This window comes from Amycolatopsis dendrobii, from assembly GCF_014145675.1.
Taxonomy (GTDB): domain Bacteria; phylum Actinomycetota; class Actinomycetes; order Mycobacteriales; family Pseudonocardiaceae; genus Amycolatopsis; species Amycolatopsis dendrobii.
The window spans coordinates 1-56,637 of record NZ_JACGZW010000017.1 but is presented as its reverse complement, the minus strand read 5'-3'; the positions used below and the strand labels follow the sequence as shown (position 1 = coordinate 56,637).

Below are 56,637 nucleotides of genomic sequence, written 5' to 3'. Positions count from 1 at the left end.
TGGCCGACCGCCTTCCGCAGCTCCGGGAGCCGGTCGTAGAGCACCTGGCCGCAGCATTCGGTCGAGTTGAAATCGCGGTGGCCCTTGATGAACTCGGGCGTGATGCCGTAAAGGTGTGCGATGTAGGCGATCAACTGCACGAGCGAGTTCCACAGCGCGACCGGAACGTCGACCGTGCTGTAGAGGCCCTCGTTCTCGATGCCGATGCATTCGCTGTTGTGGTTGGCGACGTTCGCGCCCTGAACATGCTGCGTCCCGCCGCGGAGGATTTCGAGGCTGCGGTGCCGTCCCTCGGTGACGAAGCCGCCGCGGCTGTTCGTGAACTGCTGGCCGGTGTCGATCCAGCCGCGGGTGTCCATGTGGAAGTTCTGGATGTCCCGCGAGATCTGCAGCGCGTGCGCCAGCGAGTAGTCGGTGTTGTTGCCCGGATCGACGGTGTGGTGCACCACGATGTACGTCGGCTTGTGGTTCTCCACCACGATCGCGCCTGACGGCGGCCGGGCGTTCCACTCGGCCGTCGAATGGATGACCGGAGTGGTCGCCGCCGCCGCGGATTTCGCCCCTGCGCAGCCCAAAGCGCCCACGGCAGTGACGGTGAGGCCGCCCTTCAAGACGGCACGACGCGTTGCTTCCCCCATGCGGAACTCCTCAGCCCGGAAGTGCGACTGGGGAAAGCTAACCCGGCACCCCGGAGGGGACAACTTTTTGCCGACTTTCGTCGTAGTGCGTCAGTGTTCCCCGGGAAGCGCGAAGAGCCCGTCGCGGGTTTGCTCCAGCAGACCGTCCACGAGCAGCGAATCCAGGCACCGGTCGCGCTGCCCGGATTCGTGCCACACCAGGTCCAGCCGCGCCTTCTCGACCGGTCCCTCGGCACCGCGCAGGACGTCCAGAAGCAGCCCGCGGACCTGCCGGTCGGTCCCGGCGAACTTCTGCACCGGCTTGGCCGGGCCGGCGTACTCGGGACGGCCGTTGTGCTGCCAGGCGCATTCGGCGTAAATCGGGCAGTCCGCGCACTTCGGCGACCGGGCGGTGCAAATCAGCGCGCCCAGCTCCATCAGCGCTGCGGAAAGCTTCGCCGCGGGCGCGTCCTCGGCCGGAAGCAGCGCCTCGACGTCCGCCATGTCGCGGGTATTCGACGCCGGGCCCGCGTCGCCCGCGCCATGAACGGCACGCGCGACGACCCGTCGGACGTTCGTGTCCACCACCGGCGCACGCTTGCCATACGCGAACGCCGCGACCGCGCGCGCCGTGTACGCGCCGATGCCGGGCAGCGCGAGCAGAGTGTCCACATCGGACGGAACGACGTCGCCGTGTTCCTGAGCGATGACGGTGGCGGCGGCGTGCAGCCGAAGCGCGCGACGCGGGTAGCCGAGCTTGCCCCACGCGCGCACGACTTCGCCGGTGGTCTCCGCGGCCAGCGCCGAGGGCACCGGCCAGCGGGCCATCCACTCCAGCCAGATCGGCTGGACGCGCGAGACCGGCGTCTGCTGCAGCATGATTTCGCTGACCAGCACGCCCCACGCCGAGCAGTCCGGTTCCCGCCAGGGCAGGTCCCGGCCGACGTCGGCGAACCACTCGATCAGAACATCGGTGTCTACTGCCACCCCGCCATTGAATACGACGGCTCTTACTTGACCTCGGTCAGGCTCCCGGCCTTCACGTCGTAGACGAATCCGCGCACGTTGTCGTTGTGCAGGAGGAAGTCGCTGCGCCGGGCGCGCTCCACCGAGGTGCGCACGCTGTCCTCGACCTTGCGGAACGCCTCGACCGCCCAGGTCGGCCGCAGTCCGGTCGCCGACTCCAGTTCGTCCTTGAACTCGTCCTCGGTGACCGTGGAGAGGCCGCAGTCGGTGTGCTGGACGATCAGCACCTCTCGAGTGCCGAGCTTGCGCTGGCTGAGCGCGAGCGAACGGATCATGTCGTCGGTCACCACGCCGCCCGCGTTGCGCAGCACGTGCGCCTCGCCCTGCAGCAGGCCGAAGATCTCGAACACCCGGATCCGGGCGTCCATGCAGGTCAGAATCGACACTTGCAGCGACGGCTTGGGGGAGGACCGGTCGCCGGGGACGATGTTCCCGATTTCCTGATTACGCTTGAGCAGCACGTCGATGGAGGTCATGGGGCACCTTTCGGCCTGCGCTTCCCCGCGGGAGCGGGGCGGTTCCGTCCATGGAACCGGGCCGGGGGCGCGCGCACAATGCGGTGGGCCGGAAATCACGGCAAAGGCTGGGGTGACTTGTGAGTGGCAATCACGGTTCTAACCGTGATCAGCACTCACGACCTCAGCCGCCGAACCAGGGCTCCTCGACCGTCCGCGGCGGTGCCGACGTGCGGCCGACCCGCAGTTCGGTCGGCAGCGTGATGACCTTGGGCCCGACCCGCTCGGCCGAGCTGAGCAGCAGCCGTCCGGCGACCTTGCCCTTCTCCAGCACCGGCTGGTGCACCGTCGTGAGCCCGGAGCGCTCCGCCTCGGCGATGCCGTCGAAACCGGTCACCGTGAGGTCGAGCGGCACCCGCAGCCCGCGTCGCGCCGCTTCGGCCAGCGCACCGAGCGCGAGGATGTCCGACGTGCAGACCAGGGCGGTGACCTGCGGATACGCGTCCAGCAGCTGACGTGCGGCGGAGGCGCCGTCGTCCACCGTGTGGTCGAAGCGCTCGACCACCGGCACGGTCGCCCAGTCGACGCCAGCCGAGGAGAACGCCGTCGCCAATGCCTCCAGCCGGGTGCGCTGCACGTGGAAGTGCGCGCCGCTCTGCCGTTCGGACGTCACGAAGTCGTCGTTGCGCTCGCGGCCGAGCCGCATGCAGAGGACGCCGATCTGCCGGTGGCCGAGCGCCACCAAGTGGTCGGCGAGCTGTGTGACGGCGGCCGCGTCGTCCGGGCCGACGCGGTCGACGCCCTCGATGCGGGGCTGGTCGATGATCACCGTCGGCACGGGCCGTTCCAAGACGGCCGCGAGATGCGGATCGTCGTCCGGCACGGAGTACACGACGAACCCGTCCACGCCCGCGCGGTGCACCGCGGCGAGGTCCTCGCGACCGGGGCTGGCCGGCACGAGATGCAGGCCGACGCCCGCGTCTTCGCAGGCCAGCGCGAGTCCTTCGAGCACGCCGACGGCGGCCGGGTCGCGAAAGGCGTAGGACAGGTTCTCGGTGAGCAGCAGTCCGACCGCGCCCGCCTTCCGGGTGCGCAGCGAGCGCGCGACCGGGTCGGGTCCGGGGTAGCCGAGCCGCCGCGCGGTCTCGAGCACCCTGCGGCGCAGTTCGGGGGAGAGCTGATCCGGGCGATTGTAGGCGTTGGACACAGTGGTCCTGGACACCCCGAGTTCCGCCGCGAGCGACGCCAATGTCGCCTGCCTCCGGGTGCGAATAGGACGGCCCATCCGCAAACCGTAACGGTTCAGATCGTTTTCCAGAAGCGACACCCCTGTGGTGAGCGTCTCGATCCTCTCGGTGATCAAGAGCGGGTGTGGCCACCCGGTGGAGTGAGGCTCGCCGTTCGGATGGGGTAAAGTGAATCTGACAACGGTTTCCATTAGCAGTTCGACCCAGGAGTGCCCGATGACTTCCCGCCGCACCACGAGCGTCCTCGCCGCCGCGTCGGCTTTGGCTGTGTTCGCGCTCGGCGCGTGCTCCAGCACGTCGTCCTCGTCCGGTTCCGGGGCGGGAGGGGGAACGGGCGACCAGGTGAAGGTCGTCGCGTCCACCGATGTCTGGGGCAGCGTCGCGTCCGCTGTCGGGGGGGACAAAGTGCAGGTCACGTCGATCATTCACGATCCCTCCGCCGACCCGCACTCGTACGAGTCCACCGCCGACGACGCGCTCGCGGCCAAGAAGGCGCAGCTGACGCTGGCCAACGGCGGCGGGTACGACGAGTTCTTCACCAAGCTGTCGGGCGAGGCGGCCTCGGCGAAGAAACTGGTCGCCTACGACATCGCCAAGCCGGGCGAGGAGAACGAGCACGTCTGGTACGACCTGCCCGGTGTCGCGAAGGTCGCCGACCAGGTCGCCGCCGCGCTCGGCGAGATCCAGCCCGCGTCGAAGCAGAAGTTCGACGAAAACGCCAAGTCCTTCAAGAGCCAGCTCGACGGCCTGATCAAGAAGGCGTCCGCGCTGGGCGCCGCGCACCCGGACACGAAGGTCGTCGTCACCGAACCGGTCGCGCACTACCTGCTGAAGACCGCGAACATCGGCGACGCCACCCCGAAGGCCTTCTCCGACGCGATCGAGAACGAGACCGACGTGCCCGCCGCGGCGGTCTCCGAGTTCACCAAGCTGATCAAGGAGAAGCAGGTGAAGGCGCTGGTCAACAACGTGCAGACGGTCACCCCGCTGACCAAGCAGGCAGTCGCCGACGCGAAGGCGTCCGGGGTCGCGGTGGTCGACGTATCCGAGACGCTCCCGGCGAACGTCACGGGCTACATTGACTGGATGACCAAGGATGTGGACTCGCTGTCGGGGGCTCTGAACAGCTGATGTCCGTCCAGCTTCGGGAAGCCGGCCCCGCGGTCCGCGTGCGCGGGGCCGGGCTCGCCTTCGGCGACCGCACCCTCTGGTCCGGTTTGGACTTGGACGTCGAGCCGGGCGAATTCCTGGCCGTCCTCGGCCCGAACGGTTCCGGCAAGAGCAGCTTCCTCAAGGCGCTGCTGGGCATGCAGTCGCTGTCGGCGGGCACGGTGGAAATCGCGGGCGGGCGTCCGGGAGGGGCGAACCGCAAGGTCGGCTACATCCCGCAGCAGCGCGCGATCGACGATTCGCTCACGCTGCGCGGCGTCGACCTGGTCGGCCTCGGTTTGGACGGGCACCGCTGGGGTCCGGGTCTCGCCGGAATGGGCACCCGGAAACGCCGGGTGGCGTCGGTAATCGAATCCGTCGGCGGCACGCGCTACGCGAAACAGCCGGTCGGCCGGCTCTCCGGCGGCGAGCAGCAACGACTGCGGGTGGCGCAGGCGCTGGTCGGCGACCCGACGGTGCTGCTGTGCGACGAACCGCTGCTGTCGCTCGACCTGGCGCACCAGCGCGCGGTCAGCGAACTGATCGACGCGCGCCGCCGCGAAGCCGGGACCGCCGTGCTGTTCGTGACGCACGAGATCAATCCGGTCCTGCAGTTCGTCGACCGCGTGCTGTACCTGGTGAACGGCCAGTTCCGGATCGGCAAGCCGGACGAGGTGATGACCTCGGAGACGCTGTCGGATCTGTACGGAACGAAGATCGAGGTGCTGCGCGTCGGCGGGCAGATTCACATCGCCGGTGCGCAGAGCGCGCTGTGCGAGGACGAACCGCATCACCACGAGCAGGAAGCAGTGGGCTGAGCCTTGGACGGCATGTTCGACTTCGCCAAGACGTGGGAGCTGATCGCTGAACTGGACAGCGTCCGCATCGCTCTGATCGCGGCCGCGGTGCTCGGCTTGCTGGCCGGAGTGCTCGGCCCGCTGATCGTGATGCGCCGCATGTCCTTCGCGGTGCACGGCACGTCCGAACTGGCCTTCACCGGCGCGGCGGGAGCATTGTTGCTGGGCGTCGGCGTGGAATACGGCGCACTGGCCGGTGCCGTCGCTGCCGCGCTGCTGCTGGGAATCCTGGGAATCCGCGACGCCGACCGCGATTCGGTGATCGGGGTGATCCTGTCCTTCGGGCTGGGCATGGGCGTCCTGCTGCTGTCGTTCTACAAAGGACGGTCCGCGAATAAGTTCGGGATTCTCACCGGCCAGATCATCACCGTGGACAGCACGAACCTGACCGCGTTGGTCATTTCCGCCGCCGCGGTGCTGGCAGTGCTGGCACTGATCTACCGCCCGCTGCTGTTCGCCAGCGTCGATCGCGCGGTGGCCGAGGCGCGCGGCGTCCCGGTCAAGACGCTGACGGTGCTGTTCTCCTTGCTGGTCGGCGTCGCGACGGCGCTGAGCGTGCAGGTGGTCGGGTCACTGCTCGTGGTCGCTTTGATGGTGACCCCCGCCGCGGCAGCTGCCCGGGTGACGGCGAGCCCGTTGCGCGCGACGGTGTTGTCCGTGGTGTTCGCGGAGGTCGCCGCACTGGGCGGGATCGTGCTGTCGCTCGCGCCGGGGTTGCCGGTGAGCGCGTTCGTGACTTCGATTTCGTTCTTGATCTACCTGGTGTGCCGGGTGATCGCGTGGGTCCGCGACCGTCGGCGCGGGGTGCGGACGAGCCCGGTGGAAGCGGCCCCGGTCCCGGTCGGCTAGCCGTAGCCGTGCCCGGCCTTGAAGAAGCGGTTACCGGATCGGGTGCTGCGCCAGTGCCGTCTTCACCGCCGAAATGAACCCCTCGTCGGTAAAGGGCACCAACCCGCCCGAAACATTCCGCTCCACCGCCTGCAACACGACCACGTGCGAGTTCACGAACTGGTCCACCGCCTGCGACTGCGGCGTCTTGTCCGTCGAATACGCCAAATACGTGAGATTCGTGAACGCCGCCTCCAGATACCGCGAAGACGCGAGGCTGAACGAGTCCCCGTAGACCAGGGTCGGCTGGTCGATCGTGCCGACGATCGGCGCGGCCGAGCGGTGCACCGGCTGGTCGATGCTGCCGACGAATTCTCCCGCGCGGTCGGTGACGCCGTCCGGGCGCAGGTTGTAGCGGGTGTTCGTCTTGACGCCGGTTTGGCCGAGCAGCAGCGGCAGGTCCGCGACGGCGTCGTACTGGCCGTCCGGGGCGCTCAGCCAGCTGTTCGTCGCGCCCGGCTTGATCGTGTCGGCGAGTGCGCGGGTCAGGACGAGGCCGCCTTCGTCGCGCCAGTGCGTGTCGTTGGGGGCGTAGATCGGGTGGCCGACCTTGGCCGCTTCGGCCGCCAGCTGCGGGCGCAGGTCGAGCGAGTGGCCTTCGGTGGTGATCTTGTACCAGTCGTTCGGCGAGGCGGCCTGCGAACATTCCTTGCCCGGATAACTCGCGGGGAGGAACTGCGGCACCATCGTCGTCTTGTCCGGCGTCACCACGAACACGAACTTCCGCCCGGACGCCTCGACCGCCGAGCGCAGTTCGTCGATCCGCTTCATCGTGGTGTCGATGTCCTGGGCCGGCGTGCATTTCGCCTCGGAGTCGTAGCCGTAGTACAGCCAGCCGTCGGTGCCTTGGACGACCTTGCGGTATCCGGCCTGGCTGGAACCCGGCCCGCTCGGCAGCGACGGGCCGGTGTTCGGCGTGCCCGGCTGCTGCAGCGGCGGCGCCGGGATCGGGCCGTTGTTCGACGCGGAACCCTGGTCGAGCGGTGCGGCCTCGCCGAAGACGCCCTCGCTGATCCCGTTCGCCGCGTTGATCGCACCAGCCCGGAACGACAGCTGGTCGGTCGCCCATTTGGGGAGGTTGGTGAAGAACCCGAACCCTTCGCCGAGGCTGGGAAATCCGGCGAGCTTGTGGTTTTCGATCTCGCTCGGCCGGACCCCGACGACCCACAGCATGGTCGGCGTGACGAAGAACAACAGGGCGCTGACCAGCGCGGTCAGCTGCCGTTTGCCGTGCCGCGGGCGATGCAGCGCGTGCTCGCGGGGCAGGTAGGCCTCGTGGACTGCGGGCAGCTGCGGTGGCTCGGACACGTCACTGAGGTTAGTCAGTTCGAGTGAGCCTGGCGCGAACAACCACCGAAAAGTCAGCCGAGCATGAGGAGGACTTGCAGCTCGCCGACGAGGAACCCGATCACGCCGCCGACCGCGATCAGCTTCCATTCGTCCTGCCGGAACGCCGGCCGCAGCAAGCCCTCGAACTCCAGCGGCGTCAGCGCGAGCATTCGCTGTTCCACCATCTTCGCGACGTCCATCGCCTCGGTCAGGTACCCCTCGGCGTAGCGCGCGGTCAACGGCAGCTCAGCCAGCGCGCGCTGCGCCGCGGCGTGCTTCATCTCCTGCAGCCGCTGTGCCCCGACGGCGAGCGCGACCACCGGTTTCGCGGCGCTGACCTGCGCGTCCACCGCATGCCCGACGGCGCGTTCGACCATTGCCACGAGCCGGTCCGACTTCGGGCCGCGCAGCAGGGCGTCGAGCAGATTCGGGACGGTCAGCACCTCGTTGGCGACCAGTTCGCCGTATTGCCGGGCGACCTCGGCGCGGCGGCGCTGGAACTTGCCTTGCAGGATGACCCGGCCCAGCCGCACCGGTTCGCGCGGCAGGAAGATCATCTTGATCGCCAGCCAGTCGGTGAACAGCCCGATCGCGCCGCCGAAGATCGGCAGCACCAGCGGCTGCCGGGTCAGCGCCCACACCAGGGCCTGGACGAGGCCGAGCACGAAGCCGAAGACGATCCCGGCGCGCGCGATGAACGTCATCTCCGGCCGGGACGTCTCCCGGATCAGCCGGACCAGCAGCGCGCGGTCGCGGGTGAGCCGTTCGACGGTCATGTGCCGGACGTCGAGGACCTCGTCCAGGTTGTCGCGGACCTCGTCGAGGAACTCCCGCACCAGCTGCGGCGCGCTCGCCTGCACCTGTTTGATCAGCAGTTCCTGGGCGAGCGTGGGCATGACCTCCCACAGCCGCGGATGGTGCTGTTCGAGCACGTCGCGGGCGATCCCGTCGACCGCGCGCAGCAGCGGCTGCTCGAGTTCGCGGGTGATGATCACCGGGTCGACGCGGGCGAAGACCTCCTCGATGTCGAGCAGGTTCGCGGTGAGCAGGTCGGTCGCGATCGCGGCCATCCGGCCGCCGTGCTTCGGGACCACGCCCTGCCAGCCGAGGAACGGCCGGATGCCGACGAATTCGAGCGGGCGGAACATCATCTCGATCGCGACGCGCTTGGTGACGTAGCCGATCAGCGCGGCGACGAACGGCATCGAGACGTACACCGGCCAGTGCCGCGCGAGGTCGTCCAGCACCGCGTCCACCCGGGTCTCCCTCCCCGTTCCGGAAGGAAACCGTATCGCGTGCGCGTCCTAACCGAGCAGCAGCAACGCCTGCAGCTCGCCGACGAGCCCGCCGATCACCGCGCCGACCGCGATCAGCTTCCATTCGTCCTGCCGGAACGCGGGCCGCAGCAGCTGCTCGAATTCGAGCGGGCTGAGCCTGCGCATCCGGTCCACGATGGTGTTGCGGACGTCGAGCGCGTTGATCGCGTACGTCTCCGCGTGCCGGATGGTGTCCGGCACTCGCTCGGCGGCTTTCGCGGCGGCGACCTGCTTCATTTCCTGGAACCGTTTCGTGCCGACCGCGATCGCGACGAACGGCTTCACGACACTCGCCTGCGCGTCGATCGTCTTCTGCACCTCACGGCTGATCAGCGAGAACAGCCGGTCCGATTTCGGCCCGCGCAGCACGGCTTCCAGCAGGTTCGGCACGGTGATGATCTCGCGCGCGATCATGTCGCCGTAGTCGGCGGCCACCTCGTCGCGGCGCTTCTGGAACACGCCCTGCCAGTTGTAGAAGCCGAAGAACCGTTTCGGCTCGCGCGGCAGGAAGATCATTTTGAGCGCGAGCCAGTCGGTCAGCCAGCCGATCCCGAGGCCGAACAGCGGCAGCACGATCGGCGACTTCGTCAGCGCCCAGACCAGCAGCTGCACACAGCCGAGAATGAACCCGAACCAGATGCCCGAGCGCGCGATGAACCGCATTTCCGGCCGCGAGATGTCGCGGATCAGCCGGTTCAGCAAAGCCTTGTCGCGCACCAGGTTCGTGACGACCATGTGCTTGAGGTCGAGTACGTCCTCGATGTTCTGGGAAATCTCGCGCATGATCTTCGTGATCGCTCGCGGCGCCTCGGCCTGCACGCGTTTCAGCAGCAGTTGCTGCGCGCCGGACGGCAGCATTTCCCACAGTCGCGGCTGGTAGATCTCCATCACCTCGCGGGTGACGTCCTCGACCACGCGCAGCAGCGGCTGTTCGATCTCCTTCGCGACCTGCTCCGGGTCGAGCCGGGCGAAGATCTCCTTCGGGTCGACGAGGTTGGTGGTGAGCATTTCGGTCGCGGTCGTCGCCATCCGCTCGGCGTTCGCGGGCAGCACGCCCTGCCAGCCGAGGAAGGGCCGCAGGCCGACGAATTCGAGCGGCCGGAACATCATCTCGATCGCGACGCGTTTGGTGACGTAGCCGATCAGCGCCGCGATGAACGGCATGGAGACGTACACCGGCCAGTGCTCGGCGAAAGTGTGCACGCGAGTCCCCTCCGTGTTGCCTACGGAACGGTAACCCGCGCGATTAGTGGAGCAAGAGCAGGACCTGCAGTTCGCCGACGAGCCCGCCGATCACCGCACCGACGGCGATCAGCTTCCACTCGTCCTGTTTGAACGCGGGCCGGAGAATGCCCTCGAACTCCAGCGGTGTCAGCTGCTGCATCTTCTCGACGATGGTGTTGCGGACGTCGAGCGCGTCGGTCGCGTAACTCTCGACGTGCTTGACGGTTTCCGGCAGATACGCGATGGCCTTCTCCGCGGCGGCCTGTTTCATCTGCTGGTACTCGCGCCCGCCGACAGCCAGCGCGACCAGCGGTTTCGCCAGACCGGCCTGCGCGTCGACGGTCCGCTGGACCTCCCGCGTGACGAGCGCGAACAGCTTGTCCGCCCGCGGCCCGGTCAACACGGCCTCCAGCACATTGCCCGCGGTGAGAACTTCCTCCGCGATCAGCGCGCCGTAGTCCGCGGCGACCTGCGCGCGGCGTTTCTGGAACATGCCCTGCCAGGTGAAGAACAAGAACCGGCGCGGCTGCCGCGGGTAGAAGATCATTTTGAGCGCGAGCCAGTCTGTGACGAAGCCCGTGACGAAACCGAAGATCGGCATGATCACCGGTTGTTTCGTGAGCGCCCACGCGATGAGCTGGACGAGTCCGATGACGAATCCGAAGCCGATTCCGCTGCGCGCGATGAACCGGAACTCGGGCGCGGCGACCTCGCGGATCAGCCGGCAGGTGAGCGATTTGTCCCGGACCATGGCGTTGATCAGCATGTCGTTGACGTCGAGAACTTCGTCCACATTCGACGCCACTTCGCGCATCAGCCGCTTCACGACCACGGGAGCCTGCGCGCGGACGCGGTCCACCAGCAGTTGCTGCGCGCGAGCGGGCAGCATTTCCCACAGTCGCGGCTGGTAGGTCTCGAACACCTCGCGGGTGACCTCGTCGACCGCCTTCAGCAGCGGTTCTTCCAGCTGCGCGACCATTTCCTCCGGATCGAGCCGCGCGAAGACCTCTCGTGGGTCGAGGAGGTTCTTGGTCAGCAGGTCGACCGCGGTGGTGGCCATCCGCCGGGAGTTGGCCGGGATGACGCCCTGCCAGCCGAGGAAGGGCCGGATGCCGCGGAACTCGAGCGGCCGGAACATCATCTCGATCGCGACGCGTTTGGTCAGGTAGCCGATGAGCGCCGCGATGAACGGCATGGTCGCGTACACGTGCCAGTGCGCGGCCAGGTCGGCGGCGATGGCTGAAAGGTCCATGCGTCTGCCCCGTTCGCCCGCGCGTACGTCGAGGGGACAGGATGCCATGCGTGACGTCGGGTTTCGCGCTTCGTAATACAGCCGTTTGGCGGTACGTGCCGCAGGTGCCCCGATCACTAAGGTGGCCCGATGGTCGCGCCCGAGAAGCCGCAGCACCCCGCCTTTGCTGTTACCCGGAAGGGATACGACCCGCATCAGGTCGACACCCGCATCGCCCAGCTGACCAGCGAGCTCAAGACGACCTCCCACGGCCGCGACGAGGCGGTGGCCACCGCGGGCGAGCTCACGAAGGCCCTGACGACGGCCCAGTCGGAGCTGTCCGAAGCGAAGGCCGCGCTGGTCCGCGTCACGTCGAGCCCGGCGGGTGCCGGCGCGATCTCCGAGCGCGTGCGGATGATGGTGCAACTGGCCGAGGAGGAAATCGCCGACCTCCGCCGTTCCGCGGAAGCGGACGCGACCTCAACCCGCACTGAAGCGGACCGCTACGCCCACGAAACCCAACGGGCAGCGGACAAAGCGGCCAAAGAAGCGGAAGCGGAACGCCAGCGTCTGCTCGCGGAGACCCACGCCGATTTGGCCGCGCGCTCGGAGGCCCTGGACGCCCGCGTCGCGGCCGCGGAGAAGGACCTCGCTGCGCGGCAAGCGGATCTGGAGTCCCGGATCTCCGCTGCGGAAGCGGACATCGCGAGCCGGACCGCCGCCGCGGACGAGGAGATCGCGACCCGCCTGGCGGACTTGGAAGCACGGCTCAAGGCAGGCAACGAAGACATCGCCACGCGCACTGCTGCTGCCGACGCGGACATCGCGTCGCGCACGGCTGCGGCTAATGAGGACATTGCCACTCGGACCGCTGCTGCCGACGCGGACATCGCTTCCCGCACCGCTGCGGCTGACGAGGACATTGCCACTCGCACCGCCGCTGCTGACGCCGAGATCGCCGCCCGCACCGAAGCCGCCGACCGTGCCCGCGCGGAAGCCGACGAACTCTCCGCCGCAGCCCGCGCCGAGGCAGACCAGGCGGCGCTGACCGCCCGCACCCAGGCCGACGAAGCTGCCGCGGAAGCCCGCGCCAAGGCAGACGCCGAAGCTCAGCACGCCCGCGCTGTCGCCGACGCCGAAGCCCGCCGCATCCGTGACGAGAAGGACGTCGAAGCCCTCCGCGTCCGCACCGAAGCCGACGAGGCAGCCGCCAAGGCCCGCGCCGAGGCAGACGCTGCCGCCGAAGCCGCTCGCCTCGCTGCCGACGAGGAATCGGCCCGAGTCCGCGCCGAAACCGACGCCGCCGCCGAAGCCGAGGCCGCCAAACTTCGTGCCGAAGCCGACCGCCGAGCATCGGAAGAGATCGCCATCAAGAAGGCACAGGCCGAAACCGCCCTCGCCGACGCTCTCCAGAAGCAAACCGAAGCCACCGAATCGCGCACCCTGGCCCTGGATCTGCGCACCAAGGTTGCCGACCGGATCGCCGCCACCAACGAGGCGGTCCAGGAGGCATTGCGCTTCCTCGGTACGCAGGAAGAGGAAGCCGCTTCAACACCAGTTGACGCGCCTGCTTCGGCACCTTCGGAGGCTTCGTCTGACGCACCTGCGTCGGCTGCCGCACCCGCACCTGCCCTGCCCCAGCCAACTCCGCGCCCATCCGCAGCAACTCCGGACGCACAGTCGCCCGCCGACCCGCAATCCGCCAAGTCCGCGGAATCGCCGACCCCGCGCAGTGGCAACGGCAACGGCCGCCGCCCCGGCCGTCCTCGGGCGGGCCGCTCCTGACCTGTCCCGCGTCGTTGTGCGTCAGGACGCCCGGGATGACGCGGTGCTCGTGGTTGCGAGCAAGTTGTCGAGCAGCGACCGGGTGTGGACGAGTTGGTCGATGTCGCCGGTGATCCGGCGGCGCTCTGCTTCGAGTCGTTCGCGGCAAGCGTCCAGCAGCAGTGACTCGCCTGCCATACAAGACAGGATCTCGCCGATGAGGTCCATGCCAAGGCCCGCTGCGAGGAGGGTCTGGATGTGTGCCACCTTGCGGATGTCCGAGTCGGCGAAGATCCGGTACCCGCTGGGCGTCCGGTCCGGCCTCAGCACGCCCTTTTCCTCGTAGTAGCGCAGCGCTCGCACGCTGACGCCCGTCCGATGTGCCAGCTCCCCGATCTTCACCTGGGTTCCTTCGCTGCTTGGCTTGACTCTCACGTCGACGTGAGAGTTTAGCGTGCGGGCATGCTTCGACTAGCCATCCTCATGTTCTGCGTCTTCAGCATCACCACCGGCGAGTTCGTGGTGGCCGGGATCCTGCCGGAGGTCGCCGCCGACCTTCAGGTCACCGTCGGTACCGCGGGGCTGCTGGTCACGGCGTACGCCGTCGGCATGATCATCGGCGGCCCGCTGGTCACCGCGCTGACTGCCGGGGTTGACCGGAAGCGGCTGCTGCTTGTCCTGCTGGCCGTCGCGGTGGCGGGGAACGCGGTCTCCGCCACCGCTCCCTATTTCTCGCTGCTGCTGGCGGCTCGAGTGGTCACCGCACTGGTGACCTCGACCTTTTTCGCCCAGGCAATCGTGATCGCGGTGACCTCCGCGCCACCGGAGCGAGCCGGGACCATGGTTGCCCGGCTGGCGTTCGGGATGAACGCGGCCATGATCCTCGGGGCGCCCATCGGCACCCAGATCGGCCGTCAGTGGGGCTGGCGCGCGACGTTCGCGGTGATCGCCGTGGCTTGCCTGATCGGGCTTGGCCTGGTGTTCTGGCAGCTCGCCTCGCCAAGCGAGGAGAACCGGACCTCGGCGGTCTCGGAATTGCGGATGCTGCGCCGCCGCCCGGTGCTGATGGCGCTGGCCATCACCGCGATCGGCAACGTCGGGGTGCTCATGGTGTTCAGCTACCTGGCCCCGCTGCTCACGGACCTGGCCGGGCACCCGGCCGCCCGGCTGCCGATCCTGCTCCTCGCCTATGGCCTCGGCGCGACGATCGGAAACCTCGTCGGCGGCACGCTCTATGACCGCAACCCGCGGCTGTTCCAGCCTCTTCTTCTCAGCCTGCTGGCCGCGATCCTGGTGGGCAGCTGGTTCGTCGCGACCTCCGAGACATTCACCGCGGTGGCAGTCGTGGCGATCGGCCTCCTCGGTTTCGCGATCATCCCCGGGATGCAAGCCCGCGTGATGGCGACCGCCGCCGAAGCTCCGACGCTGGCCATGGCAGTCAATGCCTCCGGCTACCAGGTCGCCGCCGCCTGCGCCGGCCTGTTCGGCGGCCTCATCGCCGACTCGACCGCTGGTCCGCGGCCCATCTACCTCGTCGCCGCAGGCTTGACCATCTGCGGCCTCGTCCTGACGGTCCTGGTTGGCCGTGTGCGGCGCGCGCCCGACCGCGAAGACACCGTGGTGATCGCGGAGTGATTCCCCGGCGTTCTGAGTCTCGACGATTCAGGCCAATTCCTCCTTAGGCGGTTGCGCGGGTGCCTGCTTCGAACCGAACCCGCGGCAATACCAAAGCCTCAGCCGCAGCACCGCGCCGCCACGGTGAACAGCTCGTCGTCAATCCAGCCACGGTCCCTCAGCTCCCGGCAAAACCGTTGGTACGAAACCAACATCGCCGCAGCCTCACCGGCCACGGGCTCAATCAACGACCCCGCCGGCATTCCCGCGCACACCGCACTCAGGCCACCCGGCGTGTACCCCGCCGCCGCCAGGAGCGCCGCGCCGTATCCCGTTTCCGCCTGCGGTGCGACCCGTAACCCAAGCCCGCTCACGGTAGCCCGAATTTGCGTCCACAAAGGACTCTTGCTGCCGCCGCCCGCCGCGAGAAGCGGTTCGCGAACCGGCACGCCCAGCCGCCGCAAGTGGTCCAAGGCGAGCCGCTCCAGGAAGGCGACCCCCTCCAGGCGAGCCCGATGCAACTCGACCTCGTCAACTGGGTCGCCGAGCACGAAACCTGCCGCGTCACCGTGTGCGAAGGGAAAGCGTTCTCCCTTGCGCCGCAATGGGAAAGCCACCGCCTCTGCCGGACCGCGCGCAGCGGCGGCCGCATCCAGCTCAGCGAGCCGCGGACTGTCCGAAACGGACTCGCCGCCGGTGTTCGAAGCGCCGCCGGGCAACCACCAGCCGTCCGGATGCCGATGGCTGTACATGACTCCCGTGGGGTCCGGTACCAACGATTCCGTGACTCCCTTCAGGACATACGTGGTCCCGAGAATTCCCACGAACCGCCCCGGTTCGACCGCGCCCGCGGCCAGTTGTCCGGCGCATCCGTCCGTCATGCCCGCCACCACGAGACATCCGGCGGGCAATCCGGCGACCGGCACCGAGATCTCGCCGAGCACGCGCGTCGGCGCGACCACCGGCGGCAACATCCCGTCCGGCACGCCCAATCCGGCGAACACCTCGGCCGGCCATTCCTCAGCCAGCGGGTCGTAACCGCTTTTGAGCGCGTGCGACCAATCCGCCGCGACCGGATGTCCGGTCAGTTTCGCCGCGATCATCTCCGGCGTGTGCCGGACGGCGACCGCCTCGGTGTGCTCGGCCAGCCAGGCGATCCGGCCGAGCGCCGCGGTCGGCGAGACGCCTGAACCCAGTTTCCGCCATCGTTCGGCACCGAGCTCCACGGCTTTCGCGTTGTAATCCGCTCCGCGCCGGTCGTCGTACATCAACGCGGGTGTCACTGGTTCGCCTGCGGCATCGACGCCGACGATCGTTCCGGACGTCGCAGCGATCGCCACCGCCGAGACTTCCGCGCCGCGTCCGGGCAGCGCGGCAGTGACCTCGTTCAGCACCGAACCGACCGCGGGCCACCACGCCGACGGATCCTGTTCGCTGCGGCCATCGCCCGCCCGCACCGGCGCCGGCAGCGACGCCGATGCGGTGGCGAGGACCGAGCCGCCGCGCACCGCGAAGGCGCGAACCCCCGCGGTGGCGACGTCGATGCCGACCGAGACCTGCTCGTTCACGCCGTGCTGACCCTCTCTTCGACGTCTTGCAAGCTGCCGTCGTTCGCGAGTGCTTTCTCGGTTTCCTCAGGCAGCTTCAGGAATCGCACCAGCACCGCGGCCACCAGATACAGCGCGGCGAAGATGATGACGACTCCGGCGGCACCGGCCGGCCCGAGGAACAGCGACACGATCGCTGGTCCGACGAACGCGGCCGCACCCGCGCCGAGGTTCAGCAGAGCCATCGCGCCGCCCTTGTGCTCCGGGGCCAGCGACGGCAACAGCGCGGAGATCGGCACGAACCCGGCGAGCGTCGCGCCGTAGAGCGCGCCGACGATCAGCGCGAGCCAGTAGTACTGCGAGCCCATCGCGACCGGCACGAAGTACAGCAGCAGGATCGAGATCGCGCAGCCGATCGCGCCGAACCAGAAAATCGTGGTGCGCCAGCCGATCCGGTCGCTCAGCACGCCGAAGATCAGGTTGAAGAAGATGTTCGTCCCGTAGATCACCGACACGAGCAGCAGCCAGCGGCTTTCCCCGAATCCGATCTGGGAGATGAAGATCGTCGGGAAGAACACGAGCATGCCGAATTCGGGCGCGGTGTTGATGACCCGCACGATCATGCCGACGCCGACCCGCGGCTTCTTCCACGCGATCGAGACACTGGAAACCAGGCTCTGCACCGGTTTCACGTCCGGCGGCGCGAGCCTGCGGTACCCCGTGCGCTGCCGGACGCCGAGCACCGCCACGAGACCGCCGACGCCGAGCAGCACGACCGCCACCCACAGCGTGCCGTAGTGGCCGAACAGCGGGTTGGTGAAGCTCGCGACGAGCGCGCCGAGCGTGGGCAGGCCGCCGGTGAAGGCGAAGTAGAACCAGCCGACCGCCGCACCGAGCCGGGCGACCGGGGCCACCGCGGTGATCCACACCAGGAACCCGAACGCGAACATCGGATAGCCGAAGCCTCGGATGCCGTAGCAGATCAGCATCGCCGCGTAGTTCCCGCCGGCGAGGCCGATCGTCAGGAACAGCGCGTCGAACACCAGCCAGATGACCAGGCCGATGACCATGACCCGGCGCGGTCCCCACAGTTCGGACAGCGCGCCCGACAGCCACGACGCCAGCATGACCGCGACGCCGTACACGGTGATCACGTACGACGCCTTGATTTCCGTGCCCGCGCCGTTGTCCGCCATGTACGGCGCGATGAAACCGGACTCCACTCCGTCGCCGATCATGAACAGGAGCAGTCCGACATACCCGAGGAACAGGGGCGCGGGCAGCCCCCATTTCGTGAGCAAGCGCCCGAAGCCCGTCTTGGGCAACTCCGCTGTTGCCGACTCGTTCATACACGCCTCCATGACGTCGAGATCCAACGTATCATGGACTGTGTGAACTTCGCACGCAAGAGTGTTATTAAGTCGATCAGTTCTCGGGATCTTCGGCGACCTGCACCTCGACCCGGCTGCGCATCTCGTCGACGTAGTGCGGATCGGCGCCCTCGTCCACGATCAGCAGGTCGTAGTCGTCCAGCGGGGCGAGCCGGTGCAGCGCCGTGCGCTTCATCTTGCTGTGGTCCATCAGCAGCACCTTGTGTCGCGCCGCGGCCAGCATCGCCCGCTTGATCATCACGATCTCGGGCTCCTGGTGGAAGCTCATCGACGTGCTCATCGCCGAGGTGGACACGAACGCGATGTCCACCGAGAGCCGCTCGATCGACTCGATGCTCTGCATGCCGAGAAACGAATCGTGGGTGGGCGAGTAGTCGCCGCCGATGCAGATCAGCCGCAGTTCGTGCACGTTCTTGAGCACGTCGATCGCGGCGAGGTAGTTCGTGGCCACGGTCAGCGGCGTCACGTCGACCAGGAGCCTCGCCAGCGCGAGCGCGCTGGTGGAATCGTCGAGCAGCACTGACATGCCCGGTTCGACCTGCTCCACCGCGTGCATCGCGATCACCCGTTTGGCGTCGACGTGCGCGTTCATCCGGTATTCGGCGTTGCTCTCGAACACCGTCGACGGCATCGCCGAGACCCCGCCGCGGTACTTCCGGACCAAGCCGCGCCGGGACAGTTCGTCGATGTCCCGGTGTACCGTCATCATGCTGACGCCGAGCAAGTCGACGAGCTCGCCGATGGTCGCCGAACCCTGCCGGAACACGTGCTCGGTCAGCTTCTGCTGACGGTTCTCGCGGGGATGGGCGGCAGGCTTTTCGCTCGACATGCCGTGATTATCGCGGTTCCACTGGGAGGTTGAAGCGCACCAGGGCGGTTCGGTCACCGCTCACCTCCAGTTCGGTGACGGCCGCGTTGTCCAGGCGGGGAAACACGCTGCGGTAGCGGGACAGCGGAATGCCGAGCAGCTGGCAGAGCGTGAGCCGCAGCAGCGTGTTGTGCGCGACGACCAGGGCGGTTCCGCTGGTCGCGGCGGCAATCGACCGGAGCGCGCGAGCCCCGCGCCCGGCCGCCTCGGCCGGATCGTCGGCACCGGGGAACGCGCCGGCGATCGGATCGGCGAGGAAGCGTTCGACCGCATCGGGATCCGTCTCGCGCACCTCGTCGCGCGTGCGGCCCTCGGCGATGCCGAAGTAGGTTTCCCGCAGGTCAGTGACGATTTCCGGGACCAGGTCAAGCGCCTCGGCCGCCGGTTCGATCGTGCGCCGGGCACGTCGTTGCGGTGAACAGAACAGCGCGTCCGGTTTCACCCGGCGGGCGTACGCGGCCAGCGCGTCCGCCTGGCGGAGCCCCTCTTCGGTCAGCGCTACCTCGCTGGTGCCCGCGTAGCGGTTCTCCGCGTGCCATTCGGTCTGCCCGTGCCTGGCCAGCAGCAGCCGTGCGCCCACTCGCGCCCTCCTTGTGTGAATACTCTTGCGAACTTCTCATCGTCGCTGTTAACTTAACATTGCTCGTGTGAAACGGGCTCGCTCTCTGAAGGGATCTGGTGGATGACTCTCGACGCGGTGGTGTTCGACCTCGACGGTGTCCTGGTGGAAAGTGAACACCTCTGGGAGGAGAACTGGGTCGCTTTCGCCGCTCGTCACCAGGTCGAGTGGACGGCGGAGGACACGGCCTCGGTGCAGGGCATGAGCGCGCCCGAATGGGCCGGCTATCTCGCTCGCCGGTGCGGGGTGCCGGACCAGGCGGACGAAGTGGAACGTGCGGTGGTCGACGGCATGATCGCCTCGATCGACGCGGGCGAAGCGCCGTTGCTCCCCGGTGCGGGCGCGATGGTGCGCGAGGTGAGCGAGCGGGTCCCGGTCGCGCTCGCGTCGTCGGCGGCCCGCCGGGTGATCGACGCGGTGCTCGAAAAGCACCAGCTCACCGGCGAGTTCACCGCGACGGTGTCCAGCGCCGAGGTCGCGCGGGGCAAGCCGAACCCGGACGTGTACCTGGAAGCGGCGGCCCGGCTCGGCAAATCAGGCAGCGAATGTCTCGGAGTCGAGGACTCCAGCAACGGCATCCGGGCGGCGGCCGCGGCCGGGCTCACCGTGATCGCGCTGCCCAACCCGACGTACCCGCCGAAGCCGGACGCGCTGGAGCTGGCGAGCGCGGTGGCCGAAAGCAATGACGACGTCCGACTGAAGCTCCTGGCCTACCTGGCCGGCGAGCCGGTGGCTGCGAGGGACTGAACCATGACCACCTTGGGTTCTCCGGACACGTTCAAACGGCAGTGGCTGGACGGGTTCGTCACCGCGTACGGCCGCACGGTCCAGAAGGTGCCGGACGCTTACGGCGTCGTCCGCCGCGAGGCTCCGGCGAGCTCGAAGGTCGCGGTCGTGATCGGCGGCGGATGCGGTCACTACCCGGCGTTCGCGGGCCTCGTCGGCCCTGGTCTGGCCGACGGCGCGGTCGTCGGCGACGTGTTCACGAGCCCGAGTGCCGAGCAGGTCTACCGCACGGCGCGGGCGGCGGACAACGGCGCTGGCGTGCTCTTCGGTTTCGGCAACTACCAAGGCGACGTGCTCCACTTCGGACTCGCCGCACGCAGGCTGGCGGCGGAGGGCATCCCTAGCCGCACCATCCTGGTCACCGACGACATCGCGAGCGGCCCGGCGACCGAACCGGAGCGACGTCGCGGCGTGGCGGGCGATTTCCTGGTCTTCAAGATCGCCGGTGCGGCGGCGGAGCGCGGCTACAGCCTCGACGCGGTATATGAGGTCGCGGCCAAGGCGAACGCTCGCACACGGACGTTCGGCGTCGCGTTCGGCGGTTGCACGCTGCCCGGTGCGGACGCGCCGCTGTTCACAGTCGCGGACCAGGAAATGGAACTGGGCCTCGGAATTCACGGTGAACCGGGCGTACGCACAGTGGGCCGGTTGACCGCGGCGGAGCTGGCGGACGAATTGGTCGACGGTCTCCTGCCAGAGCTGCCGGACGGGGACGGCCGGGTGGTCGTGCTGGTGAACGGGCTCGGCCGCACCAAGTACGAGGAAATGTTCGTCACCTACACCCGCGTGCACGAACGGCTCGCCCAGGCCGGGCTCAGCCCGGTGCATTCCGAGGTCGGCGAGTTCGTCACCTCGCTCGACATGGCCGGGGTTTCGCTGTCGATCCTGGTGCTGGACGACGAATTGGCCGAGCTGTACGCCGCGCCGTGTGACACCCCGGGCTACCGCACCAGTGGTGCCGAGCTGGCCACGGTCGAGCTTGAGTCCACAGTGGACGAGCTGCTGACCGCGGAGGCTCCAGGAACCAGTGTGGTCGATCGGGTTCTCACCGCGGCTTTGCTCAGCATCGAAGACAACGAAGCGGAATTGGGCAGGCTCGACGCGGTGGCCGCGGACGGAGACCACGGGCTCGGCATGACCCGCGGCATGCGTGCCGCCGTCGCTGCCGCGCGGCGCGAACCGGACACGGTTTCCGGTGCGCTGCTGGCTGCCGGTACGGCGTTCGCCGATGCGGCTGGCGGTGCCTCGGGCGCGCTGTACGGCGTGCTGCTGGCGGAAACCGGTGCCGGTCTGAGCGGTGCCGAAGCCGGGGACATCACCACGGTGATGCTCGCCGACGCGGTCGACGGCGCGGTTCGCGCGTTCTGCGAGCTGGGCAAAGCCGAACTGGGCGACAAGACAATGCTCGACGCGATCGAGCCGTTCCGGGCCACGTTGCGGGAGCAGGCGGGTTCGGAAGTAGTGCAAGCCTGGCGGAAAGCCGCTGGAGCCGCGGTCGTAGGCGCGCAGGAGACCGCGCACTTGCGTCCGGCGAAGGGACGCGCGGCGCGGCTCGCGCAACGGAGCGAGGGTCATTCGGACCCGGGTGCGGTGTCGTTCTCGCTGCTGGTCACGGCTGTCGGCGAGGAGCTGGAAAGGAGCGCGGGCTGATGCGCATCGTGGTGGCGGCGGACAATGCCGGAGTCGAACTGAAGAACCAGCTGCGCGACCTGCTGCAGGCCGACGAACGAGTCACCGAGGTGACCGACCTCGGCGTGCCGGACGCGGCGGACGACCGGGCGTACCCGTTGCTGGGACTGGCCGCGGCGGAAGCCATCGCACGCGGTGAGGCAGACCGCGGCGTCCTGGTGTGCGGCACCGGCATCGGCATGGCGATCTCGGCGAACAAGGTGCCCGGCGTGCGGGCGACGGTCGCGCACGATTCGTACTCCGCCGAGCGGTCGATCAAATCGAACGACTGCCAGGTGATCACCTTCGGAGCGCGGGCGATCGGCCCTGAGGTGGCGAAGAAGATCGTGGCCGAATGGGTCGGATACCGCTTCGATCCCGCGTCGGCCAGCGCGACCAAGGTCGCGCACATCACCGAATACGAGAACGCCCACTGACCTAGGCGTCCGTCGTGGCGCACAATCGGCACAGAGCGAGTGAGGGAGCAGAGTTGCACATTCTCGCTGCGGGAGACCACTTCGTCAGCCCCGGCCTGCTGGCCGGAGCCGTCCGCGCGGAGCTCGGCGGCGACCACGAGGTCGCTGAGCTGACGCTGCCGTGGCCGGTCGAGCCATTCGGGTCGGTCGGCAACGTGCTGGAGGCCAGCGGTACCGAAGACCAGGTGATCGAGGCACTCGCCGATGCCGAGGCCGTCGTCACGCAGATGGCCCCGTTCACCAAGAAGGTCTTCGCTGCCGCGCCGGAGCTCAAGCTCGTGTCGGTGTGCCGCGGCGGGCCGGTGAACGTCGACCTCGTAGCCGCCACTGAGGCCGGAGTCGCCGTCACGTACGCGCCGGGACGCAACGCGGGTGCGGCGGCCGAGTTCGCGGTCGGCATGATCCTCGCCGCGATGCGGCGGATCTCGACCTCCTCGGCCGAACTGCTCGCCGGCACCTGGCGCGGCGACTACTACGCCTACGACCAGGCCGGGCTGGAGCTGGGCGGCACCACGGTCGGGCTCGTCGGGTACGGCGCGATCGGGTCCCGGGTCACCAAGGTGCTCGTCGCGTTCGGGGCGAACGTCCTGGTGGCCGACCCTTACGCCGACCGCGCCGCTGTCGAAGCCGATGGCGCACAGCTCGTCGAGCTTGACGAACTGCTCCGGCAGAGCCGCGTCGTGAGCCTGCACGCACGGCTCACCGAGGAGACCCGGCACCTCATCGACGCGAGCAAACTCGCCCTCCTGCCAGAAGGCGCGGTCCTCGTGAACACCGCTCGCGGTGGCCTGCTCGATTACGCGCCGCTTCCCGACGCCCTGCGTTCCGGCCGGCTCGGTGCGCTCGCCCTCGACGTTTACGACGTCGAACCGCCGCCCGCGGACTGGGCGCTGCGCGACGCGCCCAACGTGATCGCGACCCCGCACCTCGCCGGCGCGAGCAGGCAGACCGCCGAGCGAGCGGCCGCGATCGTCGCCGCGGAAGTCGGCCGGTACGCCCGTGGCGAGCAGCTGGCCAACCTCGCGAATCCTGAGGTGCTGGAGCGACGGCCGTGATTGTCGGGGTCGACATCGGGACGTCGCTCACCAAGGCCGTGGTGTTCGACGAGGACGGCAGCTCCATCGCGAGCGCGTGCACGCCGTCCGAGGTGCACCATCTGCCCGGTGGCCGGGTCGAGCAGGATCTCGACCAGGTCGTCGGCACGGTCGCGACGGTGGTGCGCGAGGTCGCGGCGGCGCTGCCCGAGCCGGTGTCCGCGTTGGCATTGACCGGGCAAGGCGACGGGCTCTGGCTCCGCGACGAAGCAGGCACCGCAGTGCACCCGGCCATCTCGTGGCTCGACGGCCGGGCAAACACGGTGCTCGCGAAATGGCAGGCCGATGGCGTGACCGCGGAAGTCTTCCGCCGCACCGGTTCCGGCATGTTCCCCGGCTGCACCGCGGCCATTATGTCCTATTTGGACACTCAGGAACCCGAGGTGCTCGACCGTGCCGCGGTGGCCGGATACTGCGTGGACGCGGTATTGCAACGGCTTACCGGCGAGATCACGGTCGATGTCTCGGACGCGTCGCTGCCGTTCTTGAACCCGGCCACGCGCAGCTACGACGACGGCGCGATCGAGGCCTGCGGGCTGGGCCATCGCCGGTCGCTCTTCGCGAAACCAGCCCCGGCGAAGTCAGTGTTCCGCCTCGACCAGCGCGGTGCCGAATTACTCGGGCTGCCAGTGGGATTGCCTGTCACCGCAGGACCATTCGACCTGCCAGCCAGCGCGATCGGCGCTGGTGTGCGGAAACCGGGCGACGGCATCCTCACCGCTGGGACCACGCTCGCCTGTCAGGTGCTCACCTCCGACCCGACGTTCGATCCCGAGGCGGAACCCGCGGGCATGTTCCTGTGCACGCCTGACGAGCACGAATACCTGCACGCGATGCCCGCGATGGTCGGCACGGCAGGCATCGACTGGGCCTGCGAGTTGCTGGGCATCAGCGTCGAGGAAATCGACCCGCTGCTGGCGAGCAGCAAGCCAGGTGCTCGCGGGGTACGCGCACTGCCGTTCCTTTCGGTATCGGGCGAACGCGCACCGTTCGTCGACGCCGGAGCGCGCGCACAGTTCTCCGGGCTGAGCCTCGAAACCGGCCGGGCCGACCTGGTCCGGGCGCTGTGCGAATCGATCGCTTACGCCGCGCGGCATTGCTTTGACGCCGCCGGTCTGTCGGGGCAGCTTTACGCCTGCGGCGGAGGAGTCCGTTCGCCCGAATGGCTGCAGATTTTCGCTGACGTACTCGGCCGTCCGGTCGTGATCCCGAGCGATCCCGGCGTCGGCGCGCGCGGTGCCGTGCTCACCGCCGCGGACGCGCTGGGAACGCCGTACGATCGGGAACGCTGGGCCGCGAACTCGCGAACGGTCGAGGCCCGGCCCGAGAATGTGGCTGACTACGAGCGCGGTTACGCCGACTACCAGGCTTCCTTGTCTGCCGCGCGCGGACTGTGGAGGCTGTGAATGATCCTGGAGAACGAGCGTGCCGCGGTATGCGAGTACGCCCGCCGCCTGACCGCGGACGGCTTGGTCGTCGGCACGTCAGGCAATGTGTCGGCGCGGGCTGGCGACCTGGTCGCGGTAACCCCGACCGGCGTCGACTACGCCGCCCTCACCCCCGCTGACATCCCCGTGGTGGATCTCGACGGCAAGATCGCCGACGGCGCATTGAAGCCGACGAGCGAACTTCCGATGCACCTTGCCGTGTACACCCGCGCCACCGATCCGGAATCCGCCCCGGTGAACGCGGTCGTGCACACGCATTCGGTGCACGCCACCGCAGTGTCCACTTTGGTCGCCGAAGTCCCGCCGATCCACTACATGCTCGCCACCATCGGCCCGACCGCCCGAGTGGCTCCGTACGCGACCTACGGCACCACCGAACTGGCCGACGCGATGCTGCAAGCCCTGGACGCCCGCCGAGGCTGCCTCCTGGCCAACCACGGCACGATCACCTATGGCGATTCGTTGACGAGTGCGTACAGCCGGGCGCAGCAATTGGAATGGGTCTGCCAACTGTGGCTGCTGGCCCGCTCCGCTGGCACCCCCACTTTGCTGCCGCCAGCGGAAATCGAGCACGTGGTGGAAAAACTGAAGGGATACGGCCAACGCTGACCTGATCAGGAAGCGGGTGGCGGCTCGCCTTGCTGGCCGCCCTGGGCTGGCGGATACCCGGGCTGTGGCGGGTAGCCAGGCTGTGTCGGGGGGACACCTGGGACCGGTAGCCAGGCTGTGGTGGGGGCGCTTGGGCGGGTAGCCGTTCTGCGGCAAGGGATTCACCAGCCCGGGTTGCGCCGGGTATCCAGGCTGGGCCGAGGCCGAGGGCTGTGGTGGATACCCCGGCTGCGCAGGAGCGCCAGGCAGCGCCGGAACGCCGGGCTGTGCAGGCACACCGGGCTGCGGTGGAACGCCGGTCTGCCCGGGAACACCGGGCTGCGGTGAAAACCCAGGCTGCCCGGGGTATCCGCGCCAGGCTGCGGCGCGTACCCGGCTTGCGGAACTTGCCCGGCATACCCCGGCGGTGTGAACTGCGCGCTCGGTGCCGTCCAGGCCGATGGACCGTAGCCCGCTTCGGCAGGTTGCGCGCCCGGAAGAAGCTTGGCGACCGGAGGCAGCAGCATCGCGATCGCCGCCAGCCCCGCGACGATCGCGGCAACTCCCGTCTGAGTTTCCACGACGGCAAGCACGTGCCGCGAAAGCAAGCGCGACAACGAAACAATCGCCACCACCATTTGCGCAACGGCAGGCACCACGAGGAAGCGAGCGGGCCGCAGACCGCGCGTCGCGAGCAGTACCGCTCCGGCCAGCACCACGATACTCAGCACGGCCAGCAGCGGATGCACATAGCTCCCGCTGTTCCAGCTGTGGTTGATCATGGTCGCGGCCTCGGCCCACAGCACGATGATCTCGCAGAGCCCGAGCACACCCGCGAGCACCAGGGCAGGGATCTGCGCTTGGCCGGCAGGTGCGGGCATGCCGGGATAACCCATGATTCCCCCTCGGTGGCCCTTTTCCATCCTATTCGATGCGGGCCATTCCGCGGGCTTACGGCAGCGGGACGAGCGCTCCCATGCCCTCCCTCGCGAACTGAGTCGCCAGGCGTTGCGGCAACGGGTTCGGGTACAAAATAATCGACGCGAACGGCGACGGCGTGTACCCGGTTCCGCGGTTGCTCTGCAGGTGCACGCTGACATGGACGTTGCGGTCAGCCGGAATTTCGAACGACACCGCACCCCAGGAAACGACGTACTGCCGACCGTCGATTCCCACGAACGGGATGTACGCGCCAGCGTGGTACATAAACGTGGAAATGTCGATCGTGAGCAATCGCCGAGGACCATTGTGCGGGTCGACGTACGGGATTACATTCGGAGTCGAAGCCAGCTCCGGCGGCTCGGTCGCGTCGGTCATTGTTTCCGGGCCTCTCGCTAGGCAACGGGCGAAGCTTACTCTCGACGTGCGCTGGTTGTTGTGCGGCGAAGGCCAAACTGCCAATACCGGACGCGGAACTGCCTTCGCCAGGCCGTGCGGACGATCAGCTAAGAGACGTGCGCATGCGAGCGATGCTGCGCAAGATCCTTTCGCGGTTATTCGCGGCCTTGAGCCAGGTGGGGAGTCTGTCGGCCATGGCCATCCAGATTCGCGCGTGGTTCGCGGTCAGGTACCCCTCTCGAAGCCGAGCGGCGACGTATGCCTCGAGGTAGTCGAGGTGTCGTTCGTTGTAAGCCCACAACACCTGCCCGTCGAAGTCGGTTTGCAGCCACAGCGGTTGCCGCAGGAAGGGATCGCGCACGATCCCGGGAGAGGCCGGCCCGAGCTGAACAGGATCTCGGGCATCCCGAACGCAGCCGCAACGACCGCACGCCAGCCGCCGAGGGGACCGCACCGGATGTTCAGTCGTCGGCGTGCCGGGTTTGACGACGACTTTCGCGCAGTGCGCACAACGAGGGCAGCGAACCAGCACGGCTTCAGCTGTGAAGTCCCACGCGCTCAAATGCTGATCACGGAACCGTTGTCCGCCGTCGCGACTGACTGCCAACCCCATTCGGCCATCCTCGCGTCCGGCCGTCCCGGGCGTCAATCAGAATGAATGGGCGCCGCCAAGAGGCACGGCGCGGCGGTCAGAACTGGTAGTACAGGAACGGGCTGAACGTCCCCGTGGCCACCAAGATCGCCGCGTAAACCAGTCCCACCGTCATGACCCCGATCCGGAGCGCCGTCGCTCCGCGGGTTCGGGACGATTCCAGCAGCGGGCCGGTCACCGGGTGGGCCGGGAGGACGAACACGATCAGCGCCAGCAGCAGGATCACCAGCCGCTGGTTCGTCAGCGCGCTTTCCACGACGTCGCCGAGGCCGCCGAAATCCGGGATCAGCATGTGGCCGATCATCGACAGCGCGTGGCCCAGGTCGGCTGAGCGGAAGAAGACCCAGCCGAACACGACCAGGATCAGGGTCAGCAAACGGCGGGCGATGCGGGCGACCGGGCTGGCCGGAGCGTCGCCGAGGCGGAAGCGGCGTTCGATGACCAGAAGTGCGCCGTGGTAGCAGCCCCAGATCAGGAACGTCCATTGCGCTCCGTGCCAGAAACCCGTCAGCACGAAGACGATCGACAGGTTCCGGTACGTCTTTCCGGCGCCTGAACGGTTGCCGCCCAGCGGGATGTAGACGTAGTCGCGGAACCAGCGCGACAGCGACATGTGCCAGCGACGCCAGAACTCGGTGATCGTCACCGACGAGTACGGGCGGGCGAAGTTCTCCGGCAGCCGGAAGCCGAGCATGCGGCCGAGGCCGATCGCCATGTCCGAGTAACCCGAGAAGTCGAAGAACAACTGCAGGGTGTAGCCGATCGCGCCGAGCCAGGCCGTCGTGAACGTCATCTGGTTCGCCGGGGTGGAGAAGCACGCTTCGACCATCGGGCTGAGCGAGTCGGCGATGATCGACTTCTTGCACAGGCCCAGCGCGAACCTCGGGAAGCCCGCGGCGATGTCGTCCAGCCGGTGCGAACGCCGTTGCGGCAGCTGGTCGGCGATCTCCCGGTAGCGCACGATAGGACCCGCCACGAGCTGCGGGAACATCGCGATGTACGCGGCGAACGACACCGGGTTGCGCAGCGCGTGCCGCTCGCCGCGGTAGATGTCCACCACGTAGGAGATGTGGTGGAAGGTGTAGAAGGAAATGCCGATCGGCACCACGATGTTCGCGACGCCCAGGTCGCCGCCGAACCAGTGCGCGACGGCCGCGATCTGCTGCGTCGCGAAACCGGCGTACTTCCAGATGACGAGCACGAGGACGTCGAGCGTGATGACGCCGATCAGGATCCGCTTCCGGCGCGTGCCGCGGACGTCCCACGGGCTCGGCTCCAGCGCCGGTCCGGCCAGGAAGTTCACCGCCATGCAGAGCAGCAGCAGGAACAGGTACGGGCCGGCGCCGATCGTGTAGAACAGCAGGCTCGCGACCGCGACGATGCCGTTGCGCCAGCTGCGCGGGCACACCAGGACCGCGATCAGCACCGCGGGCATGAAGTACCACAAGAACAGCGGCGAAACGAACGACATCGGTGACGGACCCCCTCGGTTCCGGAGGAGACCTTAGCCCGAGCGGGTGGCTTCGCGGGGCGATGCCCGACGGATCACAGCACGAATCACCGAGGGTGACGGATTTGGGGGGATTTCGCCCTTCGCGCGGGGCGAGCAGGGAAGCTGACCGCGGCCGGGAGCCGAGGAAGTCCGGTGGGGCGGTGGCCTGGGGCGATGGTTGAGCGGCAGGACGGGTGGGCGCGCGATGCGGCAGCGCGAGGGGCGGCGATTGGGGTGGAACGGCGGTGGTGTGATGCGGCAACGCGAGGACAGCGGCAGAAGGCCGGTGGCCGTGCGGATACGGCCGAGGTGCCGAGACTAGGGACAGCTGAGCGGTAACCGTGCGGAAAGCAACAGCGCGAGGGCGACCCCAGAAGACACGTGAGCCTTCCGCCGAACTCAGTCGGTGATCCGGTCCAGCCACTCGCTCATCAAGGCCTTCTCCGCCGCACTCAACCCCGACACCTGCGGCAACACCGCCCGCAAAGCCGTAGCCGCCGCGGCTGGCCCGGGGGTCCGGGACACCGGCCGATCCGTGCTGATCGCCGTTTCCCGGGCCGCGACCGACACCGCGAGGTCGCGGGAATCCGGCGACGTCGAGATCAGGCTCAAAGTCGCTCCCGAACCGGCGGCGTGGACCAAAGCCGCCGCTAGAGACTCCGGCACCCGGAGCCGTCCGGCTGAAGCGACGCGGCTGACTCGCGCCGCGAGGATCTCCAGGGACTTCTCCGGCGCGGGCGAAGGGCCCGGACGGATGGTCATCAGCAGGTAGAGCGCGGGGTTGGCCAGTCCGAATTCCAGGTGCTGGTCCCAGCCCCGCCGCAGGTCCTCCAGCGGGTCCTCGGCGGGAGGCTGAGCCGGTTTCGCTTCCAGGTAATTCTGAACAGTAACGGCGTCGAGCAGGCCGTCCTTGTCTCCGAACAGCCGATAGATCGTCGGGGGCTGGACGCCTGCCGCGGCGTCTTCGGGCCTGTTATCGGCGATAACAGGCCGGTGATTCCAGCGAACTCAGACGCGTCCGGCGATCCGGCGGCGGCGGGCGACCTCGGCCAGCAGCACCCCGGCCGCGACCGAGGCGTTCAGCGATTCCACGCCTGCCGCCATCGGGATCGAGACGGTCGCGTCGCAGGTCTCGCGGACCAGCCGGGAAAGGCCGCGGCCTTCCGAGCCGAGGACGACGACCAGCGGGTCCGCGGCCAGGTCGAGGGCGTCGATGTCGACGGTGCCGTCGGCGTCGAGGCCGACGATCATCAGGCCGTCCGAAGCCCAGGCGCGCAGCTGGCGCGTGAGGTTCGTCGCGACCGCGATCGGCAGCTTCGCCGCGGTACCGGCACTCGTGCGCCACGCGACCGCGGTCATTCCGGCGCTGCGGCGTTCCGGCAACAGCACGCCCTGCGCGCCGAACGCGGCGGCGGACCGGATTACCGCGCCGAGGTTGCGCGGGTCGGTGACCCCGTCGAGCGCGACGAACAGCGGGGTGCTGCCCGAGTCGCGCGCGGCCTGCATCAGGTCGTCCGGGTGCGCGTACTCGAACGGCGGCACTTGCAGGCCGAGGCCCTGGTGCATGGCCCGGTTGGTCTTGCGGTCCAGTTCCTCGCGCGGGATCTCCAGGATCGAGATGCCCTTGTCGCCCGCCAGCCGGACGGCCTCGTTGACCCGGTCGTCGATGTCGATGTTGAGCGCGACGTACAGCGCCGTGCCCGGCACGTCCGCGCGCAGCGCCTCGACGACCGGGTTGCGGCCCGCGATCAGCTCCGGCCGGTCGGCCTTCTTCTGCCGGGCCTGGTCACGCTTGTTGGCGGCGTTGGCAGCGCGGTACGCCTTGTGCCCCGGCCGGTCCTCGGCCCTCGGCGTCGGGCCCTTGCCCTCGAGCGCCTTGCGCCGCTGCCCGCCCGAACCGACGACGGCGCCCTTCTTGGTGCCGGTCTTGCGGATGGCACCTTTGCGCTGTGAGTTGCCTGCCATGAATCCTCAATCTCTGCTGCCGCGGAGGAGGTCAGGAGTTCCTGACCGTCCATTGCGGACCGTTCGGGGTGTCTTCGACCGCGATCCCCGCCGCCACGAGACGGTCGCGGGCGGCGTCCGCGCGGGCGAAGTCCTTCGCCGCACGGGCCTCCTGGCGTTCGGCCAGCAGGGCTTCCACGAGCGTGCCCAGCGCGTCGCGGACGGGGGTGTCCGAGCCGCCGTCCGCCCAGTCCGGCGACAGCGGGTCGAGACCGAGCACGCCGGTCATCCCGCGGACCGTGCCTGCCAATTCGAGCGCCTTGGTGGTGTCGCCCCCGTCGAGGGCGGCGTTACCGTCGCGGACCGTGTTGTGCACCACGGCGAACGCGGCCGGGGTGGCCAGGTCGTCGTCCATCGCCGCGGCGAATTCCGCGGAGACCGGGCCGACGTCCACCGTGCCCGCCGACTCCGCCCGGCGCAGGAACGCCTCGATCCGCCGGTAGCCCTGCGCGGCTTCGGAAACCGCGCCGTCGGAGTACTCGACAGTGGACCGGTAGTGCGGCTGCACCAGGTAGTAGCGCAGTTCGGGCGCCCGGTAGCGCTCCAGCATCGCCGGGATCGAGACCGTGTTGCCCAGCGATTTCGACATCTTCTCGCCGGACATGGTCACCCATGCGTTGTGCAGCCAGTAGCGGGCGAACCCGTCGCCCGCCGCGTTCGACTGCGCGCGTTCGTTCTCGTGGTGCGGGAACACCAGGTCGACGCCGCCGCCGTGGATGTCGAACTCGGCGCCGAGGTAGTTGGTCGCCATCGCCGAGCACTCCAGGTGCCAGCCGGGACGCCCGTCGCCCCACGGCGTCGGCCACGACGGCTCGCCCGGCTTCGCGCTCTTCCACAGCGTGAAGTCGCGCGAATCACGCTTGCCGCGGGTCGGCGTCTCGCCCTGCTGGACCTCGTCGAGCTGCTGTCCCGACAGCGTGCCGTACTCCGGGAACGACTTCACCGAGAAGTACACGTCGCCGGCGACGGCGTACGCGTGCCCGGCTTCGATCAGCCGCTCCATCAGCTGGACCATCTGCGTGACGTGCCCGGTCGCGCGCGGCGTGACCGACGGCGGAAGGCAGCCGAGATCCTCGTACGCCTTCTCGAACGCCCGCTCGTGCGTCGCCGCCCACTCCCACCACGGCCGGCCGGCGTCGGCCGCCTTGGTGAGGATCTTGTCGTCGATGTCGGTGACGTTGCGGACCAGCAGCACGTCCAGTCCACTGTGGAGCAGCCAGCGGCGGAGCACGTCGTAGTTCAGCATGCCGCGGACGTGCCCGATATGCGGTACTCCCTGCACGGTGGCACCGCACACGTAGATCGACGCCGTTCCGCTGCGGACGGGAGTGAACTCCCGAGGGGCACGGGTCGCGGTGTCGTACAGGTGCAAAGCCACGAGGTAAAGGGTACCGGGGCCCGTCGAGGCGATTGTGGGAGACGTCGCAGGACGTCAGAGCACGCCGTGCTCCCGCAGCACGCCCAGCAGCGCGTCCGGCCGTTGCGCGGTGGGCAGCGGGTCGACCAGGGCGAACTGGCAGCCCAGCGCACGGGCGCCGCCGTCGGCTTCCTCGCTGTCCCCGACCATCAAAGTCTCCTCGGCGCGCACGCCGAGCTGCTCGATCGCGGACTGGAAGATCTCTGGCTCCGGCTTCACCGCTCCGACCTCGAAGGACAGGGTGAATTCGGCGACGTGCGCGTCCCAGCCGCGCTGGCCGAACGCGGGCCGGATGTCGAACGCGATGTTGCTCAGCACGCCTGCCTTGCGCCCGCTGCTCGCGACCGCCTTGAGCGCGGCCTCGGTGTCCGGGTACGGCGTCCACTGGTCCGGTGCGATGAGCTGCGCGTACAGTGCCTCGGCCTGGTCGCGCCGAGGCACGCCGGACAGCCGCAGGACCTCCAGGTACACCTTCCGGTGCAGCTCTGGGTCGCGGTCGCGGTTGTGCCAGGCGTACAGGTGCTCCTCGTCGAGTTCGACGGACTGCTCGACCGGTGCGGTCATCCGCCGCATCAGCTCGGTCTGCGCTTCGACGTCCAGCGCGGAGCCGTCGTCGTCGCGCACGTCGTCGAGCCAGCCGTCCTGCTGCTCAAGCCGGAAAAGAGTGCCGGAGAAATCGAACAACACCGCGTTGATGGCCACGCTCCAACCTTATCCGGCGATCAGGGTGCGATGCCGCCCGTTTGTGGTGCCTGGCTCACCTCCGCGGAACTCAGCCCGCCGGGACGTACAGCTCCACGAATTCCGGCGTCGCGTCGAGCCGCACCTTCAGGATCGGCACCGCCTTGTTCACCGGGTCGCCGCGGTCGTCGAACGAGATCATGCCGCTCGCTCCCGGCACCGCGGATTGTCCGTGCAGCCGGTTCCGCGCTTGCAGCACGTCCTGCGCGGTGACCTGCTCCGGAGACACCCGCGGGATGCCGCGGATGGCCCAGACCACGGTCAGCACCGCGTCGTGCGCCAGGATCGCGATGCCGTCGTCCAGCCGTTCGCGGGGGAAGACCGCCGTGAAGCAGCCGTCGCATCCTGGTTCTTCGAAGCTCGCGACGGCCGCCTTGTTGAACGACTCGGGATGGTCGCGCCAGGCCTGCGGGTGCGCGAGCCCTGGCGCGAGCACGGTGACGTTCGCCTGCAGACCGCGGCGCATCTCCGGGCCGGGCGGGCCGACCTGTGCGAGGTCGCCGGTCAACACGGTCAGGTGTTTATCGAGGCAGGGGCGCTGGGCGAGCTGCGCGACGAACGACTTCAGGTGGTCCTCGCGGCCGGCGAAGTACACGACGTCCGGGTTGTCGCCGCAGATGTTGGGCATCATCTGCAGGAACGTGTTCTCGATCCCGGGCAGGCTGGAGTCGTAGGACTCGGTGCGCCCGACGATCCGGTGCGCAGCGTCGGCGAACGTCTTGGTGAACGCCGTGGCCAGCGTCTTCGGGTACAGGTCGCCGGGGTTCTGGTCCTGCACGACGGTCGCGGTGTGCGCGGTCGGCTTCACGTAGCCCGCCATCGAACTACCGTAGGTCGAACTGGTCGGGGAGACCCGCAGGAACCCGGGGATCTGCGAGAACTCGTCGGCGGCAAGGTGCGAGGCGACGACCGGGATGCGGTGGTCGGACAGCTTCTGGATGGCGCTGCGCGCGGTGTCGAGGCTCAGCCCGATGCCGGTCACGCCCACGATCCGGTCGGCTCCGGTGCGGCCGATCAGGTCGTCGACCACCGGCTCCCACTGTTTGAGCTGGCTGCCGGGGTTGGCCAGCAGCAGCCGGATGAGCGGCACGCTGCCCCAGGACTGCGTTTTGTTCGCCCGGTGCTGGGCGACGTACGCCCCTTCGAGCTGATGGCGCACCCATTCGTGCGAGAGGATGTCGTGGTCGGTGAGCGTCATCGGCAGGAGAATCGCGATGGTCACGTACGGCTTCCCGGACCCGACGGTTTCGGCATTTTCCTGATGAATTCTGTTTTCCACATCCGCGAGGTCGGGAGAGAACACGAATTCGCCGTCAGTCGCGCCAATACATTCGGAATTCTCACCGCGTTCCTCGACGCCGGCACCGCACGTGCGGTTCGCCTCGCTGATCGCCGGGACGACGACGAACGCGGCGACGACGATGACCACGACCAGCAGCACCGCGCCGCCGCCCCACAGCCACTTCGCCCAGGCCGGCCGCGGCGGTTTGATCCGTTGCGTCATCGGTAGCGCTCCGCTCGCTCGTGCAGCAGCATTGATCCTCGTCCCCGGCCTTGGGCCAGATGGTGGAATCCGCTCTCGATCGTGGCGTTGAGGGTGCCGCCCGGGTCACCGAGCGGATCGCGCGCCAGCCACAGCGAAACGACCAGCCACGCCACGGTGGTCTCCAGTTCGCCTTCCCACTCGCCGACGCGCTGCTGTACCTGGGTGTATGGATCGGCGTTCTCCACCAGCCGGTTGGGCGCGGCGGTGATCGTGTCCAGTTCGGCCAGCCACGCCTCCGCGGTCGGCACGTCGAACTCGGCGTGCGGCGCGACGAGCGGCTTGCACAGATGCGTCACCACCGCGTCGACGTTCTCGAGCGCCAGGTCGTGGTAGCGAGCGGCGGCGACGCGGCCGTTCTTCTCGTAGAAATCACGGCAGCGCGTGTGCACCTTTTCCCAGCTCAGCGGGTGATCGTCGGCGCGCGTCGCCAGCTTCCGCAGCAGCAGCCGGCGTAGCCACGGATGCAGGACGTAGCGCGACGGATCGTCCGGATCCGCCCGCAGCCACAGCTGATCGGCGAGCTGCTTGAACAGCGGTCCCTCGCCCATCGGATTGCGCAGATCGAGAATTTCCTTGTGGAACAGCATTTCCACGTCGACCGCGGCGCTCGCGGTGACGAGTTCCTGACGGCTCGCGGTGGAAAAGTCTTGCAGCAGATAGTCGCACATCTCGGCGAGCAAGGTGGAATCACTGCCGTCCTCTGCGGTTACCTTGGTGTACAAGGCTTCTCGCAAGGTGTTCGGATTGGCCGGCTCGTACCGCGCGGCGAGCGTCTGCAGCACCTCCCGCACCGCGCCGGGGTGTCCGTCGGTGAGCCGGGACAGGAACCGCGGCAGCCGCGACGTCGGGTGCACGTCGTGCGCGGCGGCGACATCGACGACGTCGCCGCTGGAAAGCGTGCCGAGTTCCAGCAGGTACCAGGGGGACCAGCGGTTGTCCGGCTGGCCGGGGATCCAATCGGTTTCCACGTGCGCGGGCAGCCGCGGCACCGGCCAGTCAAGCCCGCTGGTCCGGTGCTCCGGGTTCCGGCGGATCTCCCGGTCGCTGCCGGGATGCGCGGTGACCATCGACCAGCTCTCGCCCCAGTCCGGATTCCACGTCCGGCTCGTCGCGATCACCACCAGCGGATCGGCCTGGTCCGGCGTGTGCCTGCGCGCCTCGGCGAGCGCGCGCAGGAAGTCCTGTCCGCCCTTCGTGTGCGCGTTGTCCAGCAATACCAGGCAATTCATCGTCCGGCGGGTGCCGGAGATGCCGGAGTACGCGCGGCGCAGGTCGGCGAGGAAGGCGTCGCAGATGATCGCGTCGACCGCGGCCCGGTCCTCGTCGTCGCCGTGCGCGTGCTTGGCGATTTCGATCAGGAAGTCCTGGTGGTTGCCGTGCCCGGTCGGCATGGCCTTGACCTTGCCCATCAGCCGCCGCCGGTCGTACCAGCTGAGCCCGCGCAGCAGCAGTTCGGTCGCCTCGTTCCAACCGGGAAGGCTGTTGCCTGACGTGACGCCGCCGACGAGCTTCACCACGTCCACGATCGCGTCGCGATTGCGTTCCAGCGGCTGGTTTTTCGCGATCAGATCCCGGAGTTTGCGCAGCGCGGCCCGTCGGTCGCCGAGTTCGACCGGCGCGCTGAGCACGAGCATGCATAGCCACAGCCGAGGAAACGCGATACGGCCGAATTGCCGCCATTGCCTGCCGAGATCAAAAGCCAAGTGGCCCAGCAGTTCCCTCGGCTGAATCTGCTCCCAGTCGCGCCGCTCGAAATCGACGAGCGCGTGCGGGATGTCCTCGCACCGGGTGCGCAATTCCTCCAGCAGCGCCGACTTCCCCGATCCGCGCACGCCGAGCGCGACCGCGATCGGCAGCGGTCTGCTCTGTCCTCCCGGACGGGACAGCAGTTCCTCGACCAGCCTCCCGGTGATCGAACGTACTCCGGACAATCGATGCGCATCGACGGGCATCGTCCCCCTTTGGCCGGGCGGCCCCGCTCCCTGCCGCCGCAAACGTCGCGAAATAATTATAATGAGCGACGGGTACCCGCGCAGAAGTTAGCGGAGATCTTTGCCCGAGCGGCGAAGATCATTTTACCGGGCCGTGTTGTTCTCGCTGGTCAAGTATCGGGGAAAATGGAATATCACGATTTCCCGGGCGAGTGCATTTCGCTCAGCCGCGCACCAGCAGCGCGGTCGCGACCGCCGCGATGCCCTCGCCGCGTCCGGTGAGCCCGAGCCCGTCCGACGTCGTCCCGGAAACACTCACGGGTCCGCCGACCGCGTCGCTCAGCACCTGCTGCGCCTCGTCGCGCCGCTTCCCGATCCGCGGGCGGTTGCCGATGACCTGCACGGTGGCATTGGCTACCTGCCAGCCTTCGGCTCGCAGCAACGCACGCACCTCGACGAGCATGTCGGTGCCGTGCGCGCCGTCCATGCGCGGGTCTCCGGTGCCGAAGACCGCGCCGAGGTCGCCGAGGCCCGCGGCGGACAGCAGGGCGTCGCACAGGGCGTGTGCCGCGACGTCGCCGTCCGAGTGGCCCGCACAGCCGTCGGCGCCCGGCCACCGCAGACCGGCCATCCAGCATTCGCGGCCCGGCTCGATCGGATGGACGTCGACGCCGTTGCCTACCCGCAGATCGGTCACAGGGGATCCTCTCGGTCCCCGCCGGCGACGAGCGCTTCGGCGAGGGTGAGTTCGAAGGCGCTCGCGACGCGCATCGCGTCCGGATCGCCGGGGACGGTGGCCGCGCCCGCGGTGTCGGCGAGACCGGGGTCAGCGGAATCGGCGAGTGCGGAACGGAAAGCGGAAAGGGAAAAACCCACCGGGGTTTGCGCGCTGCGGAGACCGTCGCGATCGACGGTGGCGGTGACAATTCCGGATTCGTCGGTCGTTTTCACCGTGTCGGACATCGGCAGCACCGGCACCGCGACGGGCGAGCCGTCCCGGACCGCGGCCAGCACGTTCCGGACTGTCTGTTGTGGAGTGAACGCCCGCAGCGCGTCGTGCACCAGCACGACGGCGTCCGGGGAAAGCAGCGGCTCGACGGCGGCGAAGACCTGCCGGAGCGAGGAGCCGGGAACGACCCGGCAGTCGAGGCCGCGTAATGCCTCGGAAAACGACTTCGCACACCGCTCGGGGGCTGCGGCGACCACCAGATCGATTTCCGGCGTGCCGAGCAGCCCCCGCACGGTGTGCGTGAGTAGTGCTGCGCCGCCGACCGCCGCGAGCGCGAGCTCGGGATCGGCCGGACGGTGCGCGACAGTCACGAACGCGACGCTGTGCACCTGTGGGTTCATCAGGTCGTGATCGTAGGGAACCGGTTGCCTCGGCGGCGAACCGGAGGACCCAGGGTCAGACCGTCGCGGTCTCTAGAACCTCGTCGAGGAGCGTTTCCGCCTTGCCCTCGTCGGTGCCCTCCGCGAGCGCGAGCTCGCTGACCAGGATTTGCCGTGCCTTCGCCAGCATGCGTTTCTCGCCGGCTGAAAGTCCGCGGTCCTTTTCTCGCCGCCAGAGGTCGCGCACCACTTCGGCCACCTTGTTCACATCGCCGGAGGCGAGCTTCTCCAGGTTGGCCTTGTACCGACGAGACCAGTTCGTGGGCTCTTCGGTGTGCGGAGCACGCAGAACATCGAAGACCTTGTCCAGTCCCTCTTGCCCGACGACATCGCGCACGCCGACGATCTCGGCGTTGTCCGCGGGCACGCGAACCGTAAGATCCCCTTGCGCGACTTTGAGGACGAGGTACTTCTTTTCCTCGCCCTTGATCACGCGGGTCTCGATCGCTTCGATGAGTGCGGCACCGTGGTGCGGGTAGACGACGGTCTCTCCGACCTTGAAAACCATGTGTCCTCTGCCCCTTTCGCTGACTCCATCCTATCACGGCTGTTCGGCGGCCACCTAGCGACCCGGGATCGTCGTCGCAGGTCAGCGGCCTGAGCAGGGCTTGACAAACCGGTTTTCGCCGTGCTCATGCAGGTGAGCCGACAGCGCCCCGACCAGTGCCGTGGGATCCTTTGTGGACAGTCGATCGGCCGGGAACGCACACCGGTTCCGCGCGCGGAGAACCGCCCGGCTAGTCTTCGGGAAGGACGAGGCCGTGAAAGGGAAGGACTCTGACGTGAGGCTGCAGAATCGCCGCGTGCTCGGCGCAGGCGTGTCGGCGCTCGGCGCCGCACTCGTGCTCGCCGGTTGCGGAGCCGGTCAGATCACCCAGACCGACACCCAGCAGCCCGCCGTCAACGGCACCTACGCCCAGGTGAAGACGATCGTGCTGCGCAACGTCGCGGTGCAGTACCCGGCGCAGGGCCCCGGCTACGCGGCCGGTTCGCCCGCCCCGCTCACGCTCACCGTGATCAACCAGGGCCAGAAGGACGACAAGCTCGTCTCGGTCACCTCCGAGGGCTCCTCCGGCCCCGCGCAGATCTCCGGGGACACGGCGATCGTCGCCGGGCACTCGCTCGTGATCGGCCCGGCCGACGCGGTCGAGCAGGGCGCCCCGGCGCAGTCGGAGTCGGCCAACAGCACCCCGGCTTCCGAGGCGAACCAGCCCGCCAGCGGCGCGCCCGGCTCCGCCCCGAACAGCTCGGCGAACTCGGCCCCCAACTCGGCGTCGAACACGCCGCAGGCGGGCGAGAACGGCGGCGCGGCGAGCCAGCTCGGCACCGGCAAGGTCGTGCTGCAGGGCCTCAAGCAGCCGCTGTGGCCGGGCGCGACGATCAAGGTCACCTTCACCTTCCAGAACGCCGGCCCGATCGTGGTCGAGCTGCCGGTGGCCGCGCCCGCGCACGCGGGCTCCTGACCGCGTCGCCGCGATTTCTGTCGGTGTCCGCCGATAGCCTCGCGGCGTGGTGAAGAAGACCAGCACCGTCCACCGGTGCGCGGAATGCGGGTACGAAACGGCGAAGTGGGTCGGTCGCTGCCCGGAATGCCAGGCGTGGGGCACGCTCGAGGAGCGCGGCTCGGCGAAACCGGCGATCGCGCGGGTGGCCGCCGGAGCGCCCAGTGCGCCCGCCCGGCCGATCGCCGAGGTCGACGTCGAGGCTGCCCGGGCGAAGGCCACCGGCGTGCCGGAGCTGGACCGGGTGCTCGGCGGCGGGCTCGTGCCCGGCGCGGTCGCGCTGCTGGCCGGTGAACCCGGGGTCGGCAAATCCACGCTGCTGCTCGAAGTCGCCTACCAATGGGCGGTCACGGCAGGGCGTTCGCTGTACGTCACCGGCGAGGAGTCCGCGGGGCAAGTCCGGCTGCGCGCCGAGCGCACCGGGAACGTGCACGGTGAGATGTTCCTCGCGGCGGAGAGCGATCTGTCCGCGATCCTCGGACACGTCGACGCGGTGAAGCCGGGCGTGCTGATCGTCGATTCGGTCCAGACCATGGCATCGCCGCAGGTCGAGGGCTCGCCAGGCGGGGTCACGCAGGTTCGCGCGGTCACCGCCGGGCTCGTCGCGCTCGCCAAGGAACGCGGGCTGCCGGTCGTGCTCGTGGGACATGTCACGAAGGACGGTTCGGTCGCCGGTCCGCGCGTGCTGGAGCACCTGGTGGACGTGGTGCTGCAGTTCGAGGGCGACAAGCATTCGACGCTGCGGATGGTGCGCGGCATCAAGAACCGGTTCGGCGCGGCGGACGAGATCGGCTGTTTCGAGCTCACCGAGGAAGGCATCGTCGGCGTGCCCGATCCGTCCGGCCTGTTCCTGAGCCGGACGGCAGAGCCGGTGCCGGGGACCGCGGTCACGGTCGCGGTCGAAGGGAAACGGCCGCTGCTGGGCGAGGTGCAGGCGCTGGTGTCGAGCAGCGGCATGCCGCAGCCGCGGCGCGCGGTGAGCGGCCTCGATTCGGCGCGGGTCGCCATGGTGCTCGCCGTGATGGAGAAACGCGGCCGGATGAAGCTGGGCGACAAGGACGTCTACGTCGCCACGGTCGGCGGCATGAAGATCACCGAGCCCGCCATCGACCTGGCGCTGGTGCTCGCGCTGACCTCTTCGCTGCACGACGTGGCCCTGTCGCCGCGGCTGGTGGCGGTGGGCGAGGTCGGGCTGGCGGGCGAGATCCGGCGGGTGCCGAACGTCGGGCGGCGGCTGGCCGAGGCGGCCCGGCTCGGCTTCACGCACGCGTTGGTGCCGCCGGATTCCGGCAAGCTCCCGGACGGCATCCGGGTGCTGGAGGTGCCCGACGTGGCGAGTGCGCTCAACGCGGCGAACCACGCGAAATGATCAGCCTCCCGTCCGGTTGGTGGTCTCGGAGGAGAACTGCGCGGAGCTGACCAGAATGCCGGGCGAGAACCCGGTGACGGAACTCGCGGAGAGCACCTGGAGGTCGGTCAGCTGAAGTCGCTTCCGGTTGATTGAGACGAGCACTTTGTACGGGCCGGCGAGTACCGCGTATTGCACGAAGTCCGGAGCGATCTGCACCAGCTGGAAGCCGAGCGTCGGGTCGTCCATCGCTTTCAGGAAGGCACCCCATAGCTCGCGCGACGCGTACCCGGAAGCGAGGACGTTCAGGATCATCCCGGTCGCCGACGGATAGCTGATGCGGCTGGGGACCTTCGTGGTGCCGTAGGTCGACGGTTGCGGCAGCGGGCCGTCGCCCGCGGGCGACAGCGTCGGCGGGATGCGGTCCTTCAGGAGGCGATTGGCCAGCATGGTCGCGTCGGTCGGCAGGCTCGCGACGAATTCCGGGGTCGGCCGGGACCAGCCAAGAGTGCCGGCGGGCGAATCGCCGGGAAAGCGGGCGTCGGGCGTGAACCGCCCGCCGGGCGCCGACTCCTCAGCCTGGGACGGCCCGGGCAGTTTCGCGCTGTCCCGGGGCTCCCCGCCGAGCAGCGTCGGCGGTTCGGACCGGGTCCAGCGGCGTTTCCAGATTCCGGAGGGGTCGGCCGGGATCCACAGGTCCACCTGTTCCTTGACCCGGAACACACTGGTCCCGCCCACTAGCGCGGTGTGGCTGTACCTGGTCACGAGGTGGGTGAACGGCGCGCCCGCTTCCCGGCTCTCCGGCGGGGAACCTGGGCCCGCGGGAGCCAGCGTCGTCGGCGCGCTGGCGAGTTCCCGCACCACGACCACGCCGCCGGTCAGCACCGCGACCGCGGCGGCGACGGCGATCAACCGCCACGCGCCGGAGCGCTTTTTCCGTTGCGGGACAACCGGTTCGTCGGATTCGCTCACGGCCGCGGCGGCCCGCATCATGCTCGCGCGGGCCCGGTCGAGTTCGGCGCGGTCGGTGGCCGTCTCGTGCGGGTGCAGCGCGGCGAGGGCCTCGTCGAGTTCGGCGTCGGACCACAGATGCCGCACGGTGTCGTCGTTCACTGGTCTTTCGCCTCCTCGCGGGTCGATGCGCCTGCGTTGGTGCGCAGCCATCTGCGGATCCGGTGCAGCCTCGAACGCACGGTGCCCGGCGGGATGCCGAGCGCCTCGGCGACTTCGACCGGTTCCAGCCCGGCCCACGAGACCAGCAGCAGCGTGTCGCGGTCGGCAACGCTCAGCTTCGCGAGCGCGCCCGCCAGCTGTCCCGCGCGGGCCTGTGCGTCCACCTGCTCGGCGACCCGGTTGTCGTGCCCGCCGTGGCCGCGGTCGCCGGAATTCGCGAGCCGCGCCGTGGCTCGCAGCGCCCGGGTTTCGCTGCGGACGTGGTGGCGCAGCAGGTTCGTCGCGATCCCGTACAGCCACGAGCGCGCGGTGCCCAGCTCCGGCTGGTAGGACTCCCGGCGGCGCAGCGCGACGAGGAACGTCTCCGCGACGAGATCGTGCGCGGTATCCGGGCCGACGCGGCGCGCTAGGTAGCGGTGCATGGTCGCCGCGTGCGCGTCGAACAGCCGCCCGAAAGCCGGGGCGGGATCGGGTCCGCCCAGGTCGGGGCGGTCCTGCGGGCCGACCGACACCGGCTCGGGACCGTCATGGGTCACCTGCATGCCTGTTCTTGCCCGCACGGCTGGCGAGCGTTCACGGCCTCACCAGATGGGGTGGTCGCTGAACTTCTCCAGCGTGCTCACCGACGGCCGCACGAACCAGAGCCCGGCACTGTAGCCGATCAGGCCGATGGCGAAATTCGCGAAGGTGGCGAGCAGTTCGGTCAAGCCGAGCTTGCCGTGGTTGCCCCAGAGATCCACCAGCGCGGACACCCCGAGCGCGATCAGGCAGCTGCCCGACAGCACGGTGAAACAGGTGGTCAGCGCCGTGCGCGTGCCGCGGGCCCTGGCGATCACCAGGTAGTCGCCTTGCAGGCAGCGGCGCGCGGACAGCACCACCACGGCGATGGCGAGCACGGACAGCATCGGCAGCAGCAGCGCGACGAGACCGAGCAGCCCGCGCGGCAGGCTGTGCCCGTGCAGCGGACGGTTCACGAGCGCGGTGATCCCGAAAACGAGCAGCGTGCCGATCGCCAGCGAAACCCCGATGACCACGGAAGCGACGCGCACCCGGGCGGCGAACAACGGCGGCAGCGGGGCGTACTCCGCGGACTGCTGCCCGTAGTACTGCTTCACCGCATCACCTCCGCGCCGGCAACCCGAACGAACGTGCAAATGCTCGTGAAGACCACCTTAACGGAATGCGATTCCGGCAAGGCGGCCTTCACGGCACTTGTCACCGAGGCGTGCTAAGGGTCTTGCCTGATCAAGCCTTCTCTGCCAGCAGATTCGCGCACCGGATCAGCCCGATGTGCGAGTACGCCTGCGGGTGGTTGCCGAGCGAACGCTCCGCGACCGGGTCGAACTGCTCCGGCAGCAGCCCGGTCGGGCCCGCCGCGTCGACGATCTGCGCGAACAGCTCTTCGGCCTCGTTGCGCCGCCCGGTGCACAGGTACGCCTCGATCAGCCAGGCCGCGCAGATGTGGAAGCCGCCTTCCCCGCCGGGAAGGCCGTCGTCGCGCCGGTAGCGGTACACCGTGGAACCGCTGCGCAGTTCGGCTTCGATCGCCGTCACGGTCTTCTGGAACCGGTCGTCCGCCGGGTCGATGAGGCCGGTGAGGCCCACGAACAGGGACGCCGCGTCGAGGTCGGTGCCGTCGTAGGCGGTGGTGAACGCCTGCACCTCCTCGTTCCATCCGTGCTCGAGCACGTCGGCCTTGATCCGGTCGCGCAGCTGGGGCCAGGCGCCCGGGACGTCGCGGCCGTACTCGTCGCCGAGGCGCACCGCGCGGTCGATGGTCACCCAGCACATCACCCGCGAGTACACCCGGTGCCGCGGCACGTGCCGCTCTTCCCAGATGCCGTGGTCCGGCTCGTTCCAGCGCCGCGTGACGGCCTCGGCCATCGCGCGCACCATCTGCCAGTCCTCGTCGCGCAGTTCGCCGCGGACCTCAGCCAGCGTGGCGACCAGTTCCACGACCGGGCCGAACACGTCGAGCTGCACCTGGTGGTTGGCGAGGTTGCCGACGCGCACCGGCCGCGAACCGGCGTACCCGGGCAGCGATTCGATGACCGCCTCCGCGCCGATGACGCTTCCGGCCAGCGTGTACAGCGGGTGCAGCCGCTCCGGGCCCGCCAGCGTGGCGAGCACGCCGTGCAGCCACTTCAGATAGCCCTCGGCTTCCTCGTGCGAACCGAGGTGCACCAGTTCGCGCACGGTCATCGCGGCGTCGCGGATCCAGCAGTAGCGGTAGTCCCAGTTGCGGACCCCGCCGATCTCCTCCGGCAGCGACGACGTCGCGGCGGCCAGCACGCCGCCGGTGTCGGTGTTGACCAGCCCGCGCAGGGTCAGCGCGGAACGGCGCACCAGTTCGGTCTGGACGGTCGGCAGCTTGAGCTTCGCCGCCCAGTCGCTCCAGTACCGGCCCGCCCGGTCCCGGCGGTCCACTTCGGACAGTTCGTGCGCGGCGAGCTCCGTGGTGCCGCACCGCAATTCGAGCACCACCGGCTGCTCCGGCGTCGGCTGGACGAGCGCGGTCGCGGTGTCCTGCAGCCCGTCGGAGGCGATCGACCATTCGACGCCGGGCGAGCGCAGCACGAACGGCTCCGAGGTGCCCAGGACGCGCAGGCCCTCGGCCTCGGCGACCAGTTTCACCGGCACACCGCCGAATTCCGGCCGCGGCGCGAACACGACCTGTGCCACCGCCTCGCCGGAGATCACGCGCACGAGGTCGGTGCGGTGCCCGGGGCTCTCCGGTTCGAGGTAGTCCGTGACGAGCAGCCGCGACCAGCGCGTTTCGACCGTCATCGTGTTCGGCAGGTACCGCTGGCCGAGCGGGAGCCCGTTGCGGTGCGGTTTGATCGAGAAATGCCCGGCACCCGGACCGCCGAGCAGGTCGGCGAACACCGCGGGGGCGTCCGGGCCGGGGTGGCACAGCCAGGTCAGCTTCGCGTCCGGCGTCACCAGCGCGACCGAGCGCTCGTTGGCGAGCAGCGACAGCCGCTCGATCGGCGTCGCGGACTCGCCGTAGAGCCAGTTGCGCCGCTCTTCCAGCAGGAACGCGAGCACCATCGCGACGTCGACGGTGTCGGGCACGTGGTACTCGGCGAGCGATTCGCCGTCGCCGACCTTGATGCCGAGGTCCGGACCGGCCAGCCGGGCGAACGCCTTCTCGTCGGTGACGTCGTCGCCGAGGAAGACCGCCGCGGTGGCCCCGACCTGGTGGCGCAGGGTGTCCAGCGCGTTGCCCTTGTCGGTCTTCACGACCGCCAGCTCGACGACTTCCTTGCCGTCGGTGGTCGTGACGCCTTCCCACTTCGACGGGCCCTCGTGCACGTCCGCGAGGACGCGTCGGCCCGCGTTGTGCTCGGCGCGGCGCACGTGCACCGCGATGCTCGCCGGCTTGACCTCCAGCGACACCCCGGGCACGTCGAGCACCAGCTGTTCCAGCTCGTGCTCGAGCCGCCGGTGCAGCGCCTTCGCGTCCTCGTCGAGGGCGTGGATGAAGCCGATGTCGAACTCGGATCCGTGGCTGCCGACCAGGTTCACCTCGGACGGCAGCCGCGACAGGGTCGCGAGGTCCCGCAGGGCCCGGCCGGAAATCACGGCGGTGGTCGTTTCGTGCAGGCCGGCGAGAGATCTCAACGCACCCACGGACTCAGGCAGCGGCCGCGCCTCGTCCGGGTTCGCGGTGATGGGGGCCAACGTGCCGTCGTAGTCGCAGGCGACCAGCAGGCGCGGGGTACGGGCGATCTGCACGATCGCGCGCCGTAGTTCCGCGGGCAACGCCTCGGCGGTCAACACTCCTCCTCAGGAGGTCCAGCGCGGTACGGGGGAGGGGGTCAGTCGGCCGGTTCGGCACCCAGCGCCTGGAGGAACGAACGCGCCCACCGGTCGACGTCGTGGGTGAGGACCTGGCGACGCATGGCGCGCATCCTGCGTCGGCCCTCGGCGGGGTCGAGCGTAATGGCAGCCTCCAACGCGTTCTTCACCCCGTCCAGATCGTGCGGGTTGACGAGGAAAGCGCTGGTCAGTTCGGCCGCCGCGCCGGCGAACTCGCTGAGCACCAGCGCGCCGCCGAGATCGGGACGGCACGCGACGTACTCCTTGCAGACGAGATTCATCCCGTCGCGCAGCGGAGTCACCACCATGACGTCGGCCGCGGAGAAGAAGGCGGCCAGCTCGGTGCGGTTCACGGATTGGTGCAAATAGTGCACGACCGGGTGGCCGACGCGGGCGAACTCGCCGTTGATCCGGCCGACCATCTGCTCGATCTCGCCGCGCATCCGCTGGTAGTGCTCGACGCGTTCGCGGCTCGGCGTGGCCAGCTGCACGAACGTGACGTCGCCGGGTTCGAGCCTGCCCTCGTGCAGCAGTTCGTGCAAAGCCTGCAGCCGCAGGTCGATGCCCTTGGTGTAGTCGAGCCGGTCGACGCCGAGCAGCACCGCCTTGGGGTTGCCGAGGTCGCGCCGGATCTGCTTGGCGCGCTCGCCGACGCCTTTGCTGCGGGCGAGCGAGTCGAGGCCGGCCGCGTCGATGGAGATCGGGAACGCGCCGACGCGCACCGTGCGGTCGCCGACCTGCACCATGCCCGGCCGGGACCGGACGCCGACCGCGCCTCGGGTGGGTTCGAGGCCGACGAGCTGCCGGGCCAGCCACAGGAAGTTCTGCGCGCCGCCGGGCCGGTGGAAGCCGATCAGGTCCGCGCCGATCAGGCCGCGCACGATCTCCGCGCGCCACGGGAGCTGCATGAACAGCTCGACCGGCGGGAACGGGATGTGCAGGAAGAAGCCGATGCGCAGGTCGGGCCGCAGTTCGCGGAGCATCCGGGGCACCAGCTGCAGCTGGTAGTCCTGGATCCACACGGTCGCGCCCTGGGCCGCGACGGTGGCGCTGGCCTCGGCGAAACGCTGGTTGACCTTCACGTAGCTGTCCCACCACGCCCGGTCGAAGACCGGCCGGGCGACCACGTCGTGGTAGAGCGGCCAGAGCGTGGCGTTGGAGAAGCCCTCGTAGTAGTCGCGGACCTCGGCCGAGGTGAGCGACACCGGGTGCAGGACGAGCCCGTCGTCGTCGAACTCGTCCACCTCGACGTCCGGCACGCCCGGCCAGCCGACCCACGCGCCCTTGCGGGACCTCAGGAACGGTTCGAGTGCCGAGACCAGCCCGCCGGGACTGGCTGTCCAGCGCTGTTCTCCGTCCGCGGTCCGTTCGAGGTCGACGGGCAGCCGGTTGGCCACCACGACGAAATCCGCGGACGGTGCGCTGTTCCGGTCGGCAATCGCGTCAGTCACTCCAGCTGCTCCCTCGTCATCGGCGGGTCGCGGCCCCAAGAGAAACCCTAGCGCGCGCGGAGTGACCGGCCGGTGACCAACTGGTTACTCCAAACGCCGTTCGGTCGGCTCCATCGGCCCGGCGAGCCGGGGGCCGGAGAGCTTCCGCTCGAGCCTGCCGAGCCCGGTGCGGACCGGCTGGGCGAGGTATTCGCCCAGTACAACGCCCGCCGCGAGGGCGAGCCCGATGGCGACCGCGGTCATCAGGGTCGAGATGTTCCCGCCTGGCGAAACCGCTAATTGGTATAGACCACGATAGGTGGAGAGGCCGGGGAGCAGCGGAGTGATCCCGGACACGGCGACCACGAGCGGAGTAACTTTCAGCCGCCGCGCCATCACGCCCCCGCAGAACCCGACGAGCGTCGCCGCGATCGCCGAAGCGCTCACCGCGTCGAGCGTCGCGATGATCAACGCGCCGTACACGAGCGCGCCGATCCCGCCCGCCGCGGCGGCGACGAGCATCGCGCGCAGTTTCGAGTACGAGGCGAGCGCGAAGCAGGCGGCCGCGCCGGCCCCGCCGACAACGATGATCGGCAGGTGTTGCGCGGTCGAGACGGGGACGTCGGGCAACGGGGTGCGCGGCAGTTCGAGCATCACCGCGATCCGCAGCGCGAGCACGACGCCCGCGATCAACCCGGCACTCATCAACGCGGTTTCCATCGTGCGTCCGGACGCGGTGACGTAGTACCCGGTGATCCCGTCCTGCACCGCGGAAACCGTGGAGAGCCCCGACAACAGCACGGTGACCGCCGCCGCGACCACGAGTGTCGGCCGGTCGGTGGTGAGAATGTTGCTGCTGACGATGATCATCGCCGACAGCGTCGCGAACAGCCCGCCGACCACCTGCTGGAAGAAGAACGGCAGGTTGACCTTGTTGAGCAGCCTGCCGATCCGGTCGACCGCGGCGGAGATGACCACGGCGACGAGCGCGATGTCGAGGCCGCCGCCGAGCAGCAGCGTGATGAACCCGGCCAGTCCGCCCCAGGCAGCGGTCGCGGTCCAGCGCGCGTACGGGTGCGGCGCCGAGGTGATCCGGTCCAGTTCGGTGACCGCTTCCTCGGCCCCGGTGCGGCCGCGGACGATCTGGCGCACGAGCGCCTCGGTTTCGGTCAGCCGGGTGTAGTCGAGACTGCGCGAACGGACCACTCGCAACGCGGTCACCGGCGCGAGGTCGGTCCCGCGGTGACAGGTGACGGTGATCGACGTGAAGATGACGTCGACCTCGCAGTGCGGCAGCCCGAGCGCGGAGGTGAGCGCGAGAATGGTCGCGGTGACGTCGGAAGCCCCGGCGCCGCTGGCCATCTGCACTTCGCCGATCCGCAGCGTGAGATCCAGAACGAAGTTGACGGTCGCGTCGTCCGGCGGCTTGGGACCGATCGCCTCTTCGGACTCGACCGCGGGTTGTTCCGCCGTCGGAGCCTCGAGAATGTGCCAAGCGCGACGGCGCAGCAGATTCGGCCGATGCCGCTGGCTGGACCGGGGGTGCGGAGGCTCGAGAATCGGCCACCGTCTGCGCGCAGTCCCCTGGCCGGCACGCTCGTTGATCTTCATGATCGATCCCCACCTCCTCGTTCGTTCCCGGGGACCATCGGCCGTACCGCCCCAGCTGTTGCAGTGGTGTCCGCCACACCTCTAGCCGATCGTGCCGCATGGGGTTGGATCTTGCCGATTTTCGGTGCTGACCTGGGGGTTAGGGCGGGTTGTCCAGGTGCGGCGGGAGCGGCCCGATATACTTTTGGCGCGCCCGTCGCCGGGTGCGTGCCGGTATAGCTCAGTTGGTAGAGCATCTGTCTTGTAAACAGAAGGTCAGGGGTTCGAACCCCCTTGCCGGCTCCGTCTCGATCATGGGCCCGTAATAACCGCGTCCGCTGGCACTCGAAACACGTTTCGGCCACCGAGGTCGGTGGCTTCGTGCTCCAGTTCGACCACAGCCACGGTGCCGTTGGCTTCGGTCTTTACCACGCGGCAAGGGATGCGAACCGACGCTGGGTACTTTGACGCTGTCGTGAGGTCGCCGTCGAGTACCGGCAGTTTCTCCACGAGCGTGTTCTCGGCGCCGTCGGCCCCGGAGAACCGGACCTCGACCCAGCCAGGGAACTCGTCGTCCACCACTCGCTCGGCTGTGCCGTTGAGGTATGCCATGACGCGAGAATGCCGTATCCGAAACGACAGAGCAGGCGCGACAAAGCGGCTCGAGCCGGGTTTCTTCGCCCGGACCGAGGCTGCTTGCCGAACGTTCGGTGCGCGGTGGGTTCAGGCAGCGGACCGCGGGACGTCAGCGGCAGGCAAATCGATCGCGGCTCGACCGGCGTCGGTGAGGAGTGCCGGAACGCGCTCGCCGCGGCGGCCTGCGCGCAGCGGGACCACCAAGGCGAACCGGGCGAGGCGGTGGGCGGTGAATTGGTCGCAGCACGGGACGCCGTCGATGTAGAGATCGGGCTCGCAGCTGCAGGTCATTTCGGCGCGGCCTAGGCCGACGGCGGTGAGAGTGGCTCGCTCGCGGTGGTTCAGCGGGAGGATCTGGGCCGACATGACTGCCTCGCTGGTGGGTTCGCTCAGTGCTTCCTCTCACTGTGCGAGATCCATCTGGTGCCAGCCAGAGCCAGTTTCGAGCCTGTTTCGCGGTACCAGATCTCGGTTCAGCCCGGATCCGCCGAGGAGAGGGACTTTTCCAGCAGCCCTAGCAGTCTCGACAACGCGGTCCGTTCCGCGCTGCCCACTTGGCCGAGAAGTTCGTTCTCCCTCGGGAAATGCTCGCGTGCCACGCGGTCGATCAGCGCCCGGCCGGATTCGGTCAGGCGGAGGTGGACGACCCGGCGGTCCTTGCCGTCTCGTTCGCGGACTACCAGGCCTGCCTCCTCCAATTTGTCCGCGCGCAGGGTCACTCCGCTTGGGCTCACCAGTGCGGATTCCGCGATCTCGCCCACGGTGCGGCGGTACGGCGCGCCTGCCCGGCGCAGTGCGGTCAGGACGTCGAACGCCGCCATGCTGATCCCGTGTTTCTCCGTGATCCGGCTCACCGAGGCCCGGTACAGCGCTGAACACCGGTGCAGCCTGCCGAAAACGGCGAACGCGGACACGTCCAATCCGGGGGTTTCGGTCCGCCACTCGTCCAGGATGCGGTCGACCGTGTCCGCGGCAGGCGGGTGCGCACTGTCCAAGGCCGCCGACATCGCTTCGGCGAAATAGGGCGCGAACGCTGCGCTCGGCACCGAGTGAGCCGGCTCGTGCGCGAAGAGGTACCGCTCCATGACTACGCCGAACAGCACGCTGCGGACAAGCGCGATCCGCTCTCGCGCGTCCGGCGCGTCAGCCAGCAGTTCGGCAAGCGGTTGGGTGACTTGTTCGTCAAGGATGGCGCGTAATTGCTCAGCGCTCGCTTCGTGGGTGACCGCCGAGCGGATCAGCGCGGCCCAGGGATGTTCGGCCGGCGTACGGTCCCAGCGTTCGAGGTAGGCGTTGGCCAGCGCGTGTGACAGCCGGGCCGGGCCGTCCGCAGCCGCCGCGACGATGTCGACGGTGATGCCCGTGCTCCCGCCGACGATTTCGCGGAACAGGCCGTCCTTCGAACCGAAGTACGCCATCACCGAGCCCGCCGTCACGCCTGCCTCGGCCGCGACTTCTCGGATCGACGTCCCCTCGTAGCCGCGTGCGGCGAACAGCCGGCGCGCGGCGTCCAGCACAGCGCGCCGGTTGCCTTCCGGATCTTGGGGGCGGCCGCGGCGACCCGCGGTCTCGCCCTGGGGCGGCGGGGCGTCGTCGGCGCTCATGGCGGCCATCTTAATCGGTGGAGTTTGAACATCTGTTCATGATCAAGGGAGAGCTTTCGGATGACGGAAGGAGTGGCTATGTACCAGGTGGGACTGAATATTGCGGCGAGTTGCGAGGATCTGGCACCAGGGCTGCGCCGAGGAAATCTGCGAATGATCCTTGCGGCGGTAAATCTTTAGTGTAACTATCTTAGAGCTCAACGAACTTGACCGGAGAGGGTCAGCATGAAACCGAGCCCCTTCGATTACGCCGCCCCTGCCACTGTCGCGGAGGCCGTCGCGCTGCTGGCCGACGGAGACCGCGAGGCCAAGGTGCTCGCCGGCGGCCAATCGCTCGTGCCCATGCTGTCGATGCGGCTGGCCAGGCCCGAGGTGCTGGTGGACATCACCCGGATCGGCGGTCTCGCGCGGTGCGTGGTCGGCGCCGAAGGGGAGCTGCGGATCGGTGCCGCGGCCCGGCAGTCGGCGGTCGCGGCCACCCCGGCCGTCCGTCGCGGCTGGCCGTTGCTCGCCGCCGCGATCGACCGCATCGGGCATCCGCAGATCCGTCAGCGCGGAACGGTGTGCGGCAGTCTGGCCCACCACGATCCGGCCGCTGAACTCCCGGCCGTCGCGGTCGCGCTGGACGCGCGGTTCGTGCTCGCCGGGCCAGCTGGGACCCGCACGGTGCCCGCGGCCGAGTTCTTCGTCGCCACGTTTCAGACCGCGCTCGCCGACGACGAATTGCTCACCGAGGTCGTTTTCCCCGCGCAGCCTCCTGAACGAGGCTGGGCGTTCGAGGAACTGGCGCGGCGGCACGGTGACTTCGCCACCATCGGAGTCGGTGTCCTGCTCGATCGCGCCGCCGATTCTGTCGCCGGAGCACGGGTTGTGTTTTGTGGGGCGGGACCGGTGCCTGTCCGGCTGCTGCCCGCCGAAGCCGCATTGACCGGAACCACGCTCGACGCCGATGACCTGGCAGCGGCCGCGCGTGCCGTCCAAAGCCGGCTGGAACCGGCCGGGGATGTGCACGCGAGCGCCGAGTACCGCCGCGAAGCCGCCGCCCACTTGCTGACCCGCGCCGTCACCATCGCTTGGGAGCGCACTCGATGAACACACCTGGCAATCCGCCACTGCCCGAACCGTCCGCGTGGCACGCCGTCCGCCTGACTGTGAATGGGGAAGCCGGTGCCGCGCAAGTGGAATCCAGGCTGCTGCTTTCCGATTTCCTGCGCGATCGGCTGGGGCTGACCGGTACCCACACCGGCTGTGAACACGGGGTCTGCGGCTCGTGCACTGTCCTCGTGGACGGAGCACCTGTGCGCGCGTGCCTGATGTTCGCCGTGCAGTGCGAAGGCACGGACATCCGGACTGTCGAAAGCCTCGCGCCGGGCGACGCGCCGCTCACCGCCGTGCAGCGCGCCTATCACGAATGCCACGGAATGCAGTGCGGTTACTGCACTTCCGGGCTCCTCATGACCACGACCGCACTCGCGTCGGCCGAACACCGGCCCACCGAAGCCGAGGTCGCCGACGCGCTCAGCGGGCATCTGTGCCGATGCACCGGCTACCGCAACATCCGTCGTGCCGTGGCTCAAGCCCTTGACGCGCAATTCGGAGAGGAATCCGCCTGATGACGGGAAAATCCGGTTGGATCGGCCGCCCGATGGCTCGCGTCGAGGACGATCGGTTGCTGCGCGGGCAAGGCCGATACGTCGACGATCTAGCTCTTCCGCGCTCGTTGGAGGCGGCGTTCCTTCGCAGTCCCGAAGCGCACGCGCGCCTGGTTTCCGTGGACGTGTCGGCGGCACTCGCGGCGCCGGGCGTCACCGCCGTCTGGACCGGAGAAGACTTGGCGGGGCTTGACCCCTTGCTCAACCGCGAGGAATTACGGATCCCGCCGGGTCTCGCGGAGACCGTCGATCCAACGGTGCGATTGACGCCGATGCCGCTGCTCGCCCGCGAGAAGGTGGCCTACGTGGGCCAGCCGGTCGCCGTTGTCTTCGCCGAGAACCGTTACCTGGCAGAGGACGCGCTCGAGTTGATCGACGTGCGGTACGCGTCGTTGCCGGTGGTGGTCGATCCGGAAGAGGCGCTGAAACCCGAGGCACCGCTGATCCACGAAGATCTTCAGGACAACACCGCGGTTGCTGTGACGGCCCGCGTCGGCGATCCGGACGCCGCGTTTCGTGCCGCTCACACGGTGATCAGCGAGGAATTCCACGCGCACCGGTATGTCGCCTCTCCGATCGAGACCCGTGCCGTCGCGGCGCAAGTGGACCCGTATCGCGGTGAGCTGACTGTGTGGTCGGGAACCCAGACGCCGCACCGGCTTCGCGATTCGATCGCGCGCACGCTCGGGCTCGAAGCCGAGGACGTGCGGGTGCTCGCTGTCGACGTCGGCGGCGGGTTCGGGCAGAAAGGGATCCTGTACGTCGAAGAGCTGATCGTCCCGCACGCCGCGCGCTGCCTCGGCAGACCGGTACGTTGGCGCGAGGACCGCACTGAGAATCTCACCGCCTCGTCGCACGCCCGCGAGCAGATCCATCGCATCGAACTGGCGTCCGACGCGGACGGACGGCTCCTCGGCGTGCGCGACCGGGTCACGGTCAACTTCGGCGCGTACAACATGACTGGCCTCGTGGTGCCCTACAACTCGCTGTGCCACCTGCTCGGTCCGTATCGCGTGCCGAACGTCGAGATCGACGTGGCTGGAGTGCTCACGAACACGACGTTCTCGACTCCGTATCGCGGTGCGGGGCGGCCTGAAGCGGTGTTCGCGATGGAGCGCGCGATGGACCGGCTCGCCGCCGCTCTCGGCCTTGAGCCTGCGGAGTTGCGCGCGCGGAACTTGGTGCGGCCTGGCGAAATGCCGTACCGGACCGGCTTGGTCGACCGGTCCGGCCAGCCGCAGGTCTACGACTCCGGCGACTTCCCGGAGCTGCTCCGCCGCGCGGTGGCGAAGGTTGACCTGCCCTCGGTCCGAACCCAGCAGGAATCGGGAGCGGTGGAAGGGAAACGCGTCGGCGTCGGGTTCGCGCTCTACATCGAGGCCACCGGACTCGGCCCGTTCGAGACCGCCCGGATCGACCTCGCGCCCAGCGGCCGGGTCAAGCTGGCGATCGGCACTCCGTCGCAGGGCCAGGGCCACCGCACGGCGATGGCGCAGATCGCCGCGGACGCGCTCGGAGTGTCGCCGCGGCAGATCGACGTCGTCGGCGGCGACACCGCGGCCACTTCCTTCGGGGTCGGCACCATCGCCAGCCGCGCGCTGGTCAACGCGGGCAACGCGACCCACCGAGCCGGACTGCTTCTGCGGGAGAAGGCGCTCGCGGCAGCGGCGCGCAGGCTTGAGGTGGCCGCGACCGATCTCGACCTTGCCGACGGGGTGTTCACCGTTCGCGGAGTCCAGACCGGACCGTCGCTGACTCTCGCGGAACTGGTCGCGGGCGCCCCGATGTCTGACGACATCTCCGGTGCCGAGCTGTCCGAAACCGTGCATTTCCGCCCGCCGGGGTTCGCGGTGTCCAGCGGGGCGCACGCGGCGGTCGTCGAGGTCGACGAGCGCACCGGAGAGGTGGCCGTCCGGAAGTACGTCGTCGTGCACGACGCGGGCGTCATCGTGAACCCGCTGATCGCCGAGGGCCAGGTGACCGGCGGGATCGCGCAGGGCATCGCGGGCGCGCTCTACGAGGAGATGATCTACGGGCCGGACGGCCAGCCGCGCACCGCCACGTACCTGGACTACCTCGTCCCGACCTCGTCCGAGATCCCCGATCTCGACCTCGACGAACTGCACACGCCGAGTCCGATGAACGACCTCGGCGTCAAAGGACTCGGCGAGGGCGGCGCGATCGCGCCCCAAGCGGTCCTCGCGAACGCGGTCGAGGACGCCCTGCGCCCGCACGGCGTGGTGGTCCGCCGCGGCCCGCTCTCGCCGAGCCGGGTGCGCGACCTGCTGCGGTCCGCCTGATCCGCACTCACGAAACGGAAAGAACGCGATGCGTCTCGACCACTCTTTCACCGTTCCCGCGACCCCGGCCGCGGCCTGGCAGTTGTTCCTCGACCTCGAACGGGTCGCGCCGTGCCTGCCCGGCGCGGTCCTCGACCGGCTGGACGGGGAGTCGTTCTCCGGACGAGTCGAAGTCAAGGTCGGGGCGGTGCGGATGAGCTATCAGGGCTCGGGCACCGTCAACCGCGACGAGGCCGCTCAGACGATCGTGCTCGACCTCGAAGGCCGCGAAAGCCGTGGCACTGGCGCTGCGTCCGCGACGGTCACTGCCGTGCTGGCTCCTGATCCGGCCGGGACCTTGGTGCGGGTGCGCACCGCACTCGCGCTCACCGGCCGCCCCGCGCAGTTCGGCCGCGGGATCCTCGCCGAGGTGAGCGACCGGATCGTCCAGCAGTTCACCGCCCGGCTCGCGGAAGCCCTGAATGACCCGGGTTTCTCCCCGGCCGAGCCTGAAGCCGTCGATCTCGGGGCCGCAGTGGCGCCGGTGCTGCTGAAGAAGGCTGCGTTGCCCGCCGCGGCACTCGTGGCTGTGGCGATTGTGGTTCGCCTGCTGCGTCGTCGATAGCTGCCGGTGCGGAGAAGGGCCCGGCGGACCCTTCTCCGCACCAGTCAGAAGCCGTCGCAGGAGGCGGTCGCGAAGTTGCCCGACGCCTTAGCCGTCTTGGTTTCCTTGCCGTCCACGGTGACCTTGCAGGTCACCTCTCCGCCCTCGGTGCCGGTGGTCACCGACAGGGAGCCGCCCTTGAGCAGGCCTTTCGTGGAGATGTCTTTCGACCACGGCAGGGCCTTCGGCTGCTCCTGGTTGGTGGACGCGCTGCCGTCGCCGAAGGTGGTGTAGGTGATCGAGGCGTCCTTCGCGGTGCCGGAGACCTCGTAGTGGACCGTCACGGTGCGGTTCGCTTCGTTGTTGACCTCGTTGACCACCTTGGCGGCCGTCGCGAGCCAGATGATGCACAGCACCAGGCCGATCACCGACAGCACGAGACCGGCGATGGAGAGGCCCTTGTTCGTGGCCTTTCCGGACCGGCTCCGGACGAAGCCGAGCGCGGAGAAGATGATCCCGAGGATCACCAGCGGCCACGCGACGAGCCCGATGACGGGGATGAACGAGAAGATCAGGCCGAGCAATCCGAGCACGAACCCGGCGGTGCCGAGGCCGTTCTTCGGCTGGGCGGGCGGGGCCGGATAGGGCGCGGGCGGCTGAGGATAGTCAGGGGCGGACATGCGAGCCTTTCGTGATCGAACGTGCACAAACAGGTCGCACTGATCGCCACGAGTGTTACGCGATGTCCGTAATCAATTCGGGCGCGGTTCCACGTGCACTCGCTCGCCTTGGAGTCCGAAGAGGATCAGCAGTTCGACCGCGCCGCCGTCGGCTGAGCCGAGCCAATGCGGTTCCGTCGTGTCGAACTCCGCTGCCTCGCCGGGCGGGACGGTCAGGTCCTTCGCGCCCACGATCAGGCGGAGGCGGCCGTTGAGGACGTACAGCCATTCGTAACCGCTGTGGGTTTTCAAAGCGGGTTCGGCCGAGCGGCCGGGGATGAGCATTTTGTACGCGTGCACGCCGCCCGGTCGCCGGGTCAGCGGCACATAAGTCATCCCATGCTGGTGGATCGGGCGCAGGTGGACGCGCGGGTCGCCGGCGCGGGGCGCGCCGACCAGGTCGTCGATCGGCACGTCGTAGGCGCGCGAGAGCGGCAGCAGCAGTTCCAGATTGGCCCGGCGCTGGCCGTTTTCCAGGCGGGACAGGGTGCTTTCCGAGATGCCGGTCTCCGCTGACAGGTCGGCAAGGGTGATGCCGCGCCGGTTGCGCAGGGTTCGCAACCGGG

54 protein-coding genes and 1 tRNA gene (1 of these 55 only partly in view) are annotated in these 56,637 nt (G+C 68.9%); 18 read left to right on the top strand and 37 right to left on the bottom strand.

The window, feature by feature from the left end:
• The 4 genes from H4281_RS38425 to H4281_RS38410 all read right to left on the bottom strand — a co-directional run.
• On the bottom strand, positions 1–638 hold the 5' portion of the coding sequence (locus H4281_RS38425; protein ID WP_182895765.1) for a peptidoglycan recognition protein family protein. Its footprint begins 316 nt before the window's first position; the window shows 638 of its 954 coding nt (coding positions 1–638); its start codon is at positions 636–638; the stop codon falls past the left edge of the window.
• A 90-nt stretch (positions 639–728) separates the two neighbouring features.
• On the bottom strand, positions 729–1,604 hold the full coding sequence (locus H4281_RS38420) for an iron-sulfur binding domain-containing protein (RefSeq protein WP_182895764.1): 876 nt from the start codon (positions 1,602–1,604) through the stop codon (positions 729–731).
• Positions 1,605–1,627: 23 nt separating this feature from the next.
• Positions 1,628–2,119, bottom strand: coding sequence for a beta-class carbonic anhydrase (locus H4281_RS38415; protein ID WP_182895763.1), 492 nt, complete (start codon positions 2,117–2,119; stop codon positions 1,628–1,630).
• 163 nt (positions 2,120–2,282) lie between these two features.
• Positions 2,283–3,383: a LacI family DNA-binding transcriptional regulator gene (locus tag H4281_RS38410; RefSeq protein WP_037809317.1), complete on the bottom strand. Its 1,101-nt coding sequence runs from the start codon at positions 3,381–3,383 to the stop codon at positions 2,283–2,285.
• Between the two features lie 178 nt (positions 3,384–3,561).
• Here H4281_RS38410 and H4281_RS38405 point away from each other — a divergent pair, with 178 nt between their 5' ends.
• From H4281_RS38405 to H4281_RS38395, 3 genes are read left to right on the top strand one after another with little or no spacing between them, the layout of a single operon-like run.
• A complete protein-coding gene (locus H4281_RS38405; RefSeq protein WP_182895762.1) occupies positions 3,562–4,476 on the top strand; it encodes a metal ABC transporter solute-binding protein, Zn/Mn family in 915 nt (304 codons plus the stop codon).
• Complete coding sequence (locus tag H4281_RS38400; RefSeq protein WP_182895761.1) at positions 4,476–5,312, top strand: metal ABC transporter ATP-binding protein; 837 nt, start codon at positions 4,476–4,478, stop codon at positions 5,310–5,312. Before H4281_RS38405 ends, H4281_RS38400 begins: the two co-directional genes overlap by 1 nt.
• A 3-nt stretch (positions 5,313–5,315) precedes the next feature.
• A complete protein-coding gene (locus H4281_RS38395) occupies positions 5,316–6,200 on the top strand; it encodes a metal ABC transporter permease (protein WP_182895760.1) in 885 nt (294 codons plus the stop codon).
• A gap of 30 nt (positions 6,201–6,230) precedes the next feature.
• On the opposite strand, the gene H4281_RS38390 is transcribed toward H4281_RS38395, so the two are convergent.
• From H4281_RS38390 to H4281_RS38375, 4 genes are all read right to left on the bottom strand, one after another.
• Positions 6,231–7,547, bottom strand: a complete 1,317-nt coding sequence (locus tag H4281_RS38390) for an alginate O-acetyltransferase AlgX-related protein (protein ID WP_182895759.1) — start codon at positions 7,545–7,547, stop codon at positions 6,231–6,233.
• A 53-nt stretch (positions 7,548–7,600) separates the two neighbouring features.
• Positions 7,601–8,824, bottom strand: coding sequence for a DUF445 domain-containing protein (locus tag H4281_RS38385; protein WP_182895758.1), 1,224 nt, complete (start codon positions 8,822–8,824; stop codon positions 7,601–7,603).
• Positions 8,825–8,872: 48 nt separating this feature from the next.
• The gene (locus H4281_RS38380; RefSeq protein ID WP_182895867.1) at positions 8,873–10,048 is read right to left on the bottom strand and encodes a DUF445 domain-containing protein; all 1,176 of its coding nucleotides are present in this window, start codon (positions 10,046–10,048) and stop codon (positions 8,873–8,875) included.
• 82 nt (positions 10,049–10,130) lie between these two features.
• A complete protein-coding gene (locus tag H4281_RS38375; RefSeq protein ID WP_182895757.1) occupies positions 10,131–11,360 on the bottom strand; it encodes a DUF445 family protein in 1,230 nt (409 codons plus the stop codon).
• Positions 11,361–11,489: 129 nt separating this feature from the next.
• On the opposite strand from H4281_RS38375, the gene H4281_RS46455 reads away from it, so the two are divergent.
• Positions 11,490–13,124, top strand: coding sequence for a coiled-coil domain-containing protein (locus H4281_RS46455; protein WP_182895756.1), 1,635 nt, complete (start codon positions 11,490–11,492; stop codon positions 13,122–13,124).
• A 21-nt stretch (positions 13,125–13,145) separates the two neighbouring features.
• Here the strand turns inward: H4281_RS46455 and H4281_RS38365 are convergent, their stop codons facing one another.
• A complete protein-coding gene (locus tag H4281_RS38365; protein WP_182895755.1) occupies positions 13,146–13,505 on the bottom strand; it encodes a MerR family transcriptional regulator in 360 nt (119 codons plus the stop codon).
• A gap of 60 nt (positions 13,506–13,565) precedes the next feature.
• On the opposite strand from H4281_RS38365, the gene H4281_RS38360 reads away from it, so the two are divergent.
• Positions 13,566–14,738: an MFS transporter gene (locus H4281_RS38360; protein ID WP_182895754.1), complete on the top strand. Its 1,173-nt coding sequence runs from the start codon at positions 13,566–13,568 to the stop codon at positions 14,736–14,738.
• A 98-nt stretch (positions 14,739–14,836) separates the two neighbouring features.
• Here H4281_RS38360 and H4281_RS38355 read toward each other — a convergent pair whose 3' ends face one another.
• The 4 genes from H4281_RS38355 to H4281_RS38340 all read right to left on the bottom strand — a co-directional run bounded on the left by H4281_RS38355 (position 14,837) and on the right by H4281_RS38340 (position 19,103).
• Positions 14,837–16,285: an FGGY-family carbohydrate kinase gene (locus tag H4281_RS38355; protein WP_182895753.1), complete on the bottom strand. Its 1,449-nt coding sequence runs from the start codon at positions 16,283–16,285 to the stop codon at positions 14,837–14,839.
• Positions 16,282–17,613, bottom strand: coding sequence for an MFS transporter (locus H4281_RS38350; RefSeq protein WP_182895752.1), 1,332 nt, complete (start codon positions 17,611–17,613; stop codon positions 16,282–16,284). The genes H4281_RS38355 and H4281_RS38350 overlap by 4 nt, the downstream gene beginning before the upstream one ends.
• 76 nt (positions 17,614–17,689) lie before the next feature.
• Positions 17,690–18,484, bottom strand: coding sequence for a DeoR/GlpR family DNA-binding transcription regulator (locus H4281_RS38345; RefSeq protein ID WP_182895751.1), 795 nt, complete (start codon positions 18,482–18,484; stop codon positions 17,690–17,692).
• 7 nt (positions 18,485–18,491) lie between these two features.
• Positions 18,492–19,103, bottom strand: a complete 612-nt coding sequence (locus tag H4281_RS38340; RefSeq protein WP_182895750.1) for a histidine phosphatase family protein — start codon at positions 19,101–19,103, stop codon at positions 18,492–18,494.
• Positions 19,104–19,205: 102 nt separating this feature from the next.
• Here H4281_RS38340 and H4281_RS38335 point away from each other — a divergent pair, with 102 nt between their 5' ends.
• The 6 genes from H4281_RS38335 to H4281_RS38310 are packed head-to-tail and all read left to right on the top strand — an operon-like array spanning position 19,206 to position 25,223.
• On the top strand, positions 19,206–19,889 hold the full coding sequence (locus H4281_RS38335) for an HAD family hydrolase (protein ID WP_037808172.1): 684 nt from the start codon (positions 19,206–19,208) through the stop codon (positions 19,887–19,889).
• A gap of 3 nt (positions 19,890–19,892) precedes the next feature.
• A complete protein-coding gene (locus H4281_RS38330) occupies positions 19,893–21,578 on the top strand; it encodes a dihydroxyacetone kinase family protein (RefSeq protein ID WP_182895749.1) in 1,686 nt (561 codons plus the stop codon).
• A complete protein-coding gene (locus tag H4281_RS38325; protein ID WP_067576815.1) occupies positions 21,578–22,033 on the top strand; it encodes a ribose-5-phosphate isomerase in 456 nt (151 codons plus the stop codon). Before H4281_RS38330 ends, H4281_RS38325 begins: the two co-directional genes overlap by 1 nt.
• 53 nt (positions 22,034–22,086) lie before the next feature.
• The gene (locus tag H4281_RS38320) at positions 22,087–23,127 is read left to right on the top strand and encodes a 2-hydroxyacid dehydrogenase (protein WP_182895748.1); all 1,041 of its coding nucleotides are present in this window, start codon (positions 22,087–22,089) and stop codon (positions 23,125–23,127) included.
• Positions 23,124–24,572 (top strand): FGGY-family carbohydrate kinase, encoded by a 1,449-nt coding sequence (locus H4281_RS38315; protein ID WP_182895747.1) that lies wholly within the window; start codon positions 23,124–23,126, stop codon positions 24,570–24,572. Before H4281_RS38320 ends, H4281_RS38315 begins: the two co-directional genes overlap by 4 nt.
• Positions 24,573–25,223 carry a class II aldolase/adducin family protein gene (locus H4281_RS38310; RefSeq protein WP_182895746.1) on the top strand — a complete coding sequence of 217 codons (651 nt, stop codon included), beginning with the start codon at positions 24,573–24,575 and terminating at the stop codon, positions 25,221–25,223.
• Positions 25,224–25,384: 161 nt separating this feature from the next.
• On the opposite strand, the gene H4281_RS38305 is transcribed toward H4281_RS38310, so the two are convergent.
• The 13 genes from H4281_RS38305 to H4281_RS38245 form a co-directional block, all read right to left on the bottom strand.
• Positions 25,385–26,098, bottom strand: a complete 714-nt coding sequence (locus tag H4281_RS38305) for a hypothetical protein (RefSeq protein WP_182895745.1) — start codon at positions 26,096–26,098, stop codon at positions 25,385–25,387.
• A 55-nt stretch (positions 26,099–26,153) separates the two neighbouring features.
• The gene (locus H4281_RS38300) at positions 26,154–26,519 is read right to left on the bottom strand and encodes a hypothetical protein (protein WP_182895744.1); all 366 of its coding nucleotides are present in this window, start codon (positions 26,517–26,519) and stop codon (positions 26,154–26,156) included.
• 124 nt (positions 26,520–26,643) lie between these two features.
• Positions 26,644–27,153: a hypothetical protein gene (locus H4281_RS38295; RefSeq protein ID WP_182895743.1), complete on the bottom strand. Its 510-nt coding sequence runs from the start codon at positions 27,151–27,153 to the stop codon at positions 26,644–26,646.
• Positions 27,154–27,229: 76 nt separating this feature from the next.
• On the bottom strand, positions 27,230–28,663 hold the full coding sequence (locus H4281_RS38290; RefSeq protein WP_182895742.1) for an MBOAT family O-acyltransferase: 1,434 nt from the start codon (positions 28,661–28,663) through the stop codon (positions 27,230–27,232).
• A gap of 420 nt (positions 28,664–29,083) precedes the next feature.
• Positions 29,084–29,446, bottom strand: a complete 363-nt coding sequence (locus tag H4281_RS38285; RefSeq protein WP_246412625.1) for a hypothetical protein — start codon at positions 29,444–29,446, stop codon at positions 29,084–29,086.
• A 246-nt stretch (positions 29,447–29,692) separates the two neighbouring features.
• Positions 29,693–30,649 carry a 23S rRNA (guanosine(2251)-2'-O)-methyltransferase RlmB gene (gene rlmB / locus H4281_RS38280; protein ID WP_182895741.1) on the bottom strand — a complete coding sequence of 319 codons (957 nt, stop codon included), beginning with the start codon at positions 30,647–30,649 and terminating at the stop codon, positions 29,693–29,695.
• A 31-nt stretch (positions 30,650–30,680) separates the two neighbouring features.
• Positions 30,681–32,066, bottom strand: coding sequence for a cysteine--tRNA ligase (gene cysS, locus H4281_RS38275; protein WP_182895740.1), 1,386 nt, complete (start codon positions 32,064–32,066; stop codon positions 30,681–30,683).
• Between the two features lie 54 nt (positions 32,067–32,120).
• Positions 32,121–32,807, bottom strand: a complete 687-nt coding sequence (locus tag H4281_RS38270) for an HAD family hydrolase (protein WP_182895739.1) — start codon at positions 32,805–32,807, stop codon at positions 32,121–32,123.
• Positions 32,808–32,877: 70 nt separating this feature from the next.
• Complete coding sequence (locus H4281_RS38265; protein WP_182895738.1) at positions 32,878–34,350, bottom strand: type 1 periplasmic-binding domain-containing protein; 1,473 nt, start codon at positions 34,348–34,350, stop codon at positions 32,878–32,880.
• Positions 34,347–36,344, bottom strand: a complete 1,998-nt coding sequence (locus tag H4281_RS38260; protein WP_182895737.1) for a hypothetical protein — start codon at positions 36,342–36,344, stop codon at positions 34,347–34,349. The genes H4281_RS38265 and H4281_RS38260 overlap by 4 nt, the downstream gene beginning before the upstream one ends.
• A gap of 202 nt (positions 36,345–36,546) precedes the next feature.
• A complete protein-coding gene (gene ispF, locus H4281_RS38255; RefSeq protein WP_182895865.1) occupies positions 36,547–37,011 on the bottom strand; it encodes a 2-C-methyl-D-erythritol 2,4-cyclodiphosphate synthase in 465 nt (154 codons plus the stop codon).
• A 5-nt stretch (positions 37,012–37,016) separates the two neighbouring features.
• Positions 37,017–37,661 (bottom strand): IspD/TarI family cytidylyltransferase, encoded by a 645-nt coding sequence (locus H4281_RS38250; protein ID WP_182895864.1) that lies wholly within the window; start codon positions 37,659–37,661, stop codon positions 37,017–37,019.
• A gap of 67 nt (positions 37,662–37,728) precedes the next feature.
• On the bottom strand, positions 37,729–38,220 hold the full coding sequence (locus H4281_RS38245; RefSeq protein ID WP_009084200.1) for a CarD family transcriptional regulator: 492 nt from the start codon (positions 38,218–38,220) through the stop codon (positions 37,729–37,731).
• A 274-nt stretch (positions 38,221–38,494) separates the two neighbouring features.
• On the opposite strand from H4281_RS38245, the gene H4281_RS38240 reads away from it, so the two are divergent.
• Both H4281_RS38240 and radA read left to right on the top strand, forming a co-directional pair.
• Entirely contained in the window at positions 38,495–39,175 is a 681-nt protein-coding gene (locus tag H4281_RS38240; RefSeq protein ID WP_182895736.1) for a copper chaperone PCu(A)C domain-containing protein, read from the top strand.
• Positions 39,176–39,221: 46 nt separating this feature from the next.
• Entirely contained in the window at positions 39,222–40,583 is a 1,362-nt protein-coding gene (radA, locus tag H4281_RS38235) for a DNA repair protein RadA (protein WP_182895735.1), read from the top strand.
• Here radA and H4281_RS38230 read toward each other — a convergent pair whose 3' ends face one another.
• The 6 genes from H4281_RS38230 to H4281_RS38205 form a co-directional block, all read right to left on the bottom strand.
• Complete coding sequence (locus H4281_RS38230) at positions 40,584–41,675, bottom strand: hypothetical protein (protein WP_182895734.1); 1,092 nt, start codon at positions 41,673–41,675, stop codon at positions 40,584–40,586. It lies immediately after the preceding gene.
• Positions 41,672–42,277 carry an RNA polymerase sigma factor gene (locus H4281_RS38225; protein WP_182895733.1) on the bottom strand — a complete coding sequence of 202 codons (606 nt, stop codon included), beginning with the start codon at positions 42,275–42,277 and terminating at the stop codon, positions 41,672–41,674. Before H4281_RS38225 ends, H4281_RS38230 begins: the two co-directional genes overlap by 4 nt.
• Before the next feature lie 39 nt (positions 42,278–42,316).
• Positions 42,317–42,850, bottom strand: coding sequence for a hypothetical protein (locus H4281_RS38220; protein WP_182895732.1), 534 nt, complete (start codon positions 42,848–42,850; stop codon positions 42,317–42,319).
• Positions 42,851–42,980: 130 nt separating this feature from the next.
• Positions 42,981–45,515, bottom strand: a complete 2,535-nt coding sequence (otsB, locus tag H4281_RS38215; RefSeq protein ID WP_182895731.1) for a trehalose-phosphatase — start codon at positions 45,513–45,515, stop codon at positions 42,981–42,983.
• Positions 45,516–45,556: 41 nt separating this feature from the next.
• Entirely contained in the window at positions 45,557–47,008 is a 1,452-nt protein-coding gene (locus tag H4281_RS38210) for an alpha,alpha-trehalose-phosphate synthase (UDP-forming) (RefSeq protein WP_182895730.1), read from the bottom strand.
• 84 nt (positions 47,009–47,092) lie between these two features.
• Positions 47,093–48,598, bottom strand: a complete 1,506-nt coding sequence (locus tag H4281_RS38205; RefSeq protein WP_182895729.1) for a threonine/serine exporter family protein — start codon at positions 48,596–48,598, stop codon at positions 47,093–47,095.
• Positions 48,599–48,807: 209 nt separating this feature from the next.
• On the opposite strand from H4281_RS38205, the gene H4281_RS38200 reads away from it, so the two are divergent.
• Positions 48,808–48,880: transfer RNA gene (locus H4281_RS38200), tRNA-Thr, on the top strand.
• A gap of 9 nt (positions 48,881–48,889) precedes the next feature.
• Here H4281_RS38200 and H4281_RS38195 read toward each other — a convergent pair.
• The 3 genes from H4281_RS38195 to H4281_RS38185 all read right to left on the bottom strand — a co-directional run bounded on the left by H4281_RS38195 (position 48,890) and on the right by H4281_RS38185 (position 50,817).
• Entirely contained in the window at positions 48,890–49,189 is a 300-nt protein-coding gene (locus H4281_RS38195; RefSeq protein WP_182895728.1) for a hypothetical protein, read from the bottom strand.
• A 111-nt stretch (positions 49,190–49,300) separates the two neighbouring features.
• Positions 49,301–49,579 carry a hypothetical protein gene (locus tag H4281_RS38190; protein WP_182895727.1) on the bottom strand — a complete coding sequence of 93 codons (279 nt, stop codon included), beginning with the start codon at positions 49,577–49,579 and terminating at the stop codon, positions 49,301–49,303.
• A gap of 107 nt (positions 49,580–49,686) precedes the next feature.
• Positions 49,687–50,817, bottom strand: a complete 1,131-nt coding sequence (locus H4281_RS38185; protein WP_182895726.1) for a TetR/AcrR family transcriptional regulator — start codon at positions 50,815–50,817, stop codon at positions 49,687–49,689.
• 225 nt (positions 50,818–51,042) lie between these two features.
• On the opposite strand from H4281_RS38185, the gene H4281_RS38180 reads away from it, so the two are divergent.
• Genes H4281_RS38180 through H4281_RS38165 form a run of 4 tightly spaced genes read left to right on the top strand, consistent with a single transcriptional unit; the run spans position 51,043 to position 55,373 of the window.
• Positions 51,043–51,909 carry an FAD binding domain-containing protein gene (locus H4281_RS38180; protein ID WP_182895725.1) on the top strand — a complete coding sequence of 289 codons (867 nt, stop codon included), beginning with the start codon at positions 51,043–51,045 and terminating at the stop codon, positions 51,907–51,909.
• Positions 51,906–52,430 carry a (2Fe-2S)-binding protein gene (locus H4281_RS38175; RefSeq protein WP_182895724.1) on the top strand — a complete coding sequence of 175 codons (525 nt, stop codon included), beginning with the start codon at positions 51,906–51,908 and terminating at the stop codon, positions 52,428–52,430. The genes H4281_RS38180 and H4281_RS38175 overlap by 4 nt, the downstream gene beginning before the upstream one ends.
• Positions 52,430–54,769: a xanthine dehydrogenase family protein molybdopterin-binding subunit gene (locus H4281_RS38170; RefSeq protein WP_182895723.1), complete on the top strand. Its 2,340-nt coding sequence runs from the start codon at positions 52,430–52,432 to the stop codon at positions 54,767–54,769. Before H4281_RS38175 ends, H4281_RS38170 begins: the two co-directional genes overlap by 1 nt.
• A gap of 28 nt (positions 54,770–54,797) precedes the next feature.
• Positions 54,798–55,373, top strand: a complete 576-nt coding sequence (locus tag H4281_RS38165; RefSeq protein WP_182895722.1) for an SRPBCC family protein — start codon at positions 54,798–54,800, stop codon at positions 55,371–55,373.
• A 44-nt stretch (positions 55,374–55,417) separates the two neighbouring features.
• Here the strand turns inward: H4281_RS38165 and H4281_RS38160 are convergent, their stop codons facing one another.
• Entirely contained in the window at positions 55,418–56,032 is a 615-nt protein-coding gene (locus tag H4281_RS38160; RefSeq protein WP_182895721.1) for an MmpS family transport accessory protein, read from the bottom strand.
• Between the two features lie 72 nt (positions 56,033–56,104).
• Positions 56,105–56,637 (bottom strand): helix-turn-helix domain-containing protein (locus tag H4281_RS38155; protein WP_182895720.1); only part of this gene is annotated, 533 nt, incomplete at its 5' end.

Bases quoted from the DNA above. Each gene is read 5' to 3' on its own strand.
- H4281_RS38415 (WP_182895763.1), bottom strand. From the start codon at position 2,119: ATGACCTCCATCGACGTGCTGCTCAAGCGTAATCAGGAAATCGGGAAC.
- H4281_RS38410 (WP_037809317.1), bottom strand. From the start codon at position 3,383: ATGGGCCGTCCTATTCGCACCCGGAGGCAGGCGACATTGGCGTCGCTC.
- H4281_RS38405 (WP_182895762.1), top strand. From the start codon at position 3,562: ATGACTTCCCGCCGCACCACGAGCGTCCTCGCCGCCGCGTCGGCTTTG.
- H4281_RS38400 (WP_182895761.1), top strand. From the start codon at position 4,476: ATGTCCGTCCAGCTTCGGGAAGCCGGCCCCGCGGTCCGCGTGCGCGGG.
- H4281_RS38380 (WP_182895867.1), bottom strand. From the start codon at position 10,048: ATGCCGTTCATCGCGGCGCTGATCGGCTACGTCACCAAACGCGTCGCG.
- H4281_RS38375 (WP_182895757.1), bottom strand. From the start codon at position 11,360: ATGGACCTTTCAGCCATCGCCGCCGACCTGGCCGCGCACTGGCACGTG.
- H4281_RS46455 (WP_182895756.1), top strand. From the start codon at position 11,490: ATGGTCGCGCCCGAGAAGCCGCAGCACCCCGCCTTTGCTGTTACCCGG.
- H4281_RS38360 (WP_182895754.1), top strand. From the start codon at position 13,566: ATGCTTCGACTAGCCATCCTCATGTTCTGCGTCTTCAGCATCACCACC.
- H4281_RS38350 (WP_182895752.1), bottom strand. From the start codon at position 17,613: ATGAACGAGTCGGCAACAGCGGAGTTGCCCAAGACGGGCTTCGGGCGC.
- H4281_RS38345 (WP_182895751.1), bottom strand. From the start codon at position 18,484: ATGTCGAGCGAAAAGCCTGCCGCCCATCCCCGCGAGAACCGTCAGCAG.
- H4281_RS38335 (WP_037808172.1), top strand. From the start codon at position 19,206: ATGACTCTCGACGCGGTGGTGTTCGACCTCGACGGTGTCCTGGTGGAA.
- H4281_RS38330 (WP_182895749.1), top strand. From the start codon at position 19,893: ATGACCACCTTGGGTTCTCCGGACACGTTCAAACGGCAGTGGCTGGAC.
- H4281_RS38325 (WP_067576815.1), top strand. From the start codon at position 21,578: ATGCGCATCGTGGTGGCGGCGGACAATGCCGGAGTCGAACTGAAGAAC.
- H4281_RS38310 (WP_182895746.1), top strand. From the start codon at position 24,573: ATGATCCTGGAGAACGAGCGTGCCGCGGTATGCGAGTACGCCCGCCGC.
- H4281_RS38305 (WP_182895745.1), bottom strand. From the start codon at position 26,098: ATGGGTTATCCCGGCATGCCCGCACCTGCCGGCCAAGCGCAGATCCCT.
- H4281_RS38300 (WP_182895744.1), bottom strand. From the start codon at position 26,519: ATGACCGACGCGACCGAGCCGCCGGAGCTGGCTTCGACTCCGAATGTA.
- H4281_RS38295 (WP_182895743.1), bottom strand. From the start codon at position 27,153: ATGGGGTTGGCAGTCAGTCGCGACGGCGGACAACGGTTCCGTGATCAG.
- H4281_RS38290 (WP_182895742.1), bottom strand. From the start codon at position 28,663: ATGTCGTTCGTTTCGCCGCTGTTCTTGTGGTACTTCATGCCCGCGGTG.
- H4281_RS38285 (WP_246412625.1), bottom strand. From the start codon at position 29,446: ATGACCATCCGTCCGGGCCCTTCGCCCGCGCCGGAGAAGTCCCTGGAG.
- rlmB (WP_182895741.1), bottom strand. From the start codon at position 30,649: ATGGCAGGCAACTCACAGCGCAAAGGTGCCATCCGCAAGACCGGCACC.
- H4281_RS38265 (WP_182895738.1), bottom strand. From the start codon at position 34,350: ATGACGCAACGGATCAAACCGCCGCGGCCGGCCTGGGCGAAGTGGCTG.
- H4281_RS38260 (WP_182895737.1), bottom strand. From the start codon at position 36,344: ATGCCCGTCGATGCGCATCGATTGTCCGGAGTACGTTCGATCACCGGG.
- H4281_RS38245 (WP_009084200.1), bottom strand. From the start codon at position 38,220: ATGGTTTTCAAGGTCGGAGAGACCGTCGTCTACCCGCACCACGGTGCC.
- H4281_RS38225 (WP_182895733.1), bottom strand. From the start codon at position 42,277: ATGCAGGTGACCCATGACGGTCCCGAGCCGGTGTCGGTCGGCCCGCAG.
- H4281_RS38205 (WP_182895729.1), bottom strand. From the start codon at position 48,598: ATGAAGATCAACGAGCGTGCCGGCCAGGGGACTGCGCGCAGACGGTGG.
- H4281_RS38195 (WP_182895728.1), bottom strand. From the start codon at position 49,189: ATGGCATACCTCAACGGCACAGCCGAGCGAGTGGTGGACGACGAGTTC.
- H4281_RS38190 (WP_182895727.1), bottom strand. From the start codon at position 49,579: ATGTCGGCCCAGATCCTCCCGCTGAACCACCGCGAGCGAGCCACTCTC.
- H4281_RS38185 (WP_182895726.1), bottom strand. From the start codon at position 50,817: ATGAGCGCCGACGACGCCCCGCCGCCCCAGGGCGAGACCGCGGGTCGC.
- H4281_RS38180 (WP_182895725.1), top strand. From the start codon at position 51,043: ATGAAACCGAGCCCCTTCGATTACGCCGCCCCTGCCACTGTCGCGGAG.
- H4281_RS38175 (WP_182895724.1), top strand. From the start codon at position 51,906: ATGAACACACCTGGCAATCCGCCACTGCCCGAACCGTCCGCGTGGCAC.
- H4281_RS38170 (WP_182895723.1), top strand. From the start codon at position 52,430: ATGACGGGAAAATCCGGTTGGATCGGCCGCCCGATGGCTCGCGTCGAG.
- H4281_RS38165 (WP_182895722.1), top strand. From the start codon at position 54,798: ATGCGTCTCGACCACTCTTTCACCGTTCCCGCGACCCCGGCCGCGGCC.
- H4281_RS38160 (WP_182895721.1), bottom strand. From the start codon at position 56,032: ATGTCCGCCCCTGACTATCCTCAGCCGCCCGCGCCCTATCCGGCCCCG.